Origin of the sequence: Microbacterium sp. NIBRBAC000506063 (genome assembly GCF_017968845.1) — a bacterium.
GTDB lineage: Bacteria > Actinomycetota > Actinomycetes > Actinomycetales > Microbacteriaceae > Microbacterium.
Genome location: NZ_CP072876.1, coordinates 954276 through 1008198 on the forward strand (window position 1 = coordinate 954276; position 53923 = coordinate 1008198).

The window sequence follows — 53923 nt, forward strand, 5'->3', positions numbered from 1 at the left end:
TGGTCCTCAGAGCTACCAGCCCCTCTTCGCAGGCACTCCGCCTCTCACCCTATGGTGATGACCCTTATTTCGAAAGTAGGCGACGGCACCGGGAATGCGGCCCCGATAGACTGAGTCCATGTCGAAAGTCCTCCAGTCCCTGCCCGTCGGCGAGCGCGTCGGCATCGCCTTCTCCGGGGGTCTCGACACCTCCGTCGCCGTGGCCTGGATGCGCGACAAGGGCGCCGTCCCCTACTCGTACACCGGCGATCTCGGGCAGTACGACGAAGACGACATCGACTCGATCCCCGGCCGCGCCCTCGAATACGGCGCCGAGGCCTCGCGCCTGGTCGACTGCAAGACCGCACTCGTCGAAGAGGGCTTCGTCGCGCTGTCCTGCGGCGCCTTCCACATCCGCTCCGGCGGCAGGACCTACTTCAACACGACACCCCTCGGCCGCGCCGTCACCGGCACGCTGCTCGTGCGCGCAATGAAGGAGGACGGCGTCGACATCTGGGGCGACGGCTCCACCTACAAGGGCAACGACATCGAGCGGTTCTACCGCTACGGGCTGCTCGCCAACCCGCGCCTGCGCATCTACAAGCCCTGGCTCGACGCCGACTTCGTCACCGAGCTCGGCGGCCGCCAGGAGATGAGCGAGTGGCTCGTCGAGCACGGCTTCCCCTACCGCGACTCGGCCGAGAAGGCCTATTCGACCGATGCCAACATCTGGGGCGCGACGCACGAGGCCAAGACCCTCGAGCAGCTGAACGTGTCGCTGGAGACCGTCGAACCCATCATGGGCGTGCGGTACTGGGACCCGACGGTCGAGATCGCCGCCGAAGACGTCACCGTCACCTTCGACGGCGGGCGACCCGTCGCCATCAACGGTGTCGAGTACAGCGACCCGGTCGCCCTCGTCATGGAGGCCAACGCCATCGGCGGCCGCCACGGCCTCGGCATGAGCGACCAGATCGAGAACCGCATCATCGAGGCGAAGTCCCGCGGCATCTACGAGGCTCCCGGCATGGCGCTGCTGTTCATCGCCTACGAGCGCCTCGCCAACGGCATCCTCAACGAAGACACCCTCGCCACCTACCACGAGCAGGGTCGGCGCCTGGGGCGCCTCATGTACGAGGGCCGCTGGCTCGAGCCGCAGTCGCTCATGCTGCGCGAGTCCATCCAGCGCTGGGTCGGCTCCTCGGTCACCGGCTCGGTCACCCTGCGCCTGCGCCGCGGCGACGACTGGACGATCCTCGACACGACCAGCCCGAACCTCTCCTACTCCCCGAGAAGCTCTCGATGGAGCGCGTGGGGGATGCCGCCTTCGGTCCCGTCGACCGCATCGGGCAGCTCACGATGCGCAACCTCGACATCGCCGACTCGCGTGCGCGCCTCGAGCACTACGCCGGCCTCGGCCTGGTCGGCGGAGCCACCGGCGAGCTCGTCGGTCGGGTCACCGCCGGAGAGGCGGGCGACATCCTGGCGAGCGCCACCGGCGACGACGAGATCGACGACGCCATCGAGGCGGCATCCGACTCCGCGATGTTCGACGCGGGCACCGACTGACCTGCACGGGACTTGTCCACAGACAGTCGATCGCCTCATCCCGGCGCGCTAGGATGCGAAGGCATGTGTGCCCGATACGTGCACCCGAACCTGATGAGACTCGGTCTCATCAGAGCATCCCCGTGGAGAGCTTTTCACCATGACGTCTGACTCGGCCGCCCTCGTCTCCTCGCTCACCGGCGAGGTCCCCGTCCCGTCCTCCCGCCGCGGACTCTGGGGCAAGCTCGGCAAGACGCTCTTCGTCGTGCTCGCGATCCTGGTCGCCGTCGCCGTCGCCGTCGCACTCTTCCTCGTCTGGACCGTGCAGCGCTCCTTCCCGCAGACCGACGGCGAACTGCATCTGTCGGGTCTCGACGGCCGCGTCACCGTCGAACGCGACGACCGCGGCATCCCGACCGTGACAGCCACCACCGCGCACGACCTCTTCTTCACGCAGGGCTTCGTGCACGCCCAGGATCGCTTCTGGGAGATGGACTTCCGCCGCCACGTCACCAGCGCCCGCGTCTCCGAGCTGTTCGGCGAGTCGCAGGTCGGCACCGACTCCTTCCTGCGCACGCTCGGGTGGCACCGCATCGCCGAGGAAGAGGTCGAGCTGCTGAGCGAGACCGACCGCTCCTACTACGAGGCCTACGCGGCAGGCGTCAACTCCTATCTCGCCGACCGCTCCGGGGCCGAGCTCTCCCTCGAGTACGCCGTGCTGGGCCTGCAGAACCCCGACTACGAACCCGAACCGTGGACCCCCGCCGACTCGGTCGCCTGGCTCAAGGCCATGGCCTGGGACCTCCGCACCAACATCGAGGCCGAGACCGACCGCGCCCTCCTGGCCTCCGAGCTCGGAGCGGATGCCGCTCTGGACGCCCTCGAGGAGCTCTACCCCGCCTACCCCTTCGAGCGGAACCCCGTGATCGTCCCGACGATCTCCTCGGTGCCGGCGCTGGAGACGCGCACGGCATCCGGTCCGGCATCCGACGACGAGACCGCCGCGGCGCTCGCGGGCATCGAATGGCGCGAGGCCTCCAGCGTCATCGAGGCCGCCTCCCTGCTCCTCGGCGACGCCGGCGAGGGCATCGGCTCCAACTCCTGGGTCGTCGGGGGCTCCCTCACCGAGACGGGCATGCCGCTTCTGGCCAACGATCCGCACCTGGGCGCCTCGCTGCCGTCGGTGTGGCACCAGATGCAGCTCAGGTGCACCATCGTGAGCGAGGCGTGCCCCTTCGATGTCGGCGGGTTCACCTTCTCCGGCATCCCCGGCGTCATCATCGGCCACAACAACACCGTCGCCTGGGGCTTCACCAACCTGACCACCGACGTCGCCGACCTCTACATCGAGAAGATCGATGGCGACTCCTACTGGTACGACGGCGAGCTGCTCCCGCTGGAGGAGCACACCGAGACCATCCGGGTCGCCGGCGGCGATGATATCGAGCTGACCGTCCGCTCCACCGTCCACGGCCCGATCATCTCCGGGCTCACCGGAGACTTCACCGCGATCGCCGAAGACCCCTACGTCGGCCCTGCCACCCGCTCGGGTACCAGCGCCGTGCTGCCCCTCACCGACGCGCCGGAGACGCCGGAGGGAGCGTTCGCCGTGAGCCTGCGGTGGACGGCGCTGGACGCCGGCACCACGGCATCCGCCATCTTCGCGCTGAACACCGCCGAGGACTTCGACGACTTCCGCTACGCCGCCTCGCTCTTCGACGTGCCCGCCCAGAACCTCATCTACGCCGATACCGAGGGCAACATCGGCTACCAGACCCCCGGGCGCCTGCCGATCCGCGGCGCCGGCGACGGCTGGCTCCCCCAGCCCGGCTGGGACAGCGCCTACGACTGGCAGGGTTTCATCCCCTTCGAGAGTCTGCCGGTCGTGTACAACCCGACATCCGGGTACATCGTCACCGCCAACAACGCGATCGTCGACACCTCCTACCGGTACTTCCTCTCCCGTGACTGGGACTACGGCTACCGCGCCGGACGCATCGCGCACATGATCGAGCGCCGCGCGGCCATCGCGCCCCTCACCGCGCAGGACATGCGCGAGATCCAGGCCGACAACGAGATGTGGTTCGGCAAGCGGCTCGCGCTCGCGCTCGGCGAGACGAGCGCCGAGCGCCCCGAGGTGCAGGAGGCGATCGAACTCGTCCGCGCCTGGGATGCGCAGAACAACGCCGACTCGGATGCCGCGGCCTACGCCAACGTGTTCTTCTCCCGCCTCGCGCAGAACCTCTTCTCCGAGCGCGACGTGCCGCTGCCCGTCACCGGTCACGCCCGTCTCTACACGGTCATCGACGAGCTCTTCGACGACCCGGAGAACCCCCTGTGGGCCAACGCCGCCGTCGGCGCCACGGATCTCGACAGCATGCTCGCCGTCACGGCGGAGCAGGCCTACGACGAGCTCGTCTCGCTGCAGGGGCCGACCATGTCGCGCTGGAACTGGGGCGGTCTGCACGCGATCACCCTCACCCACGACACCTTCGGGACGTCCGGGATCGCGCCCATCGAGGCGCTGTTCAACCGCGGACCCTACGCGGTCGGCGGCGGCGCCTCGGTCGTCAACGCCACCGGCTGGGAGATCGGCGACGGCTACGCCACCACCACGGTGCCGTCCATGCGCATGGTGATCGACCTCGACGACTTCGACGCCTCCACCTGGAACCACCTCACCGGAACCAGCGGACACGCCTTCCACGAGCACTACACCGACCAGACCGACGCCTGGTCGCGTGGAGAGCAGCAGCCCTGGGTCTTCAGCCCGCGCGCGGTCACGCAGTCGGCCGTCGACACGCTCGTGCTGCTCCCGGCGCCCTAGAACCAGGACGAGCACCATGCCGGAGAGACTGCTCGCGCCGGAGGGCGTGGCGGCATCCGTCTCCTCCTTCTCTTCCGGCGATGAGGAGTTGGTCGCCGAGGCCTTCGGCGAGGGCGCCCGCACGTACCTGCTGCTCCACGGCATCGGAATGGGACGCAGCGTCTTCGTCGATCTCGTCGCGCACCTCCCGGACGGGTGATCGGTGTGGATCTCCCCGGTTTCGGCGAGGCGCCCGAGCCGGCCGAGCCGCTGTCGATGCGCGCCCATGCCGAGCTGCTCGCCGACTTCCTGCGGAGCACGGGCGAGGCCCCCGTCATCGTGATCGGGCATTCGATGGGCAGTCAGATCGCCGCCGAGCTCGCCGCGCGGCATCCGGAGCTCGTCGACGCCCTCGTGCTGGCCGGACCCACTGTGGACAGCACGGCCCGCAGCATCCGACAACAGGCCCTCTCCCTGCTGCGCGATCTCATCGGAGAGCGACCGAAGGTGCTCTGGCGCGGCGCCCGCGAGTACCTGCGCGGCGGGCCGAACCTTGCGAAGAAGATGCGCGCCACCATCGCCCACCGCCCGGAGGAGGCCTACGCGGCCGTCCGCTGCCCGACGCTCGTGCTGCGCGGCGAACGCGACCCGATGGCGCCCGAGGACTGGTGCCGCGAGATCCTGGAGGCGATTCCCGGCTCGGAGCTGGAGACCATTCCGGAACACGGCCACGGCACGCTCATCAGCGATGCGGCCGCGGCGGCCACGCTGATCGCGGCGTTCTCCGCCCGCGTGTGACCGCCCGGCCGACCGGTCGTGCGCGCGGCTCAGCCGCCCGCGGCGGGAGGCGTCTTCTTCGAGTCGGCCAGGTCGTCCTGGATCAGGTGGTGCTCGTCGATCGTGCCGTTGCGGTAGGCCTGGCGGCCGACCATGTGTGCCGACAGCGGGGCCGTGGCGAACTGCATGAGCACGATCGGCGCCACGAGCGCGACGCCGACCAGGATGCCCTGCCAGTCGCGCACCGACAGCGCGATCGCCGCGCAGATCAGCACCAGCCCGAACACCTGCGGCTTGGTCGCAGCGTGCAGGCGACCCGGCACATCCTTGAAGTGCAGCAGCCCGACGGCGGCCGAGAGGCACAGGAAGGCACCGGCGAGCACCAGCAGGAGGATGGTCACGGAGATCGCCGTGTCGGGGATGTCCCAGCCGAAGATGTTCATGAGGGCGTGTTCTCCCTTCTCGCGACGAACCGCGCGATCGAGATCGACCCGAACACGCCCACCGCGGCGATGATGAGCATGACCGGCACGTTGCGGGTGTGCTCGTTGATCGCCATCTCGGCGCCGAGCACGCACAGCACCTCGGTGAGGAGCACATCGGATGCCACGGCACGGTCGAGGATCGAGGGTCCGCGGATGATGCGCACGATCGTGAGGATCGCGGCGGCCCCGAAGACGATCTGGATCACCAGGAGAAGAGCGTCCATCACCGGCCTCCTCTCGCCGCGGCACGCAGCTCGCGGTTCTTGCGCTCGTCGTCCTTGAGCGCCCGGTACTGCGCGGGCGAGCCGACGGCGCGGACGATGCGCTTCTCCCATTCGAGCACGCCGTCGCGCATGCGGTCCACATCCTGCGCGGAGTTCACGCCGATGACGTGCAGGTACAGGATGCGGCGGACGCGGTCTGTCTCGACCACGAGCGAGCCGGGGATCAGCGAGGAGGTGACGGCGACGTGGGTCATGATGATGTCGTCGGCGTAGCGCAGCGGCACGGCCATGATCGCCGCCCCGGGCTGGCGGCCGAAGTTCCACACCTGCCCGGCGACGAGGAACGAGCCGATCATGACCGCCCAGAGGAACCGGATCATGAAGGTCGCCGAGTACCACAGGTTCAGACGCCCCCGAGGGAGACCGTCGGCAGCCGGAAGACGCGGGTGACGAAGATGGCGACGATGAGCCCGGTCACGAAGGCGAGCACGGTGAACTGGCCCACAGCAGCATCCACAGGGCGATCAGCCAGACGAGGAACGGCAGCTGCACCCACAGGTCGTGCCAGAAGGCATGCTTGGCCTCGGGAGTCATCCGCTCACCTCGCTCTCGATCTCGACGAGCTGGACCGGATGCGACAGCGTGGCACCGATCCGGTCGCACAGAGCGTACAGGGGCCCGGCGAAGACCGTCAGCGAGATCGTCACGGCGACCATGCCGCCGGTGGCGACCGTCATGATGCGCGGGATGCGGCGACGCTCCTGCTGCTCGTCGGCGGCGGGGGCGTTGCCGAGGTAGGAGATGCGCGCCTCGGTGTCGGTTGAGTCCTCCTCCTCGCGCCAGAAGGCGAGGTTCCAGGCGCGCATGAGCGCATACAGGGTCAGCAGCGAGGTGACGATGCCGCCGATGATGAGGACGATCATGATCGGGGTGCCGACGTCCGCTGCCGCCTCGAAGAGCGCGACCTTGCCGATGAAGCCCGACATCGGCGGGAGGCCGCCGAGGTTGATCGCGGGGATGAAGTAGAGGATCGCCAGGATCGGAGCGAGCTTCATGAGCCCCTTGACCCGCAGGATCGAGGTGCTGCCGGCGCGGCGCTCGATGAGCCCCACCGCCAGGAACAGGGTCGTCTGCACGATGATGTGGTGGACGATGTAGTACACCGTCGCCCCGTACGCGGCGGGCGTCGCGATCGCGAGGCCGAAGATCATGTAGCCGACATGGCTGACGAGCGTGAACGACAGGATGCGCTTGAGCTCGGCTTGCGCCACCGCGCCCAGCACGCCCACGATCATGGTCGCCAGCGCCACGATCAGCAGCAGCGTGTCGATGCTGTTGGAGGCGAAGAGCTGCGTCTCGGTGCGGATGAGGGCGTAGACGCCGACCTTGGTCAGAAGACCCGCGAAGACCGCGGTGACCGGCGCGGGCGCGGTCGGATAGGAGTCGGGCAGCCAGAACGATACGGGGAAGATGGCCGCCTTGATGCCGAAGGCCACCACCAGCAGCAGGTGCAGCACGAGCTGGGTCTCCTGCGGCAGCTCCGCCATGCGCTCGGCGATCTGCGCCATGTTGACGGTGCCCACCGCGCCGTAGATCATCGCGATCGCCGTGAGGAACAGGATCGACGACACGAGCGAGACGACGATGTAGACCGATCCCGTCCGGATGCGGGACTCCGTGCTGCCGAGAGTGATCAGCACGTAAGAGGCGACCAGCAGGATCTCGAAGCCCACATAGAGGTTGAACAGGTCGCCGGCGATGAAGGCGTTGAAGATGCCGGCGGCCAGGATCAGGTACGAGGGGTTGAAGATCGAGATCGGCGTCTCGTCGGGACCGTCGGCGGCACCCTGTCCGACCGAGAAGAGGAGGACCGCGACCAGCACGAGGCTCGACACGAGCACGAGCAGGGCCGCGAGGCGGTCGACGTACAGCACGATGCCGAAGGGCACCGGCCAGCCTCCGACCGAGACGGCGATCGCCGAGTCGGCGTCGACCGCGAGCAGCAGGATCGTCGCGATGACCGAGACCGCGAGCAGCGTGCCGACGGTGACGATCACCTGCAGACGCGTGCGCCGGCCGAACACGAGCGTGACGGCCGCGCCCAGCAGCGGCAGCCCGACCAGGAGCGGGACGAGCGTGTCCATGTTCATCGGCCACCCCCGTCGCTCGACGGTCCTTCGTCGCCATCGGTCTCACCGGTGATGCGCGGGGATGCCGCGGCATCCGACCCGGCGACGAGGGGCGTGTTCACCGGCGCATCGTCGTGGATGGCGGGGTGGTCGCGCATGTGCAGGACGGTGATGGGCGCCGTGTTGACGTCGATGAAGTCGGTCGTGGCGTCTTCGTCCTCCTCGTCGCCCTCGTCGTCCATGAGGTCTTCTTCTTCGTCGGTGCGCTCGCGCAGGGCGATGTCCTCCTCGTCGTCCTCGACGGTGTCGGCGTGACCGAGCTGCCACGAGCGGTAGATGAGCGCGAGCAGGAACGCGGTGATCGCGAAGGTGATGACGATCGCGGTGAGCGTGAGCGCCTGCGGGAGCGGATCGGTGATGGCCTCCTCTTCCCCGTAGAACGGAGCGCGCCCGGGCACGCCCATGACGATCAGCAGCAGCAGGTTCGCGGCATTGCCCAGCAGGAGGAAGCCGAAGAGGACGCGTGTGAGGCTGCGCTCGAGCATCGCGTAGACGCCGCAGGCGAACAGGACCGCCATGATGATGATCAGGACCAGCGAGACATCCATCAGATGCTCACCCCCGCGCGCGCATCTCCTGCGTCTGCCGGTCGACCTCCGCGCCGAGGCTGCGCAGCACGTCGAGCACGAGCCCGATGACGACGAGGTAGACGCCGACGTCGAAGACCGTCGAGGTGACGAACTCGATGTGCCCGAGGACCGGAACGTCCCACTCCCAGAAGGTGCTCTGCAGCGGCGCCTGACCGAAGAACAGCGGCACGACGGCGGCGCCCGCGGCAAGGAGCATGCCGGCGCCCAGGAGGCGCCCGGCATCCGTCGGTGCTGCGGCACCCAGCTCCCATCGGCCGCCGGCGACGTAGCGCATGACCAGCGCCATGCCCGCCACGAGGCCGCCGGCGAAGCCGCCGCCGGGGCGTTGTGGCCGGCGAAGAGCAGGAAGATCGACACGACGATGATCGTGTGGAAGAGGATGCGGACGATGACCTCGAGCAGGATCGAGCGCGACTCCGCGCTCATCCGCTGACCGCCCACGAGCCAGGCCCGCGGGCTGGACCGGTTCTCGGCGGTCTGGAAGCGCACGCCCTCGGTCGTCTCGACGAGCGGTCGGCGCAGGCCCCGGCGGGTCGCCTTGGGCAGGTTGCGGGCCGCGGAGAGGTAGTCGGTGCGGTGGCTGATGAACACGAGCGAGGCGACGCCGGTGGCCGCGAGGACGAGCACCGCGAGTTCGCCCATGGTGTCCCAGCCGCGGATGTCGACGAGGGTCACGTTGACGATGTTCATCCCGTGGCCGATGTCGTACGCCAGGTCGGGAAGGCGACCGAGATCGGCTCGTGGATACGTGCCTGGGTGGCCACGATCGCGACGAGCGCCATGGTCACGCCCACGACCCGCCGAGGATCGCCCGCGGGATCCGGCTCACCGAGGCGTTGTGCTCGCCCAGGCGTGCCGGGAGCCGCCGCAGCACGAGCGCGAAGGCGACGAGGGTCACCGTCTCCACGAGCACCTGGGTCAGCGCGAGATCGGGCGCCCCGCTCGTCGCGAAGAGCGCGACCATGCCCAGGCCCGTCACCGAGACGAGCACGACCCCCGTGTAGCGCTTGCGCGCCATGACCGCGAAGATGCCCGCGACGATCATGATCGGCGCCGCGACGAGCTGCGTCTGGTTGTGCCAGAGGGACAGGTTGAGGCGCTCGACATCGGTCGCCAGCAGCGCCGTGATCTCGGCGGCGACCACGACGATGAAGATCGTGCCGACGTAGACCGGCAGCGAACCGCGCTGGGTGAGGGTCGTGGTGAACACCGACAGGCGGTCGACCCCGCGCATGACTGCGAAGTAGACGTCGGCGGCGGTGAAGCGCAGGATGCGCGGGCGGCGGTCCCAGCCCGTGCGCACCGTCAGCAGGAAGAGGCCGAGACCGAGGAGGACCGAGAGGATCGACAGGCCCAGCGCCGGTTCGAATCCGTGCCAGAGCGCGAGGTGGCCGGGTCGGGGAGGGTACCGTCGGGCGGGTGGCCTCGGCCGTGACCGCATAGCCCTGCAGAGCGAGGTCGACGGCGGCCGCGCCGATCCCGGTCGCCAGCGTGGCACCGGCCAGCACGATGGGCGCGGCGAGGAAGCCGACCGGCGGATCAGGCCAGTGGCGGTCCGCCAGCGTCGCACCCTCGGGAGTGCGCTTGCGCGCGAAGGCGCCCCAGAGGAACCGGATGCCGTAGGCGGCCGTGAGCACGGACCCCAGCACGACGCCGATGATCGCGACCATGCCCCACAGGGATCCGGCGAGCGCGTCGTCCAGCAGTGCGGTCAGCGTCGACTCCTTGGCGACGAAGCCGATCGTGGGGGCGATGCCCATCATCGAGGCGACCGCGATGGTCGAGGTCACGGCCATGACCGGCGCCTGGCGGCCGATGCCGGAGAGCTCCCGGATGTCACGCGTGGACAGCTGACGGTCGATGATGCCGACCACGAGGAACAGCGCCGACTTGAACAGCGCGTGGCTGATCACGAGGGCAAGGCCCGCGAGCGCGGCATCCGGCGTCCCGTATCCGAGCACGACGGTGAAGAAGCCGAGTTGGCTGACGGTGCCGAAGGCGAGGATGCGCTTGAGGTCGGTCTCGCGCAGCGCCTGGAAGCCGGCGATGAGCATCGTGACGAGGCCGAGCGTGATGAGGATCGGGCGCCACGGACCCGACATCGCGAAGACCGGGGCCAGGCGCGCGATGAGGTAGATACCGGCCTTGACCATCGCCGCGGCATGCAGATACGCGCTCACCGGCGTGGGCGCGGCCATGGCTCCCGGCAGCCAGAAGTGGAAGGGGAAGATGGCCGACTTGCTGAGCGCGCCGATCAGCAGCAGCACGAGCGCGGCGTCGACGATCGGCCCGGTCGGGTGCAGCGCCAGGATCTCGGAGATGCTGCCCGTGCCGGTGTCGACGACGAGGAGGACGGCGCCGACGAACAGCAGCAGCCCGCCGAGGGTCGTCACCAGAAGGGCCTGCAGCGCGGCACGACGGCTGGGTGCGCGGTGGCTGTAGTGACCGATCAGGAGGTAGGACAGGATGCTGGTGACTTCCCAGAACATCACGAGCATGATCAGGTCGTCGGTGAGCACGAGCCCGTACATCGCACCGGCGAAGCCGAGGAGGACCCCGGCGAACTGCCCGAGGCTGGTGGCGTCGTCGTGGAAGTACCAGCGGCAGTACAGCAGCACGAGCGCGCCGACGCCGGTGACGATGAGGGTCATGACCCAGCCGAGCACGTCCATGTTCATGGACAGGTTCAGACCCAGCTGCGGGATCCATGCGATCGTCTCGAAGACCTCCTCGCCGGCGATGACGGCGGGCGTCATGACGGCGGCGTGGACGAAGGCCGCACCGGGGATGAGCGCCGCGACGGCGAAGGCCCTGGCCCCCACACGCGCACCAGCAGCGGAAGAAGAAGGGATCCGAGCAGGAACACAGCGAGGAGCGTCAGCATGGAAGGCTCCTCAATGCTCGTCGGCCGGATGGCGCTGGCGGGCTGTGTTCGGATCTATTTTACGGGGACGCCGGAACCTTCCGTGTCCGGTTTCCCCCGATTGCGCTCAGCGCGGACGTCAGCGCGGTGCCGGAGCGGTCGTGGAACCGGCCCGGAAGCGGCAGGTGAAGTGCACCGACTCGCCCGCCTGACCCGCGAGCATGGCGGCGATCTGCGCCCCGGCGGCGCGCCCCTTCTCGGTCGCCGGCTGCACGCTCGTGGTGAGCATATGCGCCCCCAGCCCGTCGACGCGCACGCCGTCGAACCCCGTGACGCTGAGGTCTTCCGGCACGCGCAGACCGCGATCCTCCGCGGCACGGATGACGCCGGCGGCGAGCATGTCGCTCTGCGCCAGGATCGCGGTCGGGCGCGGATCGGCATCCAGCAGCGTCCCGGCGGCGATCACGCCCTCGTCGATCGAGCTCGCCGCAGCCGAGAGCACGCGGGCTTCGGGGAAGACGCCCCGGATGCCGGCGAGCCGCTGGATCGCCGGAGCGACGGTGGCCCGGGCGAGACGTTCGGGTGAGACCGGTCCGCGCCGGCGACCGACGTCCAGCGGCAGCGTGACGACCGCGACCTCCCGATGCCCAAGTTCACGGACGTGCCGGGCGATGCCGGCGGCGGCCTCGGCATTGTCGAGGGTGATCTGCGGGACGGCGTCGCCGGCGTCGCCCTCGATGACGACGAGCGGGAGCCGGCGGGCGCGGACGATGTCGAGGGATTCCCGGGTCGCGGTGCTGCAGCCGAGGAGGACCGCCGCGTCGATGGGCGCGGTGGTCAGCGCCGCACCGCCGGGCTTGTGCGGTTCGTCGCGCAGCAGCAGCACGTCGGCGCCCGCCGAGGCGAGACCGTCGGTGAGCCCGTCCATGGTCGCGATCGTCACCGGATCAAGGAAGGTGCGCCGCAGGGCGCCCTCGAGCACGACGGCGACGATGCCGCTGCGGCCGGTGCGCAGGGAGGCAGCGAGCGGGTCGGGTCCGGCGTAGCCGAGATCGGATGCCGCAGCCAGGACACGGTCGCGCGTGGCATCCGACACCTTCGCCTTGCCGCTGAAGACGACCGACGCCGTCGACGGCGAGACGCCGGCCGCGCGGGCGACGTCGGAGATCGTCGGACGACGCGGGGCGGGGGTTCCGTCGCAGCCATTCTCCGAGGATAGCGCGGCGCCGTTTCGCGGATCGAATCGATTCGATAACATGGTCGCGTGAATCCTCCCTCACCCGCTCCCAGTACGTGCGCTGGCGTACGGCGATCTTCGCGATCTTCCTCACCAGTGGTCTCTCGATCGCCACCTGGGCGTCGCGGCTCCCCGACATCAAGCTCAGCCTCGGCGTCGAGAACTCCGAGGTGGGGATGCTCCTTCTGGGGATGGGCATCGCCTCGATCACCGGCATCTCCACGAGCCCCGCGGTCATGGCCCGCCTGGGCGCGCGACGCGGCATGCTCGTGATGATGCTCCTCTTCGGGCTCGGCGTGGCACTCATCGGCCTGGGCACGACGGTGCTCGCCTCCTACCCGCTCGTCGTCCTCGGACTCGTGCTGTTCGGCTACGGGAACGGATGCGTCGACGTCATGATGAACGTCGAGGCCACCGCGATCGAGCAGCACGCCGGCCGGACGATCCTCCCCTTTTCCACGCCTTCTTCAGCTTCGGCACCGTCATCGGCGCCGGGATCGGTTGGCTCGCCGCCGGCATGCAGGTCACCGTCGGCATCCACGCCTTCGTGATCGCCGCCGCGATCTGGGCGATCGCCCTCCTCAGCATCGCGAACGTGCCCGACCGCGAAGAGGTGCTCGATCCCGCGGAGGGCGGGAAGGCGCGCGCCTGGCGCGAGAAGATGCGGGACGCCCTGGCGGCATGGCGGGAGCCGCGCACCTATGCACTGGGCGTCATCATGCTCGGCATGGCCTTCGCCGAGGGCGGCGCGAACGATTGGCTCGCCCTGGGCGTCAGCGAGGACCACGGCGGCGGGCCGGCGCTGGGCGCCGCGGCGCTCACGGTCTTCTCGGTGTGCATGACGCTCGTGCGCATCATCGGCGGGCCGCTCGTGGACCGCTTCGGCCGTGTGGCCGTGCTGCGGCTGCTGTCGGTCGCGGCGGCCGGGGGCATCCTGCTGTTCATCCTCGCACCGAGCATGCCGTTGGTGTTCCTGGGAGCCGCACTCTGGGGCATCGGCGCCTCGCTCGGGTTCCCGCTGGGCATGTCCGCCGCCGCCGACGACCCGACCAAGGCCGCCGCGCGCGTGAGCGCCGCATCGACGATCGGCTACATCGCCTTCCTCGGCGGGCCGCCCATACTCGGCCTCATCAGCGATCACATCGGACTGCTGAACACGCTGTACATCCTCGTCGTGCTCATCGTCGCCTCCGGGTTCGCCTCCGGCGCCGCCAAGCCCCTCCCGGGCACGCGACGCCCGGACGGCCAGCTCGTGAAGTAGGTCTCAGCGCACCGGCAGCAGGCGCCGCGGCGGCCCCTCGAGGCGGGCCACGGCGACCTTCACCTCGGTGAGCTCGTGCTCGACCCGGGTGAGCCCGTCCTCGACACGGGTGAAGCGGGCGTCGACACGGGTGAAGCGGGCGTCGATCTTGGCCTCCAGGGAGTCGATCCGGGCGTCGGATGCCGCGAGCCGGGCGTCCATCTTCGCGTTCATCGCATCGAATTTCGCGTCCACCGCCACGTTCATGGCGTGGAATCGTGCGTCCACCGCATCGAATCTCGCATCCATGCGCGTGAGGAACCAGCCGAACGCACCGAAGAGCGCGATCAGCATCGTCGCCCCGGTGGCGATCATCGTGACGATCTCGGCGGACACGTACATGCCTCCATTCTCCCCGGATTCCCGGGGTTGTCACGACTGTATGCCGCGTCATGGACTCTCGCGCGGCTCGCCGTCGCGAGAGAACGAAAGATGTGCACAACGCACGTGAGGAGCCTCACTGTGCAGAAGTGATCGCGGCATCCGATTAGGCTCGATGCGTGCGCCTCGTCATCGCCCGCTGCTCCGTCGACTACACGGGGCGCCTCCACGCCCACCTGCCTCTGGCGACCCGCCTGCTCGTGCACAAGGGCGACGGGAGTCTTCTCGTGCACTCCGACGGCGGCTCCTACAAGCCGCTGAACTGGATGAGCCCGCCCTGCCGCCTCGAGACCGAGACGCCGTCGGAGGACGAGCTCGGCGCCGGCGTCGTGGAAGTCTGGCGCGTCACCCACCAGAAGACCGGCGACGCGCTGCGCGTGCAGATCTACGAGGTCGTCCACGACTCCTCGCATGAGCTGGGCGTGGACCCCGGACTCCAGAAGGACGGCGTCGAGGCCGATCTGCAGCGCCTGCTCGCCGAGCAGGTCGATCTCGTCGCCGACGGCGCGACCCTCGTGCGCCGCGAGTTCCCGACCGCGATCGGCCCGGTCGATCTGCTCGTGCGTGACGCGGAGGGCGCCGCGATCGCCGTCGAGGTCAAGCGGCGCGGCGACATCGACGGCGTCGAGCAGCTCACCCGCTATCTCGAGCTCCTCGGCCGTGACCCGCACCTCGCCCCGTCCAGGGCGTCTTCGCCGCGCAGGAGATCAAGCCGCAGGCGCGCGTGCTCGCCGAGGACCGGGGCATCCGCTGCCTCGTGCTCGACTACGAGGAGATGAAGGGCATCGAGTCGGGCATCCCCGGCTGTTCTGAGCGACGCACACCGGCCAGGTCACGACGTCTCGCAAGTGAAGGCGAACGATGTAGGCAGCAGCTCCCCCGTCGCCTCCGAGCGCAGATCGGTCAGGCCCGCCACTCGTGTCTCGGTCTCGCGCGTCAGCGAGACCTTCTCCGCCGACACCCACTCCACGCCATCTGCGAGCCGGATCATCAGCACCCGGCTGCCTCCGGCGGCACGGAAGCCGAAGGTCACTCCCGCATCCAACGCTCCCACACCCGAAATCGACACAGTCTCGTCATCGTCGATGCTGCAGTCCTCACTCGGGCTGACACGAACCCCTCGTTGCCCATGATGATGTGGTTCGGCACGTATTCACCCGCCGCCCCAGCAGGTGCCTCCGACGGCACCGCCGACGACTCCCCGGCTGCCGGCGCAGTCGATGCCGCACATCCAGCGAGCACGACGACGCCGACGGCCGCGATCACGACGGCGGGAAGCGCGAGCCTGCTCACTGTTCGCGCTCCTGCACCATGACCGTCATACCCAGCTCCGACGCGTCCTGGAGAAGCATCACTCCGACCGCATATATGTCGTTCTCATACAGTGAGACGCTGAGCACTCCTCCCATGTCTCCCTCGCTCTGATCGACGAAGCCCTCCTGTGCGAGACGTGTCAGGTAGTCATCGTGCGCTTCGACCCGCGAGAGCGAAACGGTCAGCATCCACGTCTGGAGATCATCCTCGGTGGCGCTGAACGCCGCCGTCACTTCGCCGTCGGGGAGCGGCACCGAGGCCGGGAAACCCTCCGGAACCCCGGCAGAGAAGAGACCGTCGATATCGACGCCCGTCTCCGACTCGACCAGCTGCTCGATGGCGCCTTCCATAAGTTTCTCCTGCACACCCTCAACGGCGTCCTTGATGGGGTTGCCGCACCCCGTGACCCCCATCGCGACGACTACCCCGCCACCACGACACCGACAGCTCGCGACATTCTGCGCAGCTTCACAACACCCTCCGCCCTGGTCGCAGACCTCCCGCGACCAGGTCCACGGTATCGAGGGCTCTGTGTGCACGATTAACGTCCTCTTTAATGTCTACGAGGTATCGTCGGAGTCGATGTCCGCCGACCCCGTCTTCCGCTTTCACTTCTCTCGCAAAGGAGTCCGAGGTCGCATCCAGGCCGCCAGGCACGACTGGATGCGACCTCGGAATCGGATCATGCGACGCGTACTGTGCTCTACGCCGAACTCGCCGCGTGCCTGGCCGCAACCGACCCGGAGGCAGCAGCAGACCCGGCGCGCCTGGCCGCGCGAGAAGCACGATTGGCAGATGATGAGCGCTCGCTGGCCTACGGCCTGATCGCCGAATGCGTGAGCGACCTCAGCTCTGCGAGCGTCGAACGCCGAAGGAGCATCGCCGAGGAGGTCACCGTGATCGCGCGTCGATGCGGCCTGAACGACCTCGCCGCAACCGCCGAGTTCTTCCGTCTCAGCTCCTTGGCGGAACTCGGCAAGATCACCGACCTAGACCACGCCCTCGGCACGAGCGACTCCGGATCGTCCGTGAGCCGGTACGCAGCCTGGTTCCGCTGCATGCGAGCCACGCTGGACGGACAGGCCGACCGTGCCGAGCAGCTGGCCTACGATGCCCGTGCCGTCGCCAGCGCGGAGCATGACCCCGATGCCGATGGAGTGCTCGTCGGTCAGCTGGCCATCATCCGGTGGATGCAGGGACGGGTGACCGAACTTGAGAAGGACTTTCTGGATCGCAAACAGGTGTACCCGGCTGAACCGATCTGGGCGATCACGCTCGCATGGATGTGGCTCGCGCAGGGGCGCCGTAGCGCGGCGCGAGCGCTGGTCGACTCGCTACCGCCCGTTGACGGGCTCCTCAAGGACCGCAATTGGCTCGCCAGCGTGTGCATCCTCGCGGTCGTCGCAACCGAGCTGGGAGAGCGGAAGATCGCCGAAGACGCGCGCCGGACGCTGCTGCCCTATCGCACCCACGTGACGACCATCGGCCTCGGTGTCACCTGCTGGGGAACGGTCGCCCGCCCGCTGGCCCTGACCGCCGAGCTCCTCGGGGACACCACCGCGGCGGTTGATCACTATCGTGAGGCGATCGAGATCAGTGCCCGCATCGGGGCCCATGCCTGGCTCGCTGAGGCACAGTGCGAACTCGCCGCACTGCTCCTGCGAGTACAGGACCCTCCCCCGACGAAGCACTCGAGCTTGCCACCGAGTCCATCTCCACCGCTCGTGCGCTTCACCTCCATGGCGTCGACGAAGCCGCCGCCCATGTGCTGGCTCAACTGCACCAGCGATCGCGCCGACATCGGCCGCCGCCTTCAGCGGAGACGACACCGCGCATTCAGGTGCTGGGAGGATTCAGCGTCGTTCCGATCTCTGGCGAGGCACCTCCGTGGCAGTCGCGAAAGGCCCGTCAGATCTTGAAGATCCTCGTCGGCCGACGCGGCATCGCCATCCCCCGCGACACGCTCATCGACCTGCTGTGGCCGGACGAAGCACCTAGTCGGGTGGCCAACCGCTTCGCTGTTGCGATCGCCGCCGTACGTCGTGCGCTCGATCCGGATCGCACGCGCGCCTCTGACGCCTATGTTCTCACCACGGACGGGCGGTATCGCTTCGCGCTGATGAGATCTGGGTCGATGCCGAGCACTTTCTCGAGCATGCCGCTCTTGCAATGTCGTCACGCTCGCCCGCTCCGGCTCGCGCTGAACAGCTGCGGCACGCCCTTGGGCTCTATCACGGAGAGGCCCTCGTTGAGGATGCGTCCGCGTTATGGGCCGAGCGCCTGCGCCGGGACGTGCATGTGGCCTACTTCGCCTGTGCGCATCAACTCGCCGAAGCATCAGTGGAGTTCGGTGACCACTATGCCCGCGCCGAGGCCTACCAGAGCATCCTCGTCATCGATGAGTACGACCAGCGTGCCCACCTTGGGCTGATCGATGCCCTCTCGCGCCTCGGCGCCCACGGCCACGTCACTCGCGCCCGCGCCCAGTACGTCTCGCGCATGGCTGACCTTGGAATCGATGCGGATTCGAGCCCGGCCACGGTCGATGCCTAGGCTGGAAGCGTGCTCCACTCCCCTACACCTGCATCCTCTGGGACGTCGACGGAACGATCGCGGACGCCACACCCGGCATCTTCCCGCGTCTGCGCGAGGTCCTCACCTCCTACGGCCTCCCCGACCCGGATCCGGCCACCCTCGCGCGGTGGGTCGGACCGCCCATGTTCGAGTCGTTCCAGGTGCTGGCCGGCATGGACCCGGCCCAGGCGCTGGAAGCGCTCGCCCGCTATCGGGAGCTGGCCGCGCGTGACGGCTATGCGGCATCCGTCGACATCTACCCGGGCGTCCCGGAGGTGATCCGGGCCGTGGCCGCGGCGGGGATCCCGCAGTCGACGGCGAGTACGAAGCCTGAGAATCAGGTCGCCGCGATCCTCGAGCACTACGGTCTGATCGATTCCTTCACCGCGATCGCCGGCGCACGCCCCGGTGTCGAGGGGAACGCCGACGGCAAGGCCGACGTCATCGGCTGGGCGCTCGAGCGGCTCGCGGCCGCGGGGCGGATGTGTCTGCGCCGGTGCTCATCGGCGACCGGCACCACGACATCGAGGGGCGGCGGAGCACGGCATCCCGGTGATCTTCTCCTCGTGGGGCTTCGGCACCGCCGACGAGGGCGAGCCGGCGGACTTCCGCGCGGCCGACGCCGAGGAGCTGCACACGCTGCTGCTGCGCTGAGCGCTCAACGCACAGACTCCCCGCCGCAGGCACGATCAGCGCCCGGGCGAGGGAGTCGGTGTGAAGCAGCGCCGCCTCAGAGAGGGCGGATGTTCTCGGCCTGCAGGCCCTTGGGGCCCTGCGCCACGTCGAACTCGACGCGCTGATTCTCGTCGAGCGAGCGGTAGCCGCTGGACTGGATGGCGGAGTAGTGCGCGAAGACATCGGCACCACCGTCGTCAGGGGAGATGAAGCCGAAGCCCTTCTCCGAGTTGAACCACTTAACCGTGCCCTGGGTACTCATGTACTGCCGTTCTGCTGTGTGCTATGCCGACGCAGGATGCGCTGACGGTGCTAACGCTAGCCGAGTGCTCGCCTCGGGCAACAGTCGGATGACGAAGGTAATCCAAATGTTGCAGAACGGTCCGGGAATTAAGCGGCCCTCACCGCGGGGGAGCGATGAGGGCCAAAGACGACCGGAGGGGGCGTCGAAGAAAAGACTAACCCATTTTCGGGTCGCTTGTCCCCATATGGGGACATTGTGGAAACTACGTACACCGGATGCCGCGACTCCCTCTGAGAGGATCGAATCGTGACCGCGCCGAGCTATTTCCACCGCCTCTCCGAGACCCGCTTCCAGCCGACCGAGCACGTCGGCGGCGCCTGGAATCCCGCCGAGCAGCACATCGCACCGACGATCGGATTGCTCGCCCATCTGGTCGAGGCCGACCATGCACAGCGACGCGACGGGCATCTGCGCCTGGCGCGGGTCGCCTACGAGATCCTGGGGGTGCTGACGCTCGATCCCGTGGACGTCACCCTGCGCGTCATCCGCCCGGGCCGCACGATCGAGCTCGTCGAGGCCGAGCTCAGTCAGCACGGACGCACCGCGGTGATCCTGCGCGCCTGGCTGCTGCAGCGGATCGACACCGCCGCGATCGCGGGGAGCGCCTTCGACCCTCTGCCGACCCTGGGGGAGATGCCGGCCGACGATTTCGACGAGAAGTGGCCGGGGGATTCGTCCGCACGATGGAGGTGCGGCGCCTCGCGCTCGGCGCCGGGCGATCGCAGTGCTGGATCCGCTCCCGTCTCGCACTGCTGGACGGCGAGGGCGTCTCGCCCACGGCCCGGCTGCTCGGCGCGATCGACATCTCCAACGGCCTGACCCGCGCGTGGATCCGCGGCGGGTGGCCTTCCCGAACGTCGACTTCAGCGCGAGCCTCGTGCGCGACGCGGTGCCCGGCTGGGTCGGCCTGGACATCCGCGTGTCCTTCGGGCCCGACGGCACCGGCCTCACCGAGACCGTCCTGCACGACGAGCAGGGCCCCTCGGCTCGCTCTCGCAGACCCTGACGCTGCGTCCGCTGTCGGGCTGAGCCGCGTCACGTTTCGCGGACGTTGTCCCGATTCGCTGACGTTCTGCCCCGGATCGTCCGCAGATCGGGCCCGCGTCCGCAGATCGGGCGGCACCCGACTCAGCCGGCGAGCAGTCCCGCGGCCTGGCGCGCCGCGCCCAGGGCGACATACTCCCCGGCTCGGGCACCTCGACGGGCATCCCGAGCACGAGCGGGGCGATCTCGCGCACGGCCCGCGACTGCGCACCGCCGCCGATGAGCAGCGCCCGCTCCAGCGGCACGCCGTTCCCGCGCAGAGCCTCCAGCCCTGCGGCGAGCCCGCCGAGCATCCCTCGACGGCGGCGCGGGCGAGGTTCTCCCGTGTCGTGGAGGCGAGGGTCATCCCGGTGAGCGAGGCCGTCGCATCCGGCAGGTTCGGCGTCCGTTCCCCCTCGAAGTACGGCACGAGGGTCAGTCCTTCGGCTCCGGATGCCGCGGCGAGCGCGAGCCGGGAGAGCTCCTCGTGGCCGACGCCGAGCAGCCGGGCGATCGCATCGAGGACGCGCGCGGCGTTGAGCGTAGCGACCAGCGGGAGGAAGTGCCCGTCGGCGGAGGCGAAGCCGGCGACGGCTCCGGTGGCATCGCGCACCGCGGTCTCGCTGACGGCGAAGACCGTGCCCGAGGTGCCGATGGAGATCACGACGTCGCCGGGGCGGCGCCGAGCCCGAGGGCGGCAGCGGCATTGTCTCCCGCGCCCGGCCCGACGAGGCGCCCTGCTCATCGGTCACGCCCTCGCCCGGATCGAGCACGCGCGGCAGCACCGCATCGTGGCCGAGGGCGGCCGTGAGCAGTTCCCGGTCGTAGTCGCCGAAGGCGGGGTTCCAGTAACCGGTGCCCGAGGCATCCGATCGATCGGTCACGAGCTCCTCGAGAACGGGGCCGCGCAGCGACCCCGGGCCGAAGCCGCGCAGTCGCCAGGTGAGCCAGTCGTGCGGGAGGGCGACCGCAGCGACGCGGGCGGCGTTCTCGGGCTCGTGATCGCGCAGCCAGCGGAGCTTGGTGATCGTGAACGAGGCCACCGGAACGAGTCCGGTACGGCGGGCGAGCTCAGCGGCGCCGAACTCCGAAACGAGGGCGGATGCGGCATCCGCCGATCGCGTGTCGTTCCACAGCAGCGCATCGCGGATGACGCGCCCCTCGGCGTCGAGCGCCACCATGCCGTGCTGCTGCCCGCCGATCGCCCAGGCATCGATGTCGCCGAGCCCTCCGGCGTCGTCGATGGCGGCCTGCAGCGCCGACCACCAGGCCTCAGGGTCGACCGAGGTGCCCTCGGGATGCGTGGCACGCCCCTCGCGCACGACCGCGCCGGTGGCCGTGTCGACCACGATCACCTTGCACGACTGCGTCGACGAGTCGACGCCCATCACATGTGCCATCTCCGGCATCCTCTCTGTCGTCTCCCACCCGCCTCCGATCCGCGAGACTACGACGGGAGGCCGAGACTACGGGGGCTACCCGCTGTCTCGGCCGTCAGAAGTAGTCTCGCGCGGTTGTGGGGCGGGTCAGCGTGCCCCGAGCAGATGCTCAGTGGCCAGCTGCTGCAGACGCACGAAGCCGAAGCCCTGGCCGCCGAAGGAGGCTCCGGCATCGAAGTCCTCGTAGGCGGCGCGGTCGGCGAGGAGGTCGTCGTAGCTCTCCCCTCGCCCAGCGTCGGCACCGACAGTTCCGCGACGCGGGCGGCGGCGAGCGCCTCCTGCACCTCGGGGTCGGCGCGGAAGGCGGCCGCTCGCTCCTTGAGGAGGAGGTAGGTGCGCATGTTGGCCGCAGCCGATTCCCACACGCCGTTCTCGTCCTCGGTGCGCGAGGGCTTGTAGTCGAAGTGGCGGGGGCCGTCGTAGGCCGGCACGCCGCCGGGGCCGCCGTTCTCGAGCAGGTCGACGAGAGAGAAGGCGTTGTGCAGGTCGCCGTGCCCGAAGACGAGATCCTGGTCGTACTTGATCCCGCGCTGGCCGTTGAGGTCGATGTGGAAGAGCTTGCCGTGGTACAGCGCCTGGGCGATGCCGGCGGTGAAGTTCAGCCCGGCCATCTGCTCGTGGCCGACCTCGGGGTTCACCCCGACGAGCTCGGGGCGCTCGAGCGACTCGATGAAGGCGATCGCGTGGCCGAGGGTGGGCAGCAGAATGTCGCCGCGCGGCTCGTTGGGCTTCGGCTCGATGGCGAAGCGGATGCCGTAGCCCTTGTCGGTGACGTAGTCGCCGAGGAGGTTCACGGCCTCGCGGTAGCGCTCGAGTGCGGCGCGCACGTCTTTCGCGGTGTCGTACTCGGCGCCCTCGCGGCCGCCCACATCACGAAGGTCTCCGCCCCCAGCTCGGCGGCGAGGTCGAGGTTGCGCAGCACCTTGCGCAGGGCGTAGCGCCGCACGCCGCGGTCGTTGGAGGTGAATCCGCCGTCCTTGAAGACGGGGCGCTGAAGAGGTTCGTGGTGACCATGGGCACCCGCAGCCCGGTGGCCGCGAGGGCGCCGGTGAGGCGGTCGATCTGCGTCTGTCGCTCGGCATCCGTCGATCCGAACGCGAACAGGTCGTCGTCGTGGAAGGTGAGGCCGTAGGCGCCGAGCTCGGTGAGCTTCTCGACGGCGTGGACGACGTCGAGCGCGGGCCGGGTGGGTCCGCCGAAGGGGTCGTTGCCGTTATAGCCGATGGTCCACAGACCGAAGGAGAACTTGTCGGCGGGAGTGGGAGTGGGCATGACGCTCCTTTGCGGCGATGTCCCGGAAGGGGATTATAATTGTTGTCAAAAACAACCTATACCACGCGCACCCTCACGTCCACCTCGATTCGATACTTTCGGAGCTTAGGATCGAAACATGGCAGAGACCTCCCGCGTCACGCTCGCCGACATCGCCGCCGAAGGGGCGTGTCGCTCGCGACCATGTCGAAGGTGCTCAACGGTCGCTCGGATGTCTCCCCCACCACCCGGGCACGCCTGGAGGCGCTGCTGAACGAGCACGGCTACAAGCGCCGTAACGCCGCCCGCGCAGCGAGTTCATCGAACTCGTCTTCCACGAGCTGGAGAGCAGCTGGTCGATGGAGGTCATCGAGGGCGTCGAAGAGGTCGCCCACGCCGCCGGTCTCTCCGTCGTCCTGACCGTCAGCGGCGACCGGCATGCGCCCGAGCCGCAGTGGATCGACCAGGCGCTGCGGCGTCGCCCCGCCGGCGTCGTGCTGGTCTTCTCCGAGGTCACGGGCCCGCAGCGTGAGAAGCTCGCCTCCCGGGGGTGCCCTTCGTCATCGTCGACCCCGCCGGCGACCCGCAGCCCGATGTCCCCTCGGTCGGCTCGGCCAACTGGTCGGGCGGACTCGTGGCGACCCGCCATCTCATCGAGCTCGGTCACCGGTGGATCGCGGCGATCTCCGGCCCCGACGACATGATGTGCTCGCTGGCCCGCATCGACGGCTACCGCTCCGCGATGAGCGCCGCCGGGCTCCCGGTCGACCCCGGCTGGATCCGCTACGGGGACTTCCATCCCACCGGCGGCGAGGCGCATGCGCGCGCGCTGCTCGCCCTGCCCGAGCCGCCCACCGCGATCTTCGCGGGCAGCGACCTGCAGGCGCTCGGAGTCATCGCCGCCGCGACCGCCCGCGGCCTGCGCGTCCCCGAAGACCTCTCGGTCGTCGGCTACGACGACATCGCGCTCGCGCGCTGGATGAGCCCGCAGCTGACCACGGTGCACCAGCCCCTGCGACGCATGGGCGAGGAGGCGACCCGGCTCGTGCTGCGCATGGCCGAGGGGAAGACCCCCGACACGCTGCGCATGGACCTGGCCACCCACCTCGTCGTCCGCGGCAGCACGGCGCCGCCCGCGGGGGAGTGAGTCCGCTCAGCGCTGCACGCGCACCTGCGCGTGCAGCGCCCTGGTGTGGTCGACCACCCGCGTCTCGCCCTCGAGCCGCGCGCTGCACGACGACACGAGATCGCCGCTGGAGCGCCCGACCGACAGCACGATCTCACCCGGCTCCACGATGCGACGGCCGTCCCTCCCCGTGAACGAGGCCAGGTCCGTCGGCATCTCGAAGGAGACCGTCGCCCCCTCGCCGGCGTCGAGCTCGACCCGGGCCCAGGCGATGAGCCGCTGCACGGGCAGCACGACCGACGCGACCGGGTCGTGCAGATACAGCTGCACGACCTCCACGCCGGAGCGGTCGCCCGCGTTCTCGATCCGCACAGAGAGCGTCACCGCGCCGTCCGTGCCGATCCGCGTCGCCGAGACGGTCGTCGCGGACCAGGCGAACGGCGCGTAGCCGAGCCCGTGGCCGAAGGGGTACTGCGCCGTCGGATCGATGTTCGACACCTCCGTCCGCCGCGCCAGCGGGGAGCGAGGTACGTCGAGGGATGCGTCACGGGGCTGCGCGGGATGCTCACCGGCATCCGACCGCTCGGGTTCACGCGCCCGCTGAGCACGCCCGCGATCGCGCCCGTGCCCTCCTCGCCGGCGAAGAACGACTGCACGATCGCCGCCGCCCGCTCCGGGGCCCGGCCCAGCGCGTAGGGGCGCCCGGCCAGCAGGGTCACGATCGTGGGGACGCCGGAGTCGAGCACGGCGTCCAGGAGCGCACCCTGCGCACCGGGCAGGGAGAGGTCGCCCGCATCGCAGCCCTCGCCGCTCGTGCCCCGCCCGAAGAGTCCGGCCCGATCGCCGAGGGCGAGCACGACGACGTCGGCGGCGGATGCGGCGGCCACCGCCTCGGCGATCCCCTCGGTCTCGCCGCCGTCGATCGTCGTCCCGGCGGCGAAGGTGATCTCGGCATCCGGGAACTCCGCGGCGAGCGCCTCGTGCAGCGTCGGAAGCGTGATCCCGAGCGGGACCTCCGGATGCCGCACCCCACGTGCGCGGGAAGGAGTAGCAGCCGAGCACGGCCAGGGGGTCGTCGGCGGTCGGACCGACGACGGCGATGCGGCGCGGCGCCGTCAGCGGCAGGACGCCGTCGTTGCGCAGGAGCACGATCGCCTCCTCGGCGAGGCGCCGGGCGATGTCGCGGCCTTCCGCGGAGTCCAGGTCGACGGTGCCGCGGAGCGCCTCCGGGTTCGTGATGTCGCGCCCTTCCAGAGCGGGCGGCACCGGCGACCACTCCGGGTCGAGCAGTCCCAGCTCCGCCTTCTGCCGCAGCACCCGTTCCAGCGCCCGGTCCACGAGGGCCTCGTCGACCCGCCCTCCTCGACCGCTGCCACGAAGGCGGGCCCGAAGGTCTTGACGGTGGGCAGCTCGACGTCGATGCCCGCGGCGAGCGCGGCGGCCGCGGCATCCGTCCAGTCCTCGGCGACGCCGTGCAGGGTCTTGAGGAAGGCGATGGAGAAGTAGTCCGCCACGACCGTGCCTTCGAAGCCCCAGCGTTCGCGCAGGAGTCCGGTGAGCAGCTGCGCGTCGGCGGCCGTGGGCACGCCGTCGATGTCGGAGTAGGAGTTCATGACCGAGCGCACGCCGCTCTCGCGGATCGCCATCTCGAAGGGCGGGAGGAGCACGTCGGCGAGCTCGCGCGGCCCGACCGAGACGGGGCGAGGTTGCGGCCGGCCTTGGACGCCGAATATCCGACGAAGTGCTTGAGGGTCGCGACGATGCCGGCGGATTCCAGTCCCTGGATGTAGGCGGTCGCGACCCTGCCGACCAGGTACGGATCCTCCCCGATGGTTTCCTCGACGCGGCCCCAGCGGGCGTCGCGGACGACGTCGAGCACCGGTGCCAGACCTTGATGCACACCCACGGAGCGCATGTCGGCTCCGATGCGGGCGGCCATCTCGCGCACGAGATCCGGATCGAAGGAGGCGCCCCAGCTCAGCGGCACGGGATAGGCTGTCGCCCCCAGGTCGCGAAGCCGGCGAGGCACTCCTCGTGGGCGAGCGCGGGGATGCCGAAGCGGTTCGCCGCGACGATCCGCTGCTGGGCGCGCTGGAGCGAGAGGGCGCCGAGCGCGGGGTCGACCGGCGCCGTGCCGAAGGGGCGGGTCAGTTGACCGAGTCCCTGCGGGAGCAGCTCGTCCAGATCGACGTGGTCGTCCATGTCGTGCTGGTGCGGGGCGACGTCCTCGCCGTCGGCCGAGGCGCCGACCCAGACCCCGAAGAGCTGGGCGACCTTCTCGGCCACGGTCATCTCGGCGATGAGTGCGGCGACGCGAGGGGCATCGGTGGAGACAGCGGTCACGTCGGTCATCCCTTCACCGCCCGGAGAGTCCGCCGACGATCCGTTTCTCGGCGAAGAGGAAGAACGCCAGTGCGGGGAGCATCGACAGCGAGGTGTAGGCCAGGACCGCGCCGGTGTCGGCGGAGTACTGCGTGGAGAACTGCTGCACGCCCAGCGGCAGGGTCCACAGCTCCTGCGGCATCCCTCCCGAAGCCATGATGAGCAGCGGCAGCAGGTAGCCGTTCCACGAGCCGATGAAGGCGAGCACGCCCACGGTGACCAGGCCCGGCATCGACAGCGGCAGCATGATCCGCCAGAAGACGCCCACGCGCGAGGCGCCGTCGATGGCCGCGGCCTCCTCGAGCTCGTTGGGGATCGCCCGCAGGAACGGCACGAGGATGATGATCGTCACCGGCAGCGCGAACGCCACCTGGGGGATGATCAGGCCGATGAAGGTGCCGTGCAGGCCGAGGTCGCGCAGCAGGATGCTGAGGGGCAGCGCCGCGACCGTGACGGGGAACATCAGCCCCGCGGCGAACAGCACGTACAGCCCCTGACGGCCCCGGAAGGTGTACCGGGCGATGACGTAGGCGGCCATGACACCCAGCACGACGGCGCCGAGCGTGGTGCCGAAGCCGACGAGCGAGGAGGAGAACACCGAGCCCCAGAACCGGGGCGAGGAGAGCACCGTGACGTAGTTCTGGAAGTACCAGGGATCGGGCATCCCCGCCGGGTCGGCGTTGATGTCGGCGGTGGTGCGGAATCCGCTCAGCCAGATGAAGGCGACGGGGCCGACCGAGATCACGACGGCGACGATCGCGACGAAGTACACCAGGGGCTGCGCCAGCCACGAGCCGAGGGTCCGGTTCGTGCGCGGGGCAACGGTCGAGACTGCGGACATCAGCGCACTCCGCTCGTGATGGCGCCGGCGAGATCGCGGCGCATGGCGATGCGCTGATAGAGCAGGGCGACGATCAGCGAGATGACGAAGAGGATGACGGCGATCGCGCTGCCGTAGCCCGGGGCGCCCTGACCGTTCTGCAGCATGTAGACGGCCATCGTGTTCGTGGCGCCGACGGGGCCGCCGCGCGTGGTGACCCACACCATGTCGAACAGCTGCAGCGAGCCGATGATCGACAGGAACGCCCAGATGCGGATGGTCGGACCGAGGAGCGGAAGCGTGATGCTCCACTGCGTGCGCCACCAGCCCGCGCCGTCGATGGCGGCGGCCTCGTGCAGCTCCTCGGGAACGCCCTGGAGCCCCGCGAGCATGAGCAGGATGGCGAAGCCGATGTACTTCCAGGTGAGGATGGCGAACATCACCCACAGGGCGATGTCGGGATTGGCGAGCCACGGCTGGGCGAGATGACCGAGCCCGACCGCCTCCAGCAGCGCGTTGACACCGCCGCGGGGGAGAGCAGCAGCTTCCAGGACAGACCGGCGATGACCTCGGCGAGGACATACGGCACGAAGATGGCGGCGCGGATGAAAGCGCGGCCGCGCAGCTTGCGGTTCAGGAGCAGGGCGATGGCGATCGCGAGCGGGCCCTGCACGAGCAGCGAGGCGATGAGGATCGTGAAGTTGTTGCCTATCGCGGTGAGGAAGAGCGGATCGCTCAGCGCGCGCACGTAGTTGTCGAAGCCGATGAAGCGCTCGAGCGGCGTGAGGCCGTTCCAGTTGTAGAGGCTGTAGACCGCCGCGAGCGCGACGGGAAGGATCACGAAGGTGAGGAAGACGACGAGGGCGGGACCGACGAAGATCCCGATCTCGAGCCACTTGCGGGCCTGGGCTCCGCGGCCTCGGGCCGGTATCGCCGGCGGCGCGACGGAGAGCTCTGCGGCGGCCTGTTGTTGGATGGTCATGCTCATTCCAGTGCTGGCGGAGGCAGGGCCTGCGGATGAGCCGCAGGCCCTGCCCGGGTATGTGCCCCGACGGGCGCAGCCTACTGCGCTGCGGCCGTGTCCTCGAGGGTCCGGACGACGTCCTGCGGTGCGCCGGAGCCACCGAAGATCGTGACGATCGCGTTGTTCAGCGGTCCGCCGAACGCCGGTCCGAGATCGCTGTCCAGCCAGAGCTGCACGTAGTCGGCGGTCGCGAGGGCATCCGCACTGGCGCGCAGGTTCTCGTCCTCGATGGCGGATGCGGCGGCCGCGTGGGTCGGCACACCCGCGCCGCTGGCGGCGAAGCGCTTCTGCACGTCCTCGTTCAGCAGGTAGGCGACGAAGTCAAGGGCGATGTCGGGTGCATCCTTGTACACGCCCCAGCCGTCGCCGCCGCCCATCACGACGGCGTCGCTGCCGGTGGCGGGGAAGGGATACCAGCCGAGCCACTCCGGCACGGTCTCGTCCGGCGTGAGCGATCCGATGACGCCCGCGTTCCACGGGCCCATGAACTCGGCCGCGGCGTTGCCGTTGGCGACGAGGCCCGCGGAGCTGTCGGCGCCGGTCTGAGCGGGGTGGCGAGGAAGCCGGAGTTGAAGGGGTCGCTGGCGACGAAGGCCTCGAGCTGCTCGCCCGCGGTGACCCAGCACGGGTCGCTGAAGTCGAGCTCGGGGATCGCGGTCTGCAGCACCGCCTGTCCGCAGGCGCCGATCGCGAACTGATACCACCAGTGGCCCGCCGGCCAGCCGTCACCGGCGCCCACGGAGAACGGCGTGAACCCGGCCGCCTGGAGCTTCGCGACGGCATCCTCCAGCTCGGCGAGCGTCGTCGGCGGAGCGGTGATGCCCGCCTCGGCGTACTGCTCGGTGTTGTACCAGATCCCGGTGGCGCCGAAGGTGTACGGGAGCCCGTACTGCACCCCGTCGAGCTGCCAGGGATTGACCGAGGCGCCGAGGGCGTCGATCGTGTCGGTGAGGCTGGACAGATCGCGCAGATGCCCGGCCTCGGCCTGCGAGCGGACCTCGCCGCCGGGCCACACCATGAAGACGTCGGGTGCGTTGCCCGAGACCAGCGCGTTCGGGATGAGCGTGCGCTGGAGGTCTTCGTTCTGGTACCCGGTGACCTCGATCGTCAGGCCCTCGTGCATGGCCTCGAACTCGGCGGCCACGTCCTCCCACAGACCCTGGAGCGGATCCGAGGTCGCGTTGTGCCACCAGGTGAGCGTGATCTGCTCGGCGTCTCCGCCCGGCTCCTGGGGCGTGTCGCCGTTGTCGGCCGAGCATCCGGCGAGCATTCCGGCGGCCAGGCCCACGGCAGCGATTCCCGCCGCCGTTCGCGTCATGCTGCGTGTGTTCATCATTGAACCTTTCGAAAGTTTCGACTGCAATGTCGAAAGTGTTTGGGGTACCCCCACGATAGGCTTCCGGACATTCGTGGTCAAGAGCAACAAATACCCGGAGGGTCACGATCCGATCTCGGAGGGATCTCGTAAGGTGGACGGGTGGCAGACAGGAACAGTGTCGTCGAAGGCGTCCGCGCACGGAACCTCTCCCGCGTGCTGCGCATCGTGCACCGGGACGGTCCCGTCTCCCGCGCCGCGCTCACCGAGGCGACGAAGCTCAACCGCTCCACGATCGGCGATCTCGTGAGCGACCTGGTGGACGCCGGACTCGTCATCGAGCGGGCCCCCGGGCCGAGCAACCGCGTGGGCAGACCCTCCCCCGTCGTCGCCGCCGACCCCCGCATCGTCGCGATCGCGGTGAACCCGGAGGTCGACGCCCTCACGATCGCCGCCGTCGGGCTCGATCGCAGCATCCCCGTGCGGGCGCGCATCGAACGCGATGAGCTCCTCACTCCCGCGCAGACCGCCGCACTCGTGGCCGAGCAGCTCGCGCATTGGCGGGAGGATCCGCTCGCCGACGCACGAATCGTCGCGGCGGGCGTCGCCGTGCCCGGCCTCGTCGCCGCCGACGGCCTCGTGCGCAACGCCCCCCATCTGCTGTGGCGCGACGTCGCCCTCGCCGGGCTGCTCGAAGACGCCCTGGGCGTTCCCGCCGTGATCGGCAACGACGCCACGATGGGCGCCTCGGCCGAGCATCTCTTCGGGGCGGCGCGCGGCGCCGACGACGTCATCTACCTCAACGGCGGCGCGAGCGGCATCGGCGGGGGCTCGTCGTGCACGGTGCGCTCGTCACCGGCGCCGGCGGGTACGCGGGCGAGTTCGGCCAGAACCGGCCGGGCATCGCGGCATCCGACGATCGTCATGTGGCCGGCGGCGTCCTCGAGGACGAGGTCAGCCGCACCCGGCTGCTCGCCGCCCTCGACCTCGCGCACGCCGACGAACCGACCCTCGCCGCCGCGCTCGGCGCCTCCACGTCGAGCGAGGTCGCCGCCGAGGTCGCCCGGCAGCGCCGCATCCTCTCGACGGCCCTCGCCAACGCCGTCAACGTGCTCAACCCCGCCGTCATCGTCCTCGGCGGCTTCCTCGCGACGCTCGCCGAGCAGGATCTCGAAGGGCTCACCGAGGCCGTGCGCGGCCAGACCATGTTCGCGAACGCGGAAGGTCTCGTCATCCGTCCAGCCGCCCTGGCCGAGGACCGGCTGTTGATCGGCGCCGCGGAGGCCGCCTTCCAGTCGCTGCTGAGCGACCCGATCCCCGCCTGAGCCGTCCCGATCTGCGGACGCCTCAGTGTCCGCGGAACCGGGGCGCGCGCTTCTCCTGGAACGCGGCGAAGCCCTCCCGGTAGTCGTCGCTGTCGCACAGCGCCGCCTGCGCCGCGTTCTCGGCGGACATCGACCGCCACAGGCCCAGACGCTCGTCGCGCAGCTGCGCCACGAGCCTCTTGCTGGCGAGGAAGGCGGATGTCGGCCCGGATGCCGCACGGGCCGCCGCCGCACGAACGGCGTCGTGCACGGCATCCGCTGCCAGGACCTGGGAGAAGAGTCCCGAGCGCACGGCCTCCTCGCCGCTCATGAGGCGGCCGGTGTAGATGAGGTCGAGGGTCTTGTGCGCGCCGAGCCGCTCGAAGAACAGGGCGTGCCCGCCGGAGTCGAGCGTCGCGCCGAGGGCGGCGAAGGGGGAGCCGATCTTGGCGGTGTCGGCCACGTAGACGACATCGGTCGCGATGAGCAGACCCAGCCCGACGCCGAGGCAGGCGCCGTGCGCGGCGGCGAAGGTCGGTGCGGGGAACGCCGACATCCGCTGGAGGAGCGGGGCCACCCTGCCGTCCAGGTAGCCCGAGACGTCATCGGTGCGGGGGTCGACCCCGGAGATGTCGCGGCCCGCGCAGAACGCGCGCCCTTCACCCGAGAGCACGAGCGCCCGTACGCCGGCCCGCTCGGCCTCCGTGTAGGCCGCGCCCAGTTCGTCGAGCGCCTCCTCGTCCAGCGCGTTGAGCCTGTCGGGGGCGTTCAGGGTGACGTGCGCGACGTCGTCCTCGATGCGCAGTTCGATCATGAGCGGGTCCTCTCATACGTCGTAGTCCACGACGACACGGTCACTGGTCGGATGCGACTGGCAGGTCAGGACGAAACCGCGCTCGAGCTCATCGGGTTCGAGCGCGTAGTTCTCGGTCATGTTCACCGAGCCCTCCACGATCCGCGCACGGCAGGTGCCGCACACCCGCCCGCACAGGCGAAGGGTGTGTCCGGCCGCACGCGCAGCGCGGCGCTCAGGATCGACTCGTTCGCGGCGACCGGGCTCGACACCGTCGCCGACTGGCCATCGAGGGTGAAGGCGATCTCGACGACCGGCTCGTCCTCACGCACCACGACCGGGCGGCGCGGTTCGTCCCGGTCGGCATCCGTCGTGAAGAGCTCGTAGCGCACGTGTGCGCTGTCGACGCCGGCATCGGCCAGCACGTCGCGGCACAGCTGCACGAGCTCCATCGGCCCGCACAGGAACCACTCGTCGATCGTCGCGGGCACGATGAGGCGCTCGAAGATGCCGCGCAGTTTCTCCTCGTCGAGCCGCCCCGACAGCAGCGGCACAGCCCGCTGCTCCCGGGTCAGCACGTGGAAGAGGGCGAAGCGCGTGGGGTAGCGGTCCTTGAGATCGGCGAGCTCGTCGAGGAACATGACGTCGCGGGTCGAGCGGTTCGTGTAGAGCAGCGTGAAGCGCGCGGTCTCGGAACGGCCGAGCACGGCCGTGGCGAGCGCCATGAGCGGGGTGATCCCCGAGCCCGCGGCGACGGCGGCGACGTGCGCGCCGTCGAGGTCGGCCAGACGACTGGTGAAGGTTCCCTGCGGGCTCATCACGTCGATCCGGGACCCCGGACGCAGATCCTCGTGCGCCCAGGTGGAGAAGAGCCCGCCGCGATCCCGCTTGATCGCCACGCTGATCGAGCCGGCTCCTGTACGTCGACCGGGCTCGGCAACCGATGTCGACGGGACCGGCATCCGGCACAGTGAATAGGAGCGTCGCACCTCGCGGCCGTCGATCTCGCGGCGGAGGGCGACGTGCTGTCCGGGCAGGTAATCGAACTCGCCCGCGAGCTCCTCCGGCACCGCGAAGGTGACCTCGATCGCGTCGTCGGTGAGGGGGCGCACCTCCGCGACCTCGAGCGTGTGGAAGCGCGTGCGCCGGCGGGGCGCGGTGGGACCGCCGACCGCGCTGCGGAGGAAGGCGTCGGCGACCTTCTCCTCCTCGGTCTGCTCGAGGGCGCCCATCAGTGCACCTTGAAGTGGTCGAAGGGCTCGAGGCAGGCACGGCACTCGTAGAGCGCCTTGCACGAGGTCGAGCCGAAGCGGGAGACCTCGCGGGTTTCGAGCGAACCGCAGCGCGGGCACCTCACGGCGAGAGCGACGGGGATCGGTCCCTTGACCGCGGCGCGCCCGGTGGGCGGGGCGATGCCGTACTCCTCGAGCTTGCGCTTGCCCGCCTCGCTCATCCAGTCGGTCGTCCAGGCGGGGAGAGCACGAGATCGACATCCACATCCTGAAAGCCGGATGCCGTGAGTGCCATGATCACATCGTCACGGATCGCGTCCATGGCCGGGCATCCGGAGTAGGTGGGCGTGATCGTCACGGTGACCCGCTCGCCGTCGACCCGCACGTCGCGCAGCACGCCGAGATCCTCGATCGTGAGGACGGGGACCTCGGGGTCGAGGACGGATGCCGCAACGGCCCAGGCGCGCTCGGCGGCCGACGTCTGCAGGATCACCATGTCGCCCCCGGATGCTGCCGGGCGAGCACCTGCATCTCGGCGAGGATGAACCCGAGCCCGGAGAAGTGCCGGCCGTGCCGACCGCCGCCGGCCGAGGCCGCGACATCCGGGACATCCACATTCTCCTCGCGGAATACTGCGTGGATGACCGCGTCGAAGTCCTCCCGCAGCGTCGACGGGCGCACGGCGATGCCCTCGAGGCGATCGATGAGGGGGTCGTCCCGGAACAGCTCCTCGACGAAGGGCCAAATGTCGGTGAGGGCGCGCAGCATGCGCCGCCGGGACTCCTCGGTGCCGCCGGCGAGCCGCAGGGTCCACTGGACCGCGTGATCCCGGTGGTACTCGACCTCCTTGACGGCCTTCGCGGCGATCGCGGCGAGCGTCTCGTCATCGGATGCCGTAAGCCGCATATACAGCTCGAACATGTAGGTCGACGCGACGAGCTGCCGCGCGATGGTCTTGGCGAAGTCGCCGTTCTCCTGCGCGAACAGCCAGGCGCAGCGGAACTCCGGCTCGTCGCGGAAGTAGGCGAGGTCGTCCTCACTGCGACCGTCGAAGGTGCCGGCGTAGTGCAGGAGCGAGCGGGCGTGCCCGAGCAGGTCGAGGGCGATGTTGCCGAGGGCGACGTCCTCCTCGAGCTCGGGCGCACCGGCAATCCAGCGGCTCAGCTGCTGGGAGAGGATGAGGGCATCGTCGCCGAGTCGGAGGGCGTATTCGGCGACGTCGGCGGATGCCGTGCGACCGCCCTCGCCGGCGAGCTCCGCCGAGAGCTCGACCTCGTCGACGGTGACGTCGCCGTGCGGCGTCTCGACGTCACCCCCGGTCGCCCCGCGAGCCGAAGGCGAGACGAAACGTGGCGTCGATGCGGCAGTGTTCGTCACAGGTGCGGCACCCCTCCGACGCGGTGTAGTACTTCGGGTGCCGGTAGTTCTTGCCCGCGGGGCTCTCGAAGAAGGCTCCCTTCGCGTCGGGGTCGCTCGTCGAGATCGCCTCGGCCGGCACGACCCAGATCGAGGAGCCCTCGCCGCGCCGCGTGTACAGATCGCGGGCGTTGCGGAGCGCGAGCTCGGCATCCGGTGCGTGCAGGGATCCGACGTGCACGTGACTCAGGCCACGATTCGCCCGCACGAACACTTCCCAGAGGGGCCAGGTCTCGCGCTCGTCGCTGCCGGGAGTGGCCATCATGCCGCCCCCCTTCCGTCGTTCCGGTGCACTCCTGCGCGGCGGTCGCACTTGTTGCGGCTTGCAGTCTGCGCCACCCGCAACTTGTGAGACACCCGGATTCGGCGGTCGCACAAACGGCGACCTGCGGCGCGCGCGACCCGCGACTTCTGAGACACGCTCATGCGGCCACCTCGTCAGCTGCGGCGCGGGCCGCCTGCTTGCGGGCGTACTCGGCGGCCGCCTCGCGCACCCAGGCGCCGTCCTCATGGGCGTCGCGCCGGTTCTGGATGCGCACCGCGTTCATCGGTCCGCGGCCCGACAGCACTTCTTTGAACTCGTCCCAGTCGATCTCGCTCGTGTGCCAGCGACCGGCCTCCTCGTCCCACCGGAGTTCCGGATCGGGGAGGGTCACGCCCAGGATCTCGGCCTGCGGCACGAGCATCCCGATGAAGCGCTGACGCAGCTCGTCATTCGAGAAGCGCTTGATCTTCCAGGCCATCGACTGCGCGGAGTTGGGCGACGCGTCATCGGGCGGCCCGAACATCATGAGCGAGGGCCAGTACCAGCGGTTCACGGCATCCTGCGCCATCTCGCGCTGCGCCTCGGTGCCCTGCATGAGGGTGAGCAGGATCTCGAAGCCCTGCCGCTGGTGGAAGGACTCCTCCTTGCAGATGCGCACCATCGCGCGCCCATAGGGACCGTAGGAGGCGCGGCACAGCGGCACTTGGTTGCAGATCGCCGCGCCGTCGACGAGCCAGCCGATCGCGCCCATGTCGGCCCAGGTCGGGGTCGGGTAGTTGAAGATCGAGGAGTACTTCGCCCGACCGTCGATGAGCTGCTGCGTCATCTCGTCGCGGGTGATGCCGAGCGTCTGCGCGGCGGAGTACAAGTACAGGCCGTGGCCCGCCTCATCCTGCACCTTGGCCATGAGGATCGCCTTGCGCTTGAGGCTCGGGGCGCGCGTGATCCAGTTGCCCTCGGGCTGCATGCCGATGATCTCCGAGTGCGCGTGCTGCGAGATCTGACGGATCAGCGTCTTGCGGTAGGCCTCCGGCATCCAGTCGCGCGGCTCGATGCGCTGCTCGGCGGCGATGAGCTCGTCGAAGAGCGCCTGCTCATCGATCTCCGCGGCATCCGACGGCGTCTCCATGATCTGCCCCTTTACAGAACGAACGGTCAGTAAATTGTAACCCCGGGTTCGGATGCCGGCAAGCGCCGTGTGGCTCACCGCACTGACTCGCAGATCTGCACGATCTCGGACGGATTTCGGGGATTGCCTGCGAAACGGTGCAGATCTGCGAAGTTCTGCCGGGAGTCGGCGCCTCGGTATAGCCTCGGCGCATGGGCATCGAGGTGCTGCCGGCGACCGGGCGATGGGACGACTTCGCCGAGATCCTCGTGCCCAAGAAGCCGGGCGCCGGCGGATGCGTGTGCATGTCGTACCGGGATGCACGACTGGACATGCCCGGGCGCATCGCGCACATGCAGGACGAGTGCTCGCGCGAGCCGGGGCCGGGAGTCCTCCTCTACGAGGACGACGAGGTCGCCGGGTGGGTGTCCGTCGCCCCGCGGTCGACCTACCGGCGGCTCATGAACTCGCGGACGATCCCGCACGTCGACGAACGCGACCCCTGGTCGATCGTGTGCTTCGTCGTCCGCGCCGGCCACCGCAAGCGCGGGCTCATGCACGAGCTGCTCGACGGCGCCGTCGAGCACGCCCGCTCTCACGGCGCCGAGGTCGTGGAGGGATACCCCGCCGACACTCGTGGCGAGCGGATCGACGTCATCAGCGGCTACGTCGGCACGGTCGAGCTCTTCGAGAAGCACGGCTTCGAGCGCGTGCTGCTGACCAAGGCCCACGCGGGGCACCGCGAGAGATGGCTCATGCGCCGCGAGCTCGGGGCAGGTGCGTAAGCTACCCGGATGCAACGCGAACTGGCCTGGCACGGTGCCCGCAACGCCCGCGATCTCGGCGGGCTTCCCACCTCGCTGTCACCCACCGGCGCCACGATCCCCGGACGCCTCGCCCGCAGCGCTCGGCGTGAGTCGATGACCGCGCAGGGGTGGTCGGATGCCGCGGACTGGGGCCTTCGGTCCATCATCGATCTGCGCACGGCCGCCGAGGTCGGTCCCCGAGAAGGCGATGCGGATGCTGCGCAGCCGTCCGGGATCACTGTGACCCTCGCGCCCACCGAAGACCACGAGAACACCGAGTTCCGCGAGGTGTGCTTCCCGATCCTCGACTCGCCCGCGTACTGGGAGCACAACGTGCGCATCCTTCCGGGACTGGTGCGGGCCACCCTCCAGTCGATCGCCGACGCCGAACCCGGCATCCTCTTCCACTGCGCCGCCGGGCGTGATCGCACCGGCATGATCTCCACGCTGCTGCTGGCCAACGCGGGGGTGCTCGCAGAGGTGATCGTGGAGGACTACGCCCTCGCCGTGCGCACGATGGCCGGCTCCGCGGCGCACGGCGGCCCCACCCAGGATCGTCAGGCCGGATGGACATCCGCCGAGACGACGGCGTTCCTGGCGGATGCCGAGCCCTTCGCGCTCGCGTTCGCGGCGTCTGCGGCATCCGTTCTCGACCGGCTCGAACTCTCCGAGGGCACCCGTGTGCGGCTGCGGGAGTTACTCACAGCCTGAGCCGGCGCTCATTCCCTCGTGGTCGCCGAGGCGGCCACCGACACGGGCGGCTGAGCGATACCGACGCGATTACCGGCCGGCGCCATGCTCTCGGAGAATGCGGCTGACCGCCGCCGCGAGCAGCGGGATATCGTGCTGCGCGGTCGCCGACACGATGGCGTGAGTGGTGTCGAAGTAGCGGCGGGCGAGGTGGTCCCGCATCCCTGCAATCTCCGCCCAGGGGATGTCTGGTTCCTGAGCGAAGGTCGCTTCATCGAGATCCTTCACCGCTTCACCGATCTCGATGAGACGAGCCCTGATGGCATCGAAGGCCATCTCACCATCGACATCGATACGCCCGATGTACACAGTGATGACGTCGCACGCGTTCAGGATGTCGAGAAGCCGTGCCCGAACGCTTCTCACAGCAGCACGGCCTCTCTTTCGACCTCTTCGACGACCTCAGGCTTGAGTCCCGCCAGGGGAACGAGGTCGACCGGGCGGCCAAGCACGTTCTCTGCCTCGCGCCTCATGTGCATCAGGGAGAACATCCCCACCGACGCATCGGTGTCGACGAGCAGGTCGATGTCGCTGCTGTCCGTGTCGTCTTCTCTGGCGACGCTTCCGAAGAGCCTGATGCTTCGTGCGCCCAGCGGATCGAGTGCGGCGTGCAGCTCCCCAGCTTTCGAGAGCACCCGCGAACGCATGCTCCGCGCCGCTGGAGGCGAATCGGAGACCTCGATGGCCAAGCCCATGGCCGAAATCAAGCGATCCATCGCCGCGAACGACGGCTCCCGGCGCCCTTGCTCGTATTCGCTGATGACGCTCTGCGTCGTTCTTGCGATACGCGCCAGTGCAGCCTGGGTCAGCCCGCTTTCTTTGCGGGAACGGCGGAGCAGTTCAGCGGCACGACCCATGAGAGAAGTGTATCGCGTAACAGCGATACTCAGGAACAGCGATATCAACGAGGCAGGCGCCGCGCCGTCGTCACCGACCGCCCGCGGAACTCGGCGACGACCTCGCCAGTCTCGTCGGTGACGGTCACATCACAGAGACCGGTGCGGCCGGATCTCGCCCGCTGCACGGCGGATGCCGTGAGACGCCGGCCCGCATGCACCTGCTTCAGGAAGGTGATGTCGGCGCCGGCGGCGACCGTGACGAACTCGCCCTCGTTGCAGGCGATCGCGAAGGCGGTGTCGGCGAGGGCGAACACCAGGCCGCCGTGGGCGATGTCGAAGCCGTTGAGCATGTCCTCTCGGATCGTCATGCTCACCTCGGAGCGACCGGGTTCGTCGAGCTCGACGACCATGCCGAGCGCCGTCGAGGCGCGGTCGCGCTGCATCATGGGGCGGGGTTCGATCATGTCGGCTCCTTACTGCGTTTCGTCTCGCTCGCGCTGCGCGCGGGCTCGCTCAACGACCGGGATCAGCGCCAGCGGCCTCTTTCGAGACGAGCGTGAGCACGTCGTAGCTCGCGACGAGCTCGTCGCTCTGGTTGCGGATCTCGGCGTCCCAGCGCACCTCGCCGTACTCGTCGGTCTCGCGCGGGTGATCTGCTTCGCGGTGAGCGTCACGCGGATCTCGTCGCCGGGGGAGACGGGCGTGACGAACCGGAGGTTCTCCAGCCCGTAGTTGGCGAGCACCGGGCCCGGGTCCGGGTCGACGAAGAGTCCGGCCGCCCACGACACGAGCAGGTAGCCGTGCGCGACGCGCCCCGGGAAGAAGGGGTTCGCCGCGGCGGCCTCCTCGTCCATGTGCGCGTAGAAGGTGTCTCCGGTGAAGTGCGCGAAGGTCTCGATGTCGTCCAGCGTCACCGTGCGCGAGGCGGATGCGAGCTGGTCGCCGATCCGGAGCTCGGCCAGCGACTTGCGGAAGGGATGGCGACCCACCCCGGTCCCTGAGCCTGTCGAAGGGTGCGAAGTGGCCCCCGTGTGCCAGACGCCCGTGAGCGCCGTGAGCATCTCGGGGCTGCCCTGCACCGCCGTGCGCTGCATGTAGTGCAGGACGGATCGGATGCCGCCGAGCTCCTCTCCGCCGCCGGCCCGGCCGGGTCCGCCGTGGACGAGATGGGGGACGGGCGCACCGTGCCCGGTGGAGGTGCGGAGGTTCTCGCGGCTGAGGAAGAGCACGCGCCCGTTGTAGGCGCCGATGCGCTCCATCAGCTGCATAGCGACCGCGGGATCGCTCGTGGCCACGCTCGTGACGAGGGAGCCGCCGCCGCGGGCGACGAGGTCCGCCGCCTCGGCGAGATCGCCATACGGCAGCACGCTCGTGACCGGACCGAAGGCCTCGATGTCGTGGACCTCGGGAGTCGTCGCGTCGTCGAAGCCGAGCACGATGGGGGAAACGAAAGCGCCCTCGGATGCCGTCCCCTTCGTGCCGTCGGCGCGCACGATCTCCGGGTCGCTCAGATCTCCGAGGAGCAGGGCACCGCCCGCGGCCTGCAGCGCCTCCACCTGTCGCACGACCTCGTCGCGCTGCGCGACCGAGACGAGCGGACCCATGGTGACGCCCTCGGCGTGCGGATCTCCGATGACGACGCGCTCGGCGATCTTCTCGCCCAGCGCCTGCACGACGGCGTCCACCGTGCCGGCAGGCACGATCGCGCGGCGGATGGCGGTGCACTTCTGGCCCGCCTTCGTGGTCAGTTCCACGAGCAGCTGCTTCACGTAGCCGTCGAACTCGGGGTGCCGGGTGCGGCATCCGGGCCTAGGATCGACGCGTTGATCGAGTCGGTCTCGCTGAGGAAGCGCACGCCATCGGGGACTGAGCACGGAGTTTCCCAGCCGTGGAGGCGCTGCCGGTGAAGGAGACGGTGTCGCCGAGTCGTAGGTTCTCGAAGAGGCCGGGCAGGGCTCCGCTCACGAGCTGCAGCGCACCGTCGGGCAGGAGTCCGGTCTCGACGAGCATCCGCACCCACGCCTCGGCGACATAGGCCGTCGGCGTCGCGGGCTTGACGAGCGAGGGCATCCCCGCGAGGAAGGCGGGGCGAACTTCTCCAGCGCGCCCCAGACGGGGAAGTTGAAGGCGTTGATCTGCACCGCCACGCCGGGCAGGCGGGTATAGATATGCCTCCCGAGGAATGTGCCGTCCTTCGACAGTGGCTCCGGGGCGCCGTCGACATAGACCTGGCTGTTGGGCAGCTCGCGCCGGCCCTTGGAGGAGTAGGTGAAGAGCACGCCGATGCCGCCGTCGACGTCGCTGAGCGAGTCGCGCCGGGTGGCGCCCGCCCGCAGCGAGAGCTCGTACAGCTCTTCCTTGCGCTCGTTCAGGGCGAGGGCGAAGTGCTTGAGCAGCATCGCCCGCTGGTGGAAGGTCAGTGCGCCCAGGCTCTTCTGGCCCGTGGTGCGCGCGTAGTCGAGCGCCGCGGCAAGGTCGATCCCCTCCGTGCTGACGCGGGTGACCTCCTCGCCCGTCGAGGCGTCGCTGACGACCACACCATCGGTCCCTGAGCCGGTCGAAGGGTCCGCCGGAGTCCACCAGCCGCCCTGGACATAGCTCGGCAGAATCGCGGTCATCATTCGCTCCATTCGTAGAATCCTCGGCCGGACTTGCGGCCCACGTTCCCCTCGGCGACCATGCGCCGTAACAGCTCGGGCGGCGCGAATCGCTCCCCGAGAGTCGCGTGCAACTCCTCGGCGATCCCGAGCCTGACGTCGAGGCCGACGATGTCGGTCGTGCGCAGCGGCCCCATCGGATGCCGGTACCCGCGCTCCATCGCCGCGTCGATGTCGACGGCACTGGCCACCCCTCCTCGACCATCCGGATCGCCTCGAGGCCGAGGGCGACGCCGAGGCGGCTGGAGGCGAAGCCGGGGGAGTCGCGCACCACGACCGCCGCCTTGCCGAGAGCCTCGACCCAGTCGGCCGCGCGCTGCCGCACCGACTCCGAGGTCGCGGTGCCGATGACGACCTCGACGAGCTCGGACGCGGCACGGGGTTGAAGAAGTGCAGGCCGAGGAAGCGCTCGGGCTGGTCCAGGGTGGAGGCGAGGTCGTCGATCGAGATCGACGAGGTGTTGCTCGCGATCACGGCGTCGGATGCCACCACCTGTTCCACCGCGCGCAAGGCATCGGCCTTCAGCGCCCGGTCCTCCGGCACCGCCTCGACGACGAGCTCCGCTCCCGCGAAGGCTTCCATTCCGTTTGCGGCATGGAGTGCGGCATCGAGCTCGTCGAGGGGCGGGTGAGCGTGCCGCGCTCGAGGGAACGGCCGAGGTTCTCACGGATGCGGGCGGTCGCGGCATCCGCCAGCGCGGCGTCACGCTCGACCACGACGACCTCAGCGCCGGCGAGGAGGAAGGCGTGGGCGATGCCGCTGCCCATGCGCCCCCCGCCGAGCACCCCGATCCGAGCGCGGCCGGGCCCAGCAACCGATACCGAACGGTCGTTCACTTCTTCCTCCGTTCCAGGAACGCCCGCATACGCCGCGCCTTCTCCGGGCTCTCGAACAGCTCGGCCTGCAGCTCCAGCTCGATCGCCGGGTGGGCATCGCCCGGGGCGCGCAGGGCGCGCTTGGTGTACGCGGTCGCGAGCGGGTCGTTCTGCGCGATGCGGCCGGCGATCTCGGCGGCCGCATCGAGCAGCCCGTCCCGCGGGTGAAGAGCCGACAGGATCCCCACTCGAGCGCCTCGGCGCCGGAGAGGATCCGCCCGGTCAGCAGCAGCTCGGCGGCCCGCGCCTCGCCCACGATCTCGGGCAGTCGCCAGGTCGCTCCGGCGGCGGCGATGATGCCGAGCCCGGTCTCGGGGTTCCCGATCTTCACCTCGGGCGTGCCGATCCGGATGTCGGCCGCGTAGGCGAGTTCGGCGCCGCCGCCGAGGGCGTAGCCGTCGACCGCGGCGATGACCGGCATCGGGAGCTCCCGTACCCGGCGGAAGGCGTGGGTATTTATGCCGGCGCGGGCATCTTCGGCGCCTCGGTCGAGCAGTTGCGTGATGTCGGCGCCGCTGGCGAACACCCCACCCGCGCCGGTGAGGATGAGCGTCTTCGGTTCCGCCTCGAGCTCCGCGCACAGCGCGTGCAACTGATCGATGAGCGCCTGGTCGATGGCGTTGCGCGTCTCCGGCCGGTCGAGGGTGGCGACGACCCGGTCGGCGTGGCGTTCGATCTGCAGCGTCTCAGGCATCGATCCGCTCCACGATCGTCGCCGTGCCCTGGCCGACGCCCGCCAGGAAGACCTCCGCCATGGCATCCTCCTCGATGACCCCGGAATTACTCACCGGTCGTTCAGTAATTTTTGCAGAGCGACGCCGCTCCGGCAAGGCCGGGAGTTATCCACAAGGCGATCCGCACCCCGCAGAGCCCCTCAGTAGCGTGAGGGCCCTGCGCAGATCCCACTCATCAATTCCGAGAGGATCACCATGAACACCACCCCGCCCCTCGCCCTCCTTGCCGCCCTTGCGCTCCTGCTCACTGGTTGCGCCGCCGACTCCGCGCACGACCCGGGTGACCCGCAGAACGTCGCCTCGGCGACGCCGACAAGCGAGCCCACCCCTCGGACTGGGAGCTGGAGGACCTCGGCTTCGAGGCCGGCGCCTCGCTCCCCGCCGCACTCGAGCCGTTCATCGTCGACACGCTGTCTGAGGAAGGCGACTGGGTCCCGATCCCGCCCGAGCTCGACGACGGCACCTCCCACCAGCACGAGGAGACGGGCTGTGTGGTCTCGCATGCCTCCTACGCACAGCGGGAACCTAGCAACTCCGGCGATGCGCAGGCGTCGCTGGACTTCCTCTCGCGTCACCTCGGCCAGGATGCGGGCGCTGCGGCCCACGGCCCGCTCCCCTTCACGCTCATCGGCGAGGAGATCGGGAAGTCGGCACAGATCGAGTTCCTGGCCGTCACCGCCGACGACGCGAACGGCGGGAGCACCTCCTGGCCGCACGGACGCTGGAAAGGCTCGGTATCTCGTTCCTCCTGACGATCTCCTGCGGTGCTCCGGACGATGCGCCGGTGATCTACGGCGACGCCCTCCGCCGGATCGGCTTCGGACTCATGCCTTCCTCGCCGAGGGACTGACTGATCACCGGCAGCAGTGGAAGACTGTGAACGTGACGACCGACACGACTTCTCCCCGGCGAGGCCGCCCCGGATACGATCGCGCCGAGGTCCTGCGCGCTGCCGTGGCCCAGTTCAACGCACAGGGCTATGAGGCCACGTCCGTCTCCGAGCTGACGAGCAGCCTGGGCCTGACCAAGTCGGCGCTCTACCATCACTTCCGCTCGAAGGAGGAGATCCTCGAGGTTGCGCTCGAGACGGCGCTCAGCGGCCTCGAGGGCGTGCTGTCGGATGCCGAGGAGGCCGGAGGCACGGCATCCGATCGGCTCACGGCGGTGATCCTCGGTGCGGTCGAGGTGCTCGTGGCCGAGCTCCCCTCGGTCACGTTGCTGCTGCGGTTGCGCGGCAACAGTCAGGTCGAGCTCGCCGCACTGGAGCGTCGTCGTTCCTTCGACCATCGGGTGACCGCGCTCGTGCGCGCCGCCCAGGAGGACGGTGCGCTCCGCGACGATGTCGACGCGGCGGTGGCCACGCGCCTGATCTTCGGCATGATCAACTCGCTCACCGAGTGGTACCGACCCGAGGGCCGCGTCGACGCCGGGCTCGTCGCGCAGGACGTCCTCATGGTCGCGCTGGAAGGGCTGCGGCGGCGCTGAGACGTGGGAAGCCGCATCCGGTCCCGATTCGCGGATCCGGTCACGTATCGCGGACATTCTGCCCGGATCCTTCCGCGAATCGGGCGCTCCTCCGAAAATCGGGCGCCAGATGCGGGGCGGGGCGCGCTGGTCAGCTCAGTCGAACATCCACAGCGACATGCACGACCCGATGCCGACCACGAACAGGGCGAAGATGCCGAAGGTGACCCAGGCCTTGGGCGGCACCTCTTCTGGCGTCTCCTCGGCGGCGGCCTGCTCGGCATCCGGTTCGATATCCGACGTCGTCATAGCGCACTCACGATCCGGGCGATGTCGCTGACCATCGCCACGGCCAGCACGAGGAAGACGATGGCGATGAACCAGGTGTAGACCCACTTCGAGCGGTGGTCGGCCTTCCAGAACCGGCGCAGGCTGTAGACGCCGTTGATCACCGCGACGACGCAGAGAGCGAGACCGATGGGGGCGGCGACGATGCCGGAGAGGCCGAGGATGGGCACGCCGATCGGGATGACCAGATAGGAGATGAGGCAGCGGATGCCGGTGACCACCAGGGCGATGCGGAAGCCGCGGTGCGCCTCGCGCTGCGTCTTGACCGAGGTGTCGACGTGCTCGACGCGCAGCAGCCGGCGCATGAGGCGGTCGGCGGCGGAGACCGGCGGCGACGGAATCGCGACATCGTCGCGCTGCTCCTGCGCGACTTCTTCGCTCACCGGATTCATCGGATCCCCTGCTCTTCGGACGGCCCAGGCCCACGCGCCATGGTATCAGCGCGATGTCTTGAGCGAGCTGGAAGGGGCCATGGATCGAGGGCCGCCCGTGACATCACGGAACGAATCGGCCACCCGCGGCGTTGTCTCCCCTGTGTCCCGCCCCGGGGCGCCCCGAAGGGAGAGACCCATGACCTCCGCAAGCAGCACGCAGATCCAGTTCGCCTCTCGACCGGTCGGCTGGCCGAGCGAGGAGAACTTCCGGACGACGGTGGTCGAGTACGGCGATCCCGCGCCCGGGCAGGTGCGCGTGCGGAACGAGTTCATCTCGGTGGACCCCTACATGCGCGGGCGCATGAGCGCCGCGAAGAGCTACACGGCGGGTTATGCGTTGGGCGAGACGATGACGGGCGGGGCCGTGGGCCGGGTGATCGAGTCGGCAGCAGAAGGGCTTCCTGTCGGCACGCTCGTGCTGCACAACCTCGGCTGGCGCGATGTCGCGCAGGCCGACGCTTCCGAGTTCCGCGTCCTCGCCGAGACGGAAGGGCTCCCGAGTTCGCTGCGCCTGGGCATCCTCGGGATGCCGGGGCTGACCGCCTACACGGGTCTCACCGCGATCGCGCAGCTCCGCGAGGGCGACACCGTCTTCGTCTCGGGGGCGGCCGGTGCCGTCGGCAGCGCCGCCGGTCAGATCGCCCGCCTGCTCGGGGCGAAGCGGGTGATCGGCTCTGCCGGATCGGCGGAGAAGGTGGCGGTGCTCACCGAGCGATACGGCTTCGATACCGCGCTCGACTACCGGGAGGCGCCGATCCGTGACCAGTTGCGGTCCGCGGCGACAGAAGGCATCGACGTGTTCTTCGACAATGTCGGCGGCGATCACCTCGAAGCCGCCATCGACGTCATGAATGATCGGGCTCGGGCCGCGCTGTGCGGCGCGATCTCCCTCTACAACAGCACCGAGCGCGTACCCGGCCCCGGCAACCTCGGCCTGCTCATCGGCCGCCGCCTGCGGCTGCAGGGCTTCATCGTCTCCGACCACGGGGATCTCGCGCCCGAGTTCGAGGAGAAGATGACCGGCTGGCTGACGACGGGCCAGGTCGCCTACGACGAGACGATCGTCGACGGCATCGACAATGCGGTGGACGCCTTCCTCGGGATGATGCGCGGCGAGAACACCGGAAAGATGCTCGTGCGCATCTGAGGCGGGAAGCCGCAATATCCGGGAGAAGAAAGACGAAGAGCCGGGCCCGAAGGCCCGGCTCTTGCACTGTCTCAACACAGTGTGGGGCGTTTCATGATTTCTGGGATCAGGAGGGGTGCAGTTGAGAGGAAAAACGTTGAGAAAGGCGGCCGTCGCGCTGTCTGCCGTAGCCGCGCTGTCATTTGGGAGCGCGATACCCGCTCAAGCGCATCTGGACTCATCGGAGCCAGATGACTCTTTGCTTGAGCTTGTCGTGGAAGAGAAGCCAACGCCACCAGCGCCGGAGCTGGGCGACGCACAGGCCGTGGTGGACGCTCTTGTACTTCCGCCCGTGACCTCGGAGATACTCGATGCCGCGAACAGCATCCGAGAGCGGTACGTGGACGACCCTCGCTTCAGCGATGTCGAGATTTCACGCGACCGCTCGACCTTGACTGTCTGGTGGCATGGGGAGACGACCGCCGAGCTCGACAAGCTCATCGCCGCAGCCGAGATTCCTGTAGTGGTCGAGCGCACCGCGCTCAGCCCTGGCCGCCTGCGCGAAGCCGTGCGCGAAGCCGTTGCTGACGCCTCGCTGGGCATCACAGCCGCTGCGCCTAAGCTCGACGGATCAGGCATCGAAGTGACCTTGGACACCGGAGGAGACGAACGAACAGGCACACAGCTGCGGGTGTCTGCCGAGAAGGAACTCGGGGTTCCTGTGACGGTGCGCGCAGAATCGAGCTTTACACCGGCCCGGCGCCAGAATGACTTCTGGGGCCTTGGGGGCGCACGCATCAATCTATGGAATGGCAGCACCATTACGGGCCAATGCACGACCGGCTTCGCCATTCAGAACGGGACGAACATCGGGGTTCTGACTGCGGCTCACTGCGGTCTCGTTGGATCCCAGTGGGTGCGCTGGCCAGACAACGCCGGGCCGACTGTCTTCGCGTATACCGGCAACGGCGTCATCAGCTCGATTTCTGCCGCACACGACGCTGCCATCCTCGCGACGAACCACCACATGGGTGCGGTGTACACCCACGCGTGGAACGATAGCGCGGGAAACGCGGTTGCCATCAAGGGGACTCAGGAGGCTTTCCCCGGCGCTGAACTCTGCTATTCGGGCTCCTTCTCGGGCATCGTCTGCGGGAATGTCGTTGATTCAACCGGGTGGAGTTATGATCTGGATGTTGCAGGTGGCCCCACGTCCATCACAATTACAACCGGAGCGCTGACCGAACACGCACTCGGTACGGCTTCAGCAGGTCAAGGAGACAGCGGCGGCCCCGGCATCATGGCGGTCATGCAGGGCGGGGTCCCCGTAGTGGTAGCTTCGACCCTCATCTCCGCTATCGCCCAGCCCTTTAAGCCCTGCACAGGGCTGGGGGGACGTCTATGCTCCGACGTCGTTCTCTCGACGTCGGTACCTGGTGCTCTCACATACACCGGGTGGAGCATCAAGACTGGTTGACGTGAATGAAGGGCGTGGTGCGGAAGCACCACGCCCTTCATTCACGCATCGAACGTGAGCCAGTCAACCGCGATTACTGCAATCCCGGCAATGAGGACAAGGGACACTATCAACACGGTCCAACGGATAGCCCGCGATCGAGTCAGGAACGATGCCACGGCGTAGCCGGCGACTCCCACGAGCATCACCGCAGTAGCCATCCACCCAACCTGCTGGCGATTCTGCTCGAAACACATCGTGACGCCGAAGTAGGGACAGGACTCAGGACCTGCTCCTACAGTCGCCCAGACCCACCAAGCGGCAGCCATCGTGACGACAGCCAAAACGCACCATTCGAGCCTCTTCGCCAGCCTTCCGCTGCGTGCAGGGGTTTGCTCAACAGCCGCCATGTCTCTCCGTTCTCCTGGGTGCTCTGCGGCCCCGGTGCCCACGGATACGATTCCTGGTCAGTGTAGTGCCCGAATCTGCCCGCGTAGGGTGTTTCATGCTTTTGGAAATGCGCTTCGGGGGCAGGGATCGGAAGGAACTCCCGCTCCAATTTCGGCGCTAAGAGGTCGCGCGGACAGGCGGTCGTCGTGTGGCGTTGACCTGACGCGGGCACGAGGCCTGTCAATCACGGATGTGTGAAAACCTCATGCATCAACAGGAGCATCGGCCTGCTCATCGGCCGCCGTCTGCGGTTGCAGGGCTTCATCGTCTCCGACCACGGGGATCTTGCGCCCGAGTTCGAGGAGAAGATGACCGACTGGCTGAAGACGGGCCAGGTCGCCTACGACGAGACGATCGTCGACGGGATCGACAACGCGGTGGACGCCTTCCTCGGGATGATGCGCGGCGAGAACACCGGAAAGATGCTCGTGCGCGTCTGAAGTGGAGAGCCGCAATATCCGGGAGAAGAGAGACGAAGAGCCGGACCCGAAGGCCCGGCTCTTGCACTGTCTCAACACAGTGTGCGCGAGGGGGGACTTGAACTGACCTCGACCCCGCGCGCCGCGAATCTCGGTCGGGCATTCTGCCGCATAAAATCAACGATCTACGACGTGTGCCCTGTGGATAACTCCACCGCGGTACCCCGACCTACAGGTTGCTTAGCACTTTCGTTAGCACTTTTCGCGGAACATGTTATCTCACATCTACTTCTTGTAGTCTTGTTGTGGAGGTGTCGCTATGGCTGGTCAGCGGACGCGTGAGCGGGGTGAGCTTGAGGGCGAGGTCATGCGGATCCTGTGGGAGCGCGATGAACTTCTGAGCGCGCGGGATGTTCAGGCATTGTTCTCGGGTCATACTCCGGCGTATACGACGCTGATGACGGCTCTGGATCGTCTGGAGAAGAAGGGACAGGTCGTGCGTTCGGGCGAGTCGCCGCGGAAGGTGCGGTTCCGAGCGGCGCGGTCGGGGGATGAGCACGCCAGTCGAGAGATGGCCTCGGCGCTGGATGCGGCGGGGGATCGTCAGGCGGCGTTGCTGCGTTTCGCCGGAAATCTCGCTGCGGAGGATCTTGAGTTGCTGCGGCAGGCGATCGCTCCGAGGAAGAGCCGGTAGCGGGGATGGTGCTTGTGCTCTCCTGCGGGGTTCTCGCGGGCGGATTGTTGCTGTTCGCACCGCTGGTGCTGACTCGGGGGCGGTGGCAGGTGCGGTTCCCGCGGCTGGCCTTCGCCTCGTGGTTCGGGGCGTTCCTGGTCGGTTGTGCATTGGCTCTGGGATCGCTGGTGGCGATGGTCGCCGCGTCCTTGTCCGCATCGAGCTCGATGGATGCGGCGGCGGCGACCGTGGTGACGGTCGGGACGTGGTTGAGCCTAGGAGCGATAGGCGCGATCGCGGCATTCGTGTCGGTGTCCGCCGAGCCCCTGGCTGACTCACACCGTGAGGCGATCAGCGCGTTGGCTGCGGTGGCGCTTTCGCGCGAGGAGCGGCGCGGGTTCACCCTGGTCCGGTTCGCGTCGGAGGAGCCGGTGGCTTGCGCGGTACCGGGCCGGCGGCCGGAGATTCTGGTGTCGACAGGTCTGGAGATGCTGTTGTCCGCGGCGCAGTTGCAGGCGGTCCTCGCTCACGAGTACGCGCATTTGCGCTATGGACACGGGTGGGCGGTGCGGGTCGCGGAAGTCAATGCGCTGTGCCTGCCACGGTTCCTGCGTGCAGGTCGGGGGTTGAGACGGGCGACGCTGCTGCTGGTTGAGCTGATCGCCGACGATGCGGCGGCCCGGCAGGCGGGGGCGGCGAATCTCGCCAATGCGCTGGATCGGATGGCGAAGGAAAGCGGGGATGCCGGCCTCGCGCTGCGCGCGGAGAGGCTGGCGCTGCGGCGGTGGCCGAGGGCGTCTCACCGGAGGGTGCCGGAGCCGATCCGCCTGCCTGTCTGATCACGGTCTCAGCCGATAGTTATTGGGATGATCGCGATCGGCTCGGTGTAGGTGTCGATGCGGGCCGTGACCTGCATCCGCCACTCACCGGCCACGGGCATCGCGACCGAGGCGGTGTACTCGCCGGCGCTCTCGTCGAACTCGGGTTCTGCGGTGAAGGGGCCGAGGTTTTCTTCCGGGAGCCGCACCTCTACGCCCACCTGCTCCGGTGTCACCGGTGCCCCGTCATACTCCAGGCGGAAGGTGAGAATGTTGACGCCGGGTGCGGTGGGGCTCAGTGTCCCGCTCACCGTCAGCCCCTGGGACTCGGCGCGCACGGGCGTCTCCTGGACAGTAACCGGCGGCGCAGCATCCCGGTGTGGTGATGCTCGTGGCGGGGCTGCTGTTGCTGAGGAAGCCGGTGACGGCGATGACGGTGACGAGCAGAGCTGCCTCATAGCCGAGGATGCGGCGCAGCGTCGCCCATTGAAGGGTCGCGGGGGGTCTGCGGGTGATGGCCGGGAGCAGGCGGGTGCGGTTCCAAGCGGCGAGGGCGACGACGGCGACGACGATACCGAGCTTGAGGAGCAGGGTGCGTCCGTAGCCGGTGGAGACCAGGGCGTCCCAGGAGTCGAGGATGAGGATCGCCATGATGGTGCCGCTGACGGCGAGGAGGACGACCGAGAACAGTGCGTAGCGGGAGAAGCGGGAGACGACGTCCGCGGCGGCAGCCGGTGCGACCCGGGAGTCGTCGTACTGCCCAATGCGGGGCGGGCGGTGAGGAGGAAGCGCAGCAGTCCGATGACGGCGCCGGTCCAGAATGCGCCGGCGAGCAGATGCCCGAGGTCGGCGGTGATCATGAGCCAGGTCGGCGCGACGGTCTGCGTGTGCCCGACCAACAAAGGCACGGCGACCGCGACCCCACGCCTGCGACCGCGGCGAAGCGGCCGGGTGTGCTCGTCGCCTTGAGCGCGAGGATCAGCCCGGCACTACCCGCGAGGGTCACCAGGGCAGCAGAGACGACGGGCTGCCAGAGGATCCCGGGAACCCATGAGGAGAGGTCGAACATTGCCGATGGCGGGAGGCCGGTGATCCTCAGTGCGGAGGCGGGGACGAGGAACAGGGAAGCGAGGGCCGCGGCGCCGAACGCGATGGCCATGATCCGCCGCGTGCCCCGGTCGTCGGGCCGTCGCTCCCGCAGCACGATCCGCTCGAAGAACACCAGACCGGCCAGGATCAGCAGGCCGAGGTACTGGAGGATGGTCAACGCCGAGACTGCCGTCTCCGTGGCGGGAGGCGTCCCTTCCAGCGCGGTGTCTGGCGGGGGCGAGGCCTGGACGGTTTCACCGATCTGGAAACTGATCGCTCCGGCGATGGGATGGCTATCGGCGGAGACGACCCGGTAGCTGAGGGCATAGGAGCCCTCAGCTAGATCGATTGGGAGTGCGACGGTGACGGTCGTGTCGACGGTGCGCGCAGAGAGGATGACGGGATCGCTGCCATCGCCGAGAAACAGGCGGATGCCGCCGTCAATGAGCCGGACGGGCTCATTGAACAGCAGCTCCGCGGCCCGCGGCGCCTCCTCGAGCACAGCCCCGTCCTCCGGGGTCGTGCCCAGCAGTTCCGCATGCGCGGCGGCCGGAGCAGTGCCCGTGCCGATCGCGAAGATCCCGCCGAGCAGGACCGCGAACAGCACCAGCACCGCACCGTGCCAGGCGCGCGTCTGTTTCCCGGCGACAGTCAGCGTCATGCCTTCTTGCGCCCCGGAGCAATGCGATCCCGCCGGTGAGCAGACCCGCGGCACCGACCACCAGAGAGGTCACGATCAGCGGCGTCTGACTGGCGGTAGCAGGCTGCTGAGCCGCCGCATCAGCGTGCTCATCCTCACTCCCGTGCGCGTCACCGTCCTCCTCACCGTTACCGCCGTCGCCATGCCCATGTCCGGAGTCGCTCGCGGCGACCACGGAGAGCGCCGGCGAGGGCGCCTCCAGGTCATGGGGATCCTGACCGTCCGCGGGGATCTGCACCCAGCCCGTCTCGCCTTCCTCGCAGGTTTGCACCGTGGGGAAGTAGAGGGTTTGACCCGCTGCGTCTGTGGGCAGCTGCAGTGACAGTTCGAAGGTGTCGCGCTGATCATGCGGCAACGGGGTCGTGGCCGTGTACACGATCTCAGCGATACGCTCGGTGACCTCATTGCCGTGCCCATCGACGATCGGCGTCTCCAGCGCCTCGGACACCTTCTCCACCGTGTAGAAAGCATTGCGGGTCGGTGTGACCGCGTTGATACCCTCCGGGATCTGGATTGCCACGCTCGTCGTCGGCGAGTCGCCGCAGCCGTGGGGGACGCTGAAGGTCAGCACCGCATAGGAGCCGGCCTCCGCGGTGTTCGAGCTGACGCCGACGTGGGCGCTGGCAGCGCCCGCCCCGGCGAAGGTCAGCGCGAGGACGCCCAGTGCGGCGGCACCTCCGACGAGCAGGCGGTGCTTGTTCGTGCGTGATGGCATTCGTTCTCTCTCTTTCTCGATTCCCACCGCTTCCGGTGGAGGGTCTGTATTGCTGGTCAGGCTGCGAGCATCGTCCAGCACATTGCCGCCATGCCGAAACCCATGACGGCCCCGGTGGCGACATCGCCGGTGTGCCCGAACCAGGTTCGCGCCCGCCCTCGGACGCACTCGATGAGCTCCGCCGTCTGGATCACCGCCACCACCACAAGAGCGGCGGTGATCGCCACCCCGCTCAGCACCACAGGACCGGATAGCATCGCATGCGCGTGCGCCCCGCCGACTTCCGGGGTAGCACCAGGCGGCGATGGGATCATCACCACTACCATCCAGACCATCGCGAGCATCATCACAGCGTGCGCGATCTGATGCCAGGAACCGTGCCCGCCCAGCATCCGCCGGGTCACCGTCCGGCGCGCCTGAAGCACGCCGAGCAGGACGAACCACGCCGATGCTGCTGCGAAGAGGATCAGCTGCGGCGATACCGGCACCGTGGTCCAGATTGGCCAGGGCATGATCGCCATGACCAGCGCCATCACGGCGTGCAGCGCATGGCCGACCGCCTGCATCGGGCGATGCCGATCCACCGCGACCCGCAGTACCGAGTACAGGGCGAGTACTGCGAACACGATCGTGAACGCCCATCCCGCTGCCGGATCCGCGACCATCATCACTCCATATATCTACAAGACGTAGTAGTAACAGTAGAGGGCGGCCGTGACCTGCGCAAACTACATGATGTAGATTTGAGGGGAAGGGCGGGAGCGGTATTGGTTGAGATCGTGTTCGAGGTGAACGGAATGACGTGCGCGCATTGCGAGCGTGCGATCACCGCCGAGCTCGCCGAGCTGCGAGGAGTCACCGGCGTCGATGTCGATACCGGCTCGGGGTGGGTGCGGGTACAGGCGGAGGCACCCGTGCCACGGGAAGAGATCGCCAGGGCCGTCGATGACGCCGGCTACGAACTGGAATCCTGGCTCGTGCGTCCCGATGAGTAAGACGCATCCCACCCCGGCAGATCCGACAGCAGACCCTCCGGTACGCGCTCGCCTGAGAGGCATGACCCTGCTCCTTGCCGCGGGAGTCCTCCTCCTGAGTCTCGCCGTGCCGGTCGTTGTGACGGTGATGCTGGGTGCCGCGCCGTTCGAGCAGATCCATCTCAGCTTCCCGGGTTTCGATGTCGCGGTGACCACAACGGTGCTGACAGTGACTGCGAACGCGGGCAGCATGGTCAGTGCCGGGGCACTGGTTCATCTTCTGTTTCTGCACGCGGTGCCGGCACGGCGGGCGCGGAGCATCGCGCAGGGCTTCGAGCTGAGGGTGCTGCAGATTGCCGCGGGCGTGTGGACGGCATCCGCGGCGGGCTGGTGGTGTTCGAGACGCTCGATGCGAACGGAGCTCCGCTGACCGCGCTGGAGGCCCCGCAGGCGTTCGGGTGGCTGTTCCAGCTCAGCTATGCGCCGATGGCGTGGACGATCAGTCTGGCAGCCGCCCTGATCGTCCTGTTTGGGGCGTTCTTCGCCTACAGATGGACGGGACTGCTGATCCCTCTGTGGGTCACGACGATCGCGCTGCTCGCCCCGGTGGTCAGCGGACAGGTGCTCGTCGGACCCGACCACGATGTCGGCGGCGATGCGGCCGTCTTCCAGACCCTCGCCGCGTACTCGTTCTTCGGCGCGATCCTCGTCGCCGCGATCCGTGTCGCTTCCGGCAGGCTGGTCGACCCGGTGACACTGCGGCGGATGTTCCTGCTCGGCACCGTCGCCCTGCCGGTCGTCATCCTCAGCGATGTGGTGATCGCCGCGTTCAAGCTCGCCGGCAGCTCGCCT

The 53923-nt window shown here is 69.0% G+C and carries 61 protein-coding genes and 15 pseudogenes (1 of these 76 running past the window's edge); 28 read left to right on the forward strand and 48 right to left on the reverse strand.

The window, feature by feature from the left end; translation table 11 throughout:
• Nucleotides 1–118: 118 nt before the first annotated feature.
• The 4 genes and pseudogenes from argG to KAE78_RS05390 all read left to right on the forward strand — a co-directional run bounded on the left by argG (nt 119) and on the right by KAE78_RS05390 (nt 5131).
• Nucleotides 119–1548 (forward strand): annotated as a pseudogene (gene argG, locus KAE78_RS05375) (argininosuccinate synthase).
• Between the two features lie 139 nt (nt 1549–1687).
• On the forward strand, nt 1688–4354 hold the full coding sequence (locus KAE78_RS05380) for a penicillin acylase family protein (RefSeq protein WP_223172079.1): 2667 nt from the start codon (nt 1688–1690) through the stop codon (nt 4352–4354).
• A gap of 16 nt (nt 4355–4370) precedes the next feature.
• Nucleotides 4371–4553 (forward strand): hypothetical protein, encoded by a 183-nt coding sequence (locus KAE78_RS05385; protein ID WP_223172080.1) that lies wholly within the window; start codon nt 4371–4373, stop codon nt 4551–4553.
• Nucleotides 4550–5131 carry an alpha/beta fold hydrolase gene (locus KAE78_RS05390; protein WP_223172081.1) on the forward strand — a complete coding sequence of 194 codons (582 nt, stop codon included), beginning with the start codon at nt 4550–4552 and terminating at the stop codon, nt 5129–5131. The genes KAE78_RS05385 and KAE78_RS05390 overlap by 4 nt, the downstream gene beginning before the upstream one ends.
• A 29-nt stretch (nt 5132–5160) precedes the next feature.
• On the opposite strand, the gene mnhG is transcribed toward KAE78_RS05390, so the two are convergent.
• The 10 genes and pseudogenes from mnhG to KAE78_RS05435 form a co-directional block, all read right to left on the reverse strand.
• Nucleotides 5161–5553, reverse strand: coding sequence for a monovalent cation/H(+) antiporter subunit G (mnhG, locus tag KAE78_RS05395; protein ID WP_223172082.1), 393 nt, complete (start codon nt 5551–5553; stop codon nt 5161–5163).
• Nucleotides 5550–5819 (reverse strand): monovalent cation/H+ antiporter complex subunit F, encoded by a 270-nt coding sequence (locus tag KAE78_RS05400; protein ID WP_223172083.1) that lies wholly within the window; start codon nt 5817–5819, stop codon nt 5550–5552. Before KAE78_RS05400 ends, mnhG begins: the two co-directional genes overlap by 4 nt.
• Nucleotides 5819–6199, reverse strand: a complete 381-nt coding sequence (locus KAE78_RS05405) for a Na+/H+ antiporter subunit E (protein ID WP_262927767.1) — start codon at nt 6197–6199, stop codon at nt 5819–5821. Before KAE78_RS05405 ends, KAE78_RS05400 begins: the two co-directional genes overlap by 1 nt.
• 210 nt (nt 6200–6409) lie before the next feature.
• Nucleotides 6410–7963, reverse strand: a complete 1554-nt coding sequence (locus KAE78_RS05410; protein WP_223172084.1) for a Na+/H+ antiporter subunit D — start codon at nt 7961–7963, stop codon at nt 6410–6412.
• Between the two features lie 2 nt (nt 7964–7965).
• On the reverse strand, nt 7966–8556 hold the full coding sequence (locus KAE78_RS05415; RefSeq protein ID WP_223172408.1) for a Na(+)/H(+) antiporter subunit C: 591 nt from the start codon (nt 8554–8556) through the stop codon (nt 7966–7968).
• A gap of 7 nt (nt 8557–8563) precedes the next feature.
• On the reverse strand, nt 8564–8884 hold the full coding sequence (locus KAE78_RS17360; RefSeq protein ID WP_317451914.1) for an MnhB domain-containing protein: 321 nt from the start codon (nt 8882–8884) through the stop codon (nt 8564–8566).
• A 359-nt stretch (nt 8885–9243) separates the two neighbouring features.
• Nucleotides 9244–9288 (reverse strand): annotated as a pseudogene (locus KAE78_RS19450) (hypothetical protein); the annotation flags it as partial.
• 94 nt (nt 9289–9382) lie between these two features.
• The gene (locus tag KAE78_RS18435; RefSeq protein WP_317451915.1) at nt 9383–10039 is read right to left on the reverse strand and encodes a hydrogenase subunit MbhD domain-containing protein; all 657 of its coding nucleotides are present in this window, start codon (nt 10037–10039) and stop codon (nt 9383–9385) included.
• 271 nt (nt 10040–10310) lie between these two features.
• Nucleotides 10311–11354, reverse strand: a pseudogene (locus tag KAE78_RS05430) (proton-conducting transporter membrane subunit); the annotation flags it as partial.
• 246 nt (nt 11355–11600) lie between these two features.
• Nucleotides 11601–12719 carry a LacI family DNA-binding transcriptional regulator gene (locus KAE78_RS05435; RefSeq protein ID WP_223172085.1) on the reverse strand — a complete coding sequence of 373 codons (1119 nt, stop codon included), beginning with the start codon at nt 12717–12719 and terminating at the stop codon, nt 11601–11603.
• Nucleotides 12720–12754: 35 nt separating this feature from the next.
• On the opposite strand from KAE78_RS05435, the gene KAE78_RS18440 reads away from it, so the two are divergent.
• Nucleotides 12755–13249 (forward strand): hypothetical protein, encoded by a 495-nt coding sequence (locus KAE78_RS18440; RefSeq protein WP_317451868.1) that lies wholly within the window; start codon nt 12755–12757, stop codon nt 13247–13249.
• Nucleotides 13216–13959 carry an MFS transporter gene (locus KAE78_RS18445; RefSeq protein ID WP_317451869.1) on the forward strand — a complete coding sequence of 248 codons (744 nt, stop codon included), beginning with the start codon at nt 13216–13218 and terminating at the stop codon, nt 13957–13959. The genes KAE78_RS18440 and KAE78_RS18445 overlap by 34 nt, the downstream gene beginning before the upstream one ends.
• Nucleotides 13960–13962: 3 nt before the next feature.
• On the opposite strand, the gene KAE78_RS05445 is transcribed toward KAE78_RS18445, so the two are convergent.
• The gene (locus KAE78_RS05445; RefSeq protein WP_223172086.1) at nt 13963–14340 is read right to left on the reverse strand and encodes a response regulator; all 378 of its coding nucleotides are present in this window, start codon (nt 14338–14340) and stop codon (nt 13963–13965) included.
• Between the two features lie 158 nt (nt 14341–14498).
• On the opposite strand from KAE78_RS05445, the pseudogene nucS reads away from it, so the two are divergent.
• A pseudogene (gene nucS, locus KAE78_RS05450) lies at nt 14499–15172 on the forward strand (endonuclease NucS); the annotation flags it as partial.
• 39 nt (nt 15173–15211) lie between these two features.
• Here the strand turns inward: nucS and KAE78_RS05455 are convergent.
• A complete protein-coding gene (locus KAE78_RS05455; RefSeq protein ID WP_223172548.1) occupies nt 15212–15412 on the reverse strand; it encodes a hypothetical protein in 201 nt (66 codons plus the stop codon).
• Between the two features lie 256 nt (nt 15413–15668).
• Nucleotides 15669–16106 (reverse strand): hypothetical protein, encoded by a 438-nt coding sequence (locus KAE78_RS05460; protein WP_223172087.1) that lies wholly within the window; start codon nt 16104–16106, stop codon nt 15669–15671.
• Between the two features lie 375 nt (nt 16107–16481).
• Between KAE78_RS05460 and KAE78_RS05465 the strand changes: the two genes are divergently transcribed.
• From KAE78_RS05465 to KAE78_RS05480, 4 genes and pseudogenes are all read left to right on the forward strand, one after another.
• Nucleotides 16482–17612, forward strand: coding sequence for a hypothetical protein (locus KAE78_RS05465; protein WP_223172088.1), 1131 nt, complete (start codon nt 16482–16484; stop codon nt 17610–17612).
• Nucleotides 17534–17734 (forward strand): annotated as a pseudogene (locus KAE78_RS19455) (hypothetical protein); the annotation flags it as partial. The gene KAE78_RS05465 and the pseudogene KAE78_RS19455, both read left to right, overlap by 79 nt.
• Before the next feature lie 128 nt (nt 17735–17862).
• Nucleotides 17863–18246: a bacterial transcriptional activator domain-containing protein gene (locus KAE78_RS05475; protein WP_262927768.1), complete on the forward strand. Its 384-nt coding sequence runs from the start codon at nt 17863–17865 to the stop codon at nt 18244–18246.
• A gap of 77 nt (nt 18247–18323) precedes the next feature.
• Nucleotides 18324–18620 (forward strand): annotated as a pseudogene (locus tag KAE78_RS05480) (phosphatase); the annotation flags it as partial.
• A gap of 377 nt (nt 18621–18997) precedes the next feature.
• Here the strand turns inward: KAE78_RS05480 and KAE78_RS05485 are convergent.
• The gene (locus tag KAE78_RS05485; RefSeq protein ID WP_136034351.1) at nt 18998–19204 is read right to left on the reverse strand and encodes a cold-shock protein; all 207 of its coding nucleotides are present in this window, start codon (nt 19202–19204) and stop codon (nt 18998–19000) included.
• A 288-nt stretch (nt 19205–19492) separates the two neighbouring features.
• Here KAE78_RS05485 and KAE78_RS17370 point away from each other — a divergent pair, with 288 nt between their 5' ends.
• Together KAE78_RS17370 and KAE78_RS19460 are read left to right on the forward strand one after the other, a co-directional pair.
• Nucleotides 19493–20065, forward strand: coding sequence for an acyl-CoA thioesterase domain-containing protein (locus KAE78_RS17370; protein WP_411155989.1), 573 nt, complete (start codon nt 19493–19495; stop codon nt 20063–20065).
• Nucleotides 19971–20252, forward strand: a complete 282-nt coding sequence (locus KAE78_RS19460; protein WP_411155990.1) for a hypothetical protein — start codon at nt 19971–19973, stop codon at nt 20250–20252. The genes KAE78_RS17370 and KAE78_RS19460 overlap by 95 nt, the downstream gene beginning before the upstream one ends.
• A 122-nt stretch (nt 20253–20374) precedes the next feature.
• On the opposite strand, the pseudogene xylB reads toward KAE78_RS19460, so the two are convergent.
• Both xylB and xylA read right to left on the reverse strand, forming a co-directional pair.
• A pseudogene (gene xylB, locus KAE78_RS05500) lies at nt 20375–21669 on the reverse strand (xylulokinase).
• Nucleotides 21670–21795: 126 nt separating this feature from the next.
• Nucleotides 21796–22980, reverse strand: a pseudogene (gene xylA, locus KAE78_RS05505) (xylose isomerase).
• 168 nt (nt 22981–23148) lie between these two features.
• Between xylA and KAE78_RS05510 the strand changes: the two are divergent.
• Nucleotides 23149–23379: a LacI family DNA-binding transcriptional regulator gene (locus tag KAE78_RS05510; RefSeq protein ID WP_223172089.1), complete on the forward strand. Its 231-nt coding sequence runs from the start codon at nt 23149–23151 to the stop codon at nt 23377–23379.
• A 130-nt stretch (nt 23380–23509) separates the two neighbouring features.
• On the forward strand, nt 23510–24106 hold the full coding sequence (locus KAE78_RS05515) for a substrate-binding domain-containing protein (protein WP_223172090.1): 597 nt from the start codon (nt 23510–23512) through the stop codon (nt 24104–24106).
• Nucleotides 24107–24112: 6 nt separating this feature from the next.
• Here KAE78_RS05515 and KAE78_RS05520 read toward each other — a convergent pair whose 3' ends face one another.
• The 10 genes and pseudogenes from KAE78_RS05520 to KAE78_RS19475 all read right to left on the reverse strand — a co-directional run.
• On the reverse strand, nt 24113–24469 hold the full coding sequence (locus tag KAE78_RS05520; RefSeq protein ID WP_223172091.1) for a fibronectin type III-like domain-contianing protein: 357 nt from the start codon (nt 24467–24469) through the stop codon (nt 24113–24115).
• Nucleotides 24466–25113: a glycoside hydrolase family 3 protein gene (locus KAE78_RS05525; protein ID WP_223172092.1), complete on the reverse strand. Its 648-nt coding sequence runs from the start codon at nt 25111–25113 to the stop codon at nt 24466–24468. Before KAE78_RS05525 ends, KAE78_RS05520 begins: the two co-directional genes overlap by 4 nt.
• Nucleotides 25114–25200: 87 nt before the next feature.
• Entirely contained in the window at nt 25201–25752 is a 552-nt protein-coding gene (locus KAE78_RS19465; protein WP_411155991.1) for a glycoside hydrolase family 3 N-terminal domain-containing protein, read from the reverse strand.
• A complete protein-coding gene (locus tag KAE78_RS19470; RefSeq protein WP_411155992.1) occupies nt 25695–26072 on the reverse strand; it encodes a glycoside hydrolase family 3 N-terminal domain-containing protein in 378 nt (125 codons plus the stop codon). The genes KAE78_RS19465 and KAE78_RS19470 overlap by 58 nt, the downstream gene beginning before the upstream one ends.
• Nucleotides 26063–26437, reverse strand: coding sequence for a hypothetical protein (locus KAE78_RS05535; protein ID WP_223172093.1), 375 nt, complete (start codon nt 26435–26437; stop codon nt 26063–26065). The genes KAE78_RS19470 and KAE78_RS05535 overlap by 10 nt, the downstream gene beginning before the upstream one ends.
• A gap of 4 nt (nt 26438–26441) precedes the next feature.
• Nucleotides 26442–27308 (reverse strand): carbohydrate ABC transporter permease, encoded by an 867-nt coding sequence (locus tag KAE78_RS05540; RefSeq protein ID WP_223172094.1) that lies wholly within the window; start codon nt 27306–27308, stop codon nt 26442–26444.
• The gene (locus KAE78_RS05545) at nt 27308–27727 is read right to left on the reverse strand and encodes a carbohydrate ABC transporter permease (protein WP_223172413.1); all 420 of its coding nucleotides are present in this window, start codon (nt 27725–27727) and stop codon (nt 27308–27310) included. Before KAE78_RS05545 ends, KAE78_RS05540 begins: the two co-directional genes overlap by 1 nt.
• Nucleotides 27727–28269 (reverse strand): carbohydrate ABC transporter permease, encoded by a 543-nt coding sequence (locus tag KAE78_RS05550; RefSeq protein ID WP_223172095.1) that lies wholly within the window; start codon nt 28267–28269, stop codon nt 27727–27729. The genes KAE78_RS05545 and KAE78_RS05550 overlap by 1 nt, the downstream gene beginning before the upstream one ends.
• A gap of 80 nt (nt 28270–28349) precedes the next feature.
• Nucleotides 28350–29015 carry an extracellular solute-binding protein gene (locus KAE78_RS17375; RefSeq protein WP_411155993.1) on the reverse strand — a complete coding sequence of 222 codons (666 nt, stop codon included), beginning with the start codon at nt 29013–29015 and terminating at the stop codon, nt 28350–28352.
• Between the two features lie 20 nt (nt 29016–29035).
• A pseudogene (locus tag KAE78_RS19475) lies at nt 29036–29647 on the reverse strand (ABC transporter substrate-binding protein); the annotation flags it as partial.
• A 516-nt stretch (nt 29648–30163) separates the two neighbouring features.
• Here KAE78_RS19475 and KAE78_RS05560 point away from each other — a divergent pair.
• Nucleotides 30164–30951, forward strand: a pseudogene (locus KAE78_RS05560) (ROK family protein).
• 22 nt (nt 30952–30973) lie between these two features.
• On the opposite strand, the gene KAE78_RS05565 reads toward KAE78_RS05560, so the two are convergent.
• From KAE78_RS05565 to paaA, 6 genes and pseudogenes are all read right to left on the reverse strand, one after another.
• On the reverse strand, nt 30974–31744 hold the full coding sequence (locus tag KAE78_RS05565; RefSeq protein WP_223172096.1) for an enoyl-CoA hydratase/isomerase family protein: 771 nt from the start codon (nt 31742–31744) through the stop codon (nt 30974–30976).
• Between the two features lie 12 nt (nt 31745–31756).
• Nucleotides 31757–32955: pseudogene (gene paaE / locus KAE78_RS05570) on the reverse strand (1,2-phenylacetyl-CoA epoxidase subunit PaaE).
• Nucleotides 32955–33451 (reverse strand): annotated as a pseudogene (gene paaD, locus KAE78_RS05575) (1,2-phenylacetyl-CoA epoxidase subunit PaaD). Before paaD ends, paaE begins: the two co-directional pseudogenes overlap by 1 nt.
• A complete protein-coding gene (gene paaC / locus KAE78_RS05580) occupies nt 33445–34332 on the reverse strand; it encodes a 1,2-phenylacetyl-CoA epoxidase subunit PaaC (RefSeq protein ID WP_223172097.1) in 888 nt (295 codons plus the stop codon). The pseudogene paaD and the gene paaC overlap by 7 nt, the downstream one beginning before the upstream one ends.
• A complete protein-coding gene (paaB, locus tag KAE78_RS05585) occupies nt 34265–34636 on the reverse strand; it encodes a 1,2-phenylacetyl-CoA epoxidase subunit PaaB (RefSeq protein ID WP_411155994.1) in 372 nt (123 codons plus the stop codon). Before paaB ends, paaC begins: the two co-directional genes overlap by 68 nt.
• Nucleotides 34637–34793: 157 nt before the next feature.
• Complete coding sequence (paaA, locus tag KAE78_RS05590) at nt 34794–35765, reverse strand: 1,2-phenylacetyl-CoA epoxidase subunit PaaA (RefSeq protein ID WP_223172098.1); 972 nt, start codon at nt 35763–35765, stop codon at nt 34794–34796.
• Nucleotides 35766–35956: 191 nt separating this feature from the next.
• On the opposite strand from paaA, the gene KAE78_RS05595 reads away from it, so the two are divergent.
• Both KAE78_RS05595 and KAE78_RS05600 read left to right on the forward strand, forming a co-directional pair.
• Nucleotides 35957–36529 carry a GNAT family N-acetyltransferase gene (locus KAE78_RS05595; RefSeq protein ID WP_223172099.1) on the forward strand — a complete coding sequence of 191 codons (573 nt, stop codon included), beginning with the start codon at nt 35957–35959 and terminating at the stop codon, nt 36527–36529.
• A gap of 9 nt (nt 36530–36538) precedes the next feature.
• Nucleotides 36539–37261, forward strand: a complete 723-nt coding sequence (locus tag KAE78_RS05600) for a tyrosine-protein phosphatase (protein ID WP_223172100.1) — start codon at nt 36539–36541, stop codon at nt 37259–37261.
• 69 nt (nt 37262–37330) lie between these two features.
• Here KAE78_RS05600 and KAE78_RS05605 read toward each other — a convergent pair whose 3' ends face one another.
• The 8 genes and pseudogenes from KAE78_RS05605 to KAE78_RS05635 form a co-directional block, all read right to left on the reverse strand.
• Entirely contained in the window at nt 37331–37576 is a 246-nt protein-coding gene (locus KAE78_RS05605; RefSeq protein ID WP_223172101.1) for a DUF86 domain-containing protein, read from the reverse strand.
• A gap of 86 nt (nt 37577–37662) precedes the next feature.
• A complete protein-coding gene (locus KAE78_RS05610) occupies nt 37663–38157 on the reverse strand; it encodes a helix-turn-helix domain-containing protein (RefSeq protein WP_223172102.1) in 495 nt (164 codons plus the stop codon).
• Nucleotides 38158–38201: 44 nt separating this feature from the next.
• Nucleotides 38202–38603 (reverse strand): hydroxyphenylacetyl-CoA thioesterase PaaI, encoded by a 402-nt coding sequence (gene paaI / locus KAE78_RS05615; protein WP_223172103.1) that lies wholly within the window; start codon nt 38601–38603, stop codon nt 38202–38204.
• Nucleotides 38604–38612: 9 nt separating this feature from the next.
• The gene (locus KAE78_RS19480; protein WP_411155995.1) at nt 38613–39908 is read right to left on the reverse strand and encodes an aldehyde dehydrogenase family protein; all 1296 of its coding nucleotides are present in this window, start codon (nt 39906–39908) and stop codon (nt 38613–38615) included.
• 157 nt (nt 39909–40065) lie between these two features.
• Nucleotides 40066–40769: pseudogene (locus KAE78_RS19485) on the reverse strand (aldehyde dehydrogenase family protein); the annotation flags it as partial.
• Nucleotides 40757–41563 (reverse strand): annotated as a pseudogene (locus KAE78_RS05625) (3-hydroxyacyl-CoA dehydrogenase family protein). The pseudogenes KAE78_RS19485 and KAE78_RS05625, both read right to left, overlap by 13 nt.
• Before the next feature lie 65 nt (nt 41564–41628).
• Nucleotides 41629–42365: pseudogene (locus KAE78_RS05630) on the reverse strand (enoyl-CoA hydratase/isomerase family protein).
• Between the two features lie 180 nt (nt 42366–42545).
• Nucleotides 42546–42875: a hypothetical protein gene (locus KAE78_RS05635; protein ID WP_223172104.1), complete on the reverse strand. Its 330-nt coding sequence runs from the start codon at nt 42873–42875 to the stop codon at nt 42546–42548.
• A gap of 21 nt (nt 42876–42896) precedes the next feature.
• Here KAE78_RS05635 and KAE78_RS05640 point away from each other — a divergent pair, with 21 nt between their 5' ends.
• Nucleotides 42897–43157: a hypothetical protein gene (locus KAE78_RS05640; protein ID WP_223172105.1), complete on the forward strand. Its 261-nt coding sequence runs from the start codon at nt 42897–42899 to the stop codon at nt 43155–43157.
• Between the two features lie 130 nt (nt 43158–43287).
• Nucleotides 43288–43890, forward strand: a complete 603-nt coding sequence (locus KAE78_RS05645; protein WP_223172106.1) for a TetR/AcrR family transcriptional regulator — start codon at nt 43288–43290, stop codon at nt 43888–43890.
• Between the two features lie 135 nt (nt 43891–44025).
• Here KAE78_RS05645 and KAE78_RS05650 read toward each other — a convergent pair whose 3' ends face one another.
• Together KAE78_RS05650 and KAE78_RS05655 are read right to left on the reverse strand one after the other, a co-directional pair.
• A complete protein-coding gene (locus KAE78_RS05650) occupies nt 44026–44178 on the reverse strand; it encodes a hypothetical protein (protein WP_223172107.1) in 153 nt (50 codons plus the stop codon).
• Nucleotides 44175–44600 (reverse strand): hypothetical protein, encoded by a 426-nt coding sequence (locus KAE78_RS05655; protein WP_223172108.1) that lies wholly within the window; start codon nt 44598–44600, stop codon nt 44175–44177. The genes KAE78_RS05650 and KAE78_RS05655 overlap by 4 nt, the downstream gene beginning before the upstream one ends.
• 187 nt (nt 44601–44787) lie before the next feature.
• Here KAE78_RS05655 and KAE78_RS05660 point away from each other — a divergent pair, with 187 nt between their 5' ends.
• Both KAE78_RS05660 and KAE78_RS05665 read left to right on the forward strand, forming a co-directional pair.
• The gene (locus KAE78_RS05660) at nt 44788–45798 is read left to right on the forward strand and encodes an NADP-dependent oxidoreductase (protein WP_223172109.1); all 1011 of its coding nucleotides are present in this window, start codon (nt 44788–44790) and stop codon (nt 45796–45798) included.
• Between the two features lie 253 nt (nt 45799–46051).
• Nucleotides 46052–47254: a S1 family peptidase gene (locus KAE78_RS05665; protein ID WP_223172110.1), complete on the forward strand. Its 1203-nt coding sequence runs from the start codon at nt 46052–46054 to the stop codon at nt 47252–47254.
• Nucleotides 47255–47295: 41 nt separating this feature from the next.
• On the opposite strand, the gene KAE78_RS05670 is transcribed toward KAE78_RS05665, so the two are convergent.
• On the reverse strand, nt 47296–47643 hold the full coding sequence (locus tag KAE78_RS05670; protein WP_223172111.1) for a hypothetical protein: 348 nt from the start codon (nt 47641–47643) through the stop codon (nt 47296–47298).
• Nucleotides 47644–47877: 234 nt separating this feature from the next.
• Here KAE78_RS05670 and KAE78_RS05675 point away from each other — a divergent pair, with 234 nt between their 5' ends.
• The 3 genes from KAE78_RS05675 to KAE78_RS05685 all read left to right on the forward strand — a co-directional run bounded on the left by KAE78_RS05675 (nt 47878) and on the right by KAE78_RS05685 (nt 49614).
• Nucleotides 47878–48123 carry a hypothetical protein gene (locus tag KAE78_RS05675; protein WP_223172112.1) on the forward strand — a complete coding sequence of 82 codons (246 nt, stop codon included), beginning with the start codon at nt 47878–47880 and terminating at the stop codon, nt 48121–48123.
• A gap of 298 nt (nt 48124–48421) precedes the next feature.
• Entirely contained in the window at nt 48422–48796 is a 375-nt protein-coding gene (locus KAE78_RS05680; RefSeq protein ID WP_223172113.1) for a BlaI/MecI/CopY family transcriptional regulator, read from the forward strand.
• 5 nt (nt 48797–48801) lie between these two features.
• Complete coding sequence (locus KAE78_RS05685) at nt 48802–49614, forward strand: M48 family metalloprotease (protein WP_223172114.1); 813 nt, start codon at nt 48802–48804, stop codon at nt 49612–49614.
• An 8-nt stretch (nt 49615–49622) separates the two neighbouring features.
• On the opposite strand, the gene KAE78_RS05690 is transcribed toward KAE78_RS05685, so the two are convergent.
• The 5 genes from KAE78_RS05690 to KAE78_RS05710 are packed head-to-tail and all read right to left on the reverse strand — an operon-like array spanning nt 49623 to nt 52663.
• Entirely contained in the window at nt 49623–49931 is a 309-nt protein-coding gene (locus tag KAE78_RS05690) for a FixH family protein (RefSeq protein ID WP_223172115.1), read from the reverse strand.
• Entirely contained in the window at nt 49840–50460 is a 621-nt protein-coding gene (locus KAE78_RS05695; RefSeq protein ID WP_317451916.1) for a copper resistance D family protein, read from the reverse strand. Before KAE78_RS05695 ends, KAE78_RS05690 begins: the two co-directional genes overlap by 92 nt.
• Nucleotides 50450–51184, reverse strand: a complete 735-nt coding sequence (locus KAE78_RS05700) for a copper resistance protein CopC (RefSeq protein WP_262927771.1) — start codon at nt 51182–51184, stop codon at nt 50450–50452. Before KAE78_RS05700 ends, KAE78_RS05695 begins: the two co-directional genes overlap by 11 nt.
• On the reverse strand, nt 51141–52178 hold the full coding sequence (locus KAE78_RS05705) for a YcnI family protein (protein ID WP_223172116.1): 1038 nt from the start codon (nt 52176–52178) through the stop codon (nt 51141–51143). Before KAE78_RS05705 ends, KAE78_RS05700 begins: the two co-directional genes overlap by 44 nt.
• The gene (locus tag KAE78_RS05710) at nt 52154–52663 is read right to left on the reverse strand and encodes a DUF5134 domain-containing protein (RefSeq protein ID WP_223172117.1); all 510 of its coding nucleotides are present in this window, start codon (nt 52661–52663) and stop codon (nt 52154–52156) included. Before KAE78_RS05710 ends, KAE78_RS05705 begins: the two co-directional genes overlap by 25 nt.
• On the opposite strand from KAE78_RS05710, the gene KAE78_RS05715 reads away from it, so the two are divergent.
• The 3 genes from KAE78_RS05715 to KAE78_RS05725 all read left to right on the forward strand — a co-directional run.
• A complete protein-coding gene (locus KAE78_RS05715) occupies nt 52646–53092 on the forward strand; it encodes a heavy-metal-associated domain-containing protein (RefSeq protein WP_223172118.1) in 447 nt (148 codons plus the stop codon). The two genes, KAE78_RS05710 and KAE78_RS05715, sit on opposite strands and share 18 nt — an antisense overlap.
• Before the next feature lie 124 nt (nt 53093–53216).
• A complete protein-coding gene (locus KAE78_RS05720; protein ID WP_223172119.1) occupies nt 53217–53501 on the forward strand; it encodes a hypothetical protein in 285 nt (94 codons plus the stop codon).
• Nucleotides 53465–53923, forward strand: the 5' portion of a protein-coding gene (locus KAE78_RS05725; RefSeq protein ID WP_223172120.1) for a hypothetical protein. The gene runs 132 nt beyond the window's last position; 459 of the gene's 591 nt are visible here — the first part of the coding sequence; it begins with the start codon at nt 53465–53467; the stop codon falls past the right edge of the window. The genes KAE78_RS05720 and KAE78_RS05725 overlap by 37 nt, the downstream gene beginning before the upstream one ends.

Coding starts and splice junctions, on each gene's coding strand:
- KAE78_RS05380 (WP_223172079.1), top strand. CDS start 1,688: ATGACGTCTGACTCGGCCGCCCTCGTCTCCTCGCTCACCGGCGAGGTC.
- KAE78_RS05385 (WP_223172080.1), top strand. CDS start 4,371: ATGCCGGAGAGACTGCTCGCGCCGGAGGGCGTGGCGGCATCCGTCTCC.
- mnhG (WP_223172082.1), bottom strand. CDS start 5,553: ATGAACATCTTCGGCTGGGACATCCCCGACACGGCGATCTCCGTGACC.
- KAE78_RS05400 (WP_223172083.1), bottom strand. CDS start 5,819: ATGGACGCTCTTCTCCTGGTGATCCAGATCGTCTTCGGGGCCGCCGCG.
- KAE78_RS05405 (WP_262927767.1), bottom strand. CDS start 6,199: ATGATCCGGTTCCTCTGGGCGGTCATGATCGGCTCGTTCCTCGTCGCC.
- KAE78_RS05410 (WP_223172084.1), bottom strand. CDS start 7,963: ATGGACACGCTCGTCCCGCTCCTGGTCGGGCTGCCGCTGCTGGGCGCG.
- KAE78_RS05415 (WP_223172408.1), bottom strand. CDS start 8,556: ATGGATGTCTCGCTGGTCCTGATCATCATCATGGCGGTCCTGTTCGCC.
- KAE78_RS17360 (WP_317451914.1), bottom strand. CDS start 8,884: ATGGCGCTGGTCATGCGCTACGTCGCCGGCGGCCGATGGGAGCTGGGT.
- KAE78_RS18435 (WP_317451915.1), bottom strand. CDS start 10,039: ATGCGGTCACGGCCGAGGCCACCCGCCCGACGGTACCCTCCCCGACCC.
- KAE78_RS05435 (WP_223172085.1), bottom strand. CDS start 12,719: ATGTTATCGAATCGATTCGATCCGCGAAACGGCGCCGCGCTATCCTCG.
- KAE78_RS18445 (WP_317451869.1), top strand. CDS start 13,216: ATGCAGGTCACCGTCGGCATCCACGCCTTCGTGATCGCCGCCGCGATC.
- KAE78_RS05445 (WP_223172086.1), bottom strand. CDS start 14,340: ATGTACGTGTCCGCCGAGATCGTCACGATGATCGCCACCGGGGCGACG.
- KAE78_RS05460 (WP_223172087.1), bottom strand. CDS start 16,106: ATGGGGGTCACGGGGTGCGGCAACCCCATCAAGGACGCCGTTGAGGGT.
- KAE78_RS05475 (WP_262927768.1), top strand. CDS start 17,863: ATGTCGTCACGCTCGCCCGCTCCGGCTCGCGCTGAACAGCTGCGGCAC.
- KAE78_RS05485 (WP_136034351.1), bottom strand. CDS start 19,204: ATGAGTACCCAGGGCACGGTTAAGTGGTTCAACTCGGAGAAGGGCTTC.
- KAE78_RS05535 (WP_223172093.1), bottom strand. CDS start 26,437: ATGACCGACGTGACCGCTGTCTCCACCGATGCCCCTCGCGTCGCCGCA.
- KAE78_RS05540 (WP_223172094.1), bottom strand. CDS start 27,308: ATGTCCGCAGTCTCGACCGTTGCCCCGCGCACGAACCGGACCCTCGGC.
- KAE78_RS05545 (WP_223172413.1), bottom strand. CDS start 27,727: ATGTTCGCCATCCTCACCTGGAAGTACATCGGCTTCGCCATCCTGCTC.
- KAE78_RS05550 (WP_223172095.1), bottom strand. CDS start 28,269: ATGACCATCCAACAACAGGCCGCCGCAGAGCTCTCCGTCGCGCCGCCG.
- KAE78_RS05565 (WP_223172096.1), bottom strand. CDS start 31,744: ATGATCGAACTGCGCATCGAGGACGACGTCGCGCACGTCACCCTGAAC.
- paaB (WP_411155994.1), bottom strand. CDS start 34,636: ATGATGGCCACTCCCGGCAGCGACGAGCGCGAGACCTGGCCCCTCTGG.
- paaA (WP_223172098.1), bottom strand. CDS start 35,765: ATGGAGACGCCGTCGGATGCCGCGGAGATCGATGAGCAGGCGCTCTTC.
- KAE78_RS05595 (WP_223172099.1), top strand. CDS start 35,957: ATGGGCATCGAGGTGCTGCCGGCGACCGGGCGATGGGACGACTTCGCC.
- KAE78_RS05600 (WP_223172100.1), top strand. CDS start 36,539: ATGCAACGCGAACTGGCCTGGCACGGTGCCCGCAACGCCCGCGATCTC.
- KAE78_RS05605 (WP_223172101.1), bottom strand. CDS start 37,576: ATGGCCTTCGATGCCATCAGGGCTCGTCTCATCGAGATCGGTGAAGCG.
- KAE78_RS05610 (WP_223172102.1), bottom strand. CDS start 38,157: ATGGGTCGTGCCGCTGAACTGCTCCGCCGTTCCCGCAAAGAAAGCGGG.
- paaI (WP_223172103.1), bottom strand. CDS start 38,603: ATGATCGAACCCCGCCCCATGATGCAGCGCGACCGCGCCTCGACGGCG.
- KAE78_RS05650 (WP_223172107.1), bottom strand. CDS start 44,178: ATGACGACGTCGGATATCGAACCGGATGCCGAGCAGGCCGCCGCCGAG.
- KAE78_RS05660 (WP_223172109.1), top strand. CDS start 44,788: ATGACCTCCGCAAGCAGCACGCAGATCCAGTTCGCCTCTCGACCGGTC.
- KAE78_RS05670 (WP_223172111.1), bottom strand. CDS start 47,643: ATGGCGGCTGTTGAGCAAACCCCTGCACGCAGCGGAAGGCTGGCGAAG.
- KAE78_RS05680 (WP_223172113.1), top strand. CDS start 48,422: ATGGCTGGTCAGCGGACGCGTGAGCGGGGTGAGCTTGAGGGCGAGGTC.
- KAE78_RS05685 (WP_223172114.1), top strand. CDS start 48,802: ATGGTGCTTGTGCTCTCCTGCGGGGTTCTCGCGGGCGGATTGTTGCTG.
- KAE78_RS05715 (WP_223172118.1), top strand. CDS start 52,646: ATGGCCGACCGCCTGCATCGGGCGATGCCGATCCACCGCGACCCGCAG.
- KAE78_RS05710 (WP_223172117.1), bottom strand. CDS start 52,663: ATGCAGGCGGTCGGCCATGCGCTGCACGCCGTGATGGCGCTGGTCATG.